The sequence below is a fragment of the Plantibacter sp. AC185 genome, assembly GCF_979258065.1.
The window spans coordinates 960,731-1,015,702 of sequence record NZ_OZ409831.1 but is presented as its reverse complement, the minus strand read 5'-3'; the positions used below and the strand labels follow the sequence as shown (position 1 = coordinate 1,015,702).

Sequence of the window (54,972 nt, the reverse complement as noted above, 5' to 3'; positions counted from 1 at the left end):
TGTCGGCGGCCGACGTGCTGCTGACCGACGACGCGTACAAGGCGGCGTCCGGCAAGGTCTCCGGCTACACGATCGGGAAGACGACGACCAGCGGGAACACCGCGACCGTCGAGGCCCGTCTCACCCAGGGCGGCGAGAGCGTCGACCAGGAGTTCACGCTCACCAAGGTCGGCAAGGACGCCGTGCTCTTCGACAAGTGGAAGCTCGAGGCTCCCGAACTCAGCACGGTCCAGGTCGACGTGGTCGCCCCTGAGGACGCGGTCGCGACGGTCGGCGGCGTCGACCTCACCGACGTCGAACCGATCGCCGAGGGTTCGTACCAGCTGCGCGCCCTCCCGGGCACCTACGACGTCGCCCTCAGCGAGAGCGACTGGTACACCGCCGAGGCGACGACCACGACGGCCGTGGGCTTCGGCCAGGCCGCGGAACCCGCGACGCTCGCCGTCGCCCTCACCGACGCCGGGACGACCGCCGTCGAGGAGGCCGTCAACGCGTACATCGACGGCTGCGGTGCGGCGACGGAGCTCGCCCCGGAGGGGTGCCCCTTCGAGATCCGCAACGACACCGGCTTCACCCCCTCCGGTGTGACCTGGAAGTTCGACACGCGCCCGACCTTCACGATCGGTGACTTCGCGGGAGGCGGCTGGACCGTCGACTCCGAGACCGTCGGACGCATGTCGATGACCTGCACGCTGACCGACCCGGCCACCGGCCAGACCGGTCCGGGCTACAGCATCAACCCCGTCGACTTCGTCGTCGGCGGCACGATCGAGGGCTTCACCGACGAGGGCGCGACCTTCGTCCCGTCCCCGTAGACGCCGAGCTGTACGGCCCCTGGGAGCGATGCTCCCAGGGGCCGTCGTCGTTTGACCACAGCCTGTCGGCGGGCTAGTCTTGGTTGGGTGTGCGCGCTGTCGTGCGCTCTCGTGCTGTCCACGTTCTCCGGAGCCTGGCTCGGGGGAGTGGACAGCAGTCTTGCACCATCGGGTTGATCCCCGCCGGGCTGGTCCCGGTTGCCGATCGCCCCCACGGCATACCCACCACGAAAGCGGCGCGCACTCGCGCGGCGCCGGTGGGTCCATACGACCTCGTGATCCGGGAGACCGGTCCACGAATGCTGCAGTACCACTGTCACCGTGCAGTCATCATCAAGGAGCAAGTAGTGCCAACCATTCAGCAGTTGGTTCGGAAGGGCCGCAGCCCCAAGGTCGTCAAGACCAAGGCGCCCGCCCTGAAGAGCAACCCCCAGCAGGCCGGCGTGTGCACCCGCGTGTACACCACCACCCCGAAGAAGCCGAACTCGGCGATGCGCAAGGTCGCCCGCGTGAAGCTGCGCAACGGCACCGAGGTCACCGCGTACATCCCCGGTGAGGGCCACAACCTCCAGGAGCACTCGCTGGTCCTGGTCCGTGGTGGTCGTGTGAAGGACCTCCCGGGTGTCCGTTACAAGATCGTCCGTGGCGCCCTCGACACGCAGGCCGTCAAGAACCGCAAGCAGGCTCGCAGCCGCTACGGCGCGAAGATGGAGAAGAAGTAATGCCTCGCAAGGGTCCAGCTCCGAAGCGTCCCGTCGTCGCCGATCCCGTCTACGGCGCCCCCATCGTCAGCCAGCTCGTCAACAAGATCCTGCTGGACGGCAAGAAGGGCCTCGCTGAGCGCATCGTCTACGACGCACTCGAAGGCGTCACCGCCAAGAACCAGGGCGACGCCGTCGTCACGCTCAAGAAGGCGCTCGACAACGTCCGCCCGACCCTCGAGGTGCGTTCGCGCCGCGTCGGTGGTTCCACCTACCAGGTGCCGGTCGAGGTCAAGCCTCACCGCGCCAACACCCTCGCCCTGCGCTGGCTCGTGAGCTACGCGAAGGGCCGCCGTGAGAAGACGATGACCGAGCGTCTCCAGAACGAGATCCTCGACGCATCGAACGGTCTCGGTGCAGCTGTCAAGCGTCGTGAAGACACGCACAAGATGGCCGAGTCGAACAAGGCGTTCGCGCACTACCGCTGGTAGTCGCCGCCCGATGCGAGGGCGGGCGATCCGCCCGCCCTCGCGTCACCGAGTGAATCAGCTCACCCTTACCTATCCCCGGAGGACCCCGTGGCACAAGACGTGCTCACCGACCTGAACAAGGTCCGCAACATCGGCATCATGGCCCACATCGATGCCGGCAAGACCACCACCACCGAGCGCATCCTGTTCTACACGGGCGTCAACCACAAGATCGGCGAGACCCACGACGGTGCGTCGACGATGGACTGGATGGCGCAGGAGCAGGAGCGCGGCATCACCATCACGTCCGCCGCGACGACCTGTTTCTGGAACAAGAACCAGATCAACATCATCGACACCCCCGGCCACGTCGACTTCACGGTCGAGGTCGAGCGTTCGCTCCGCGTCCTCGACGGCGCGGTCGCGGTGTTCGACGGCAAGGAGGGCGTCGAGCCCCAGTCCGAGACCGTCTGGCGTCAGGCCGACAAGTACGACGTCCCGCGCATCTGCTTCGTCAACAAGATGGACAAGCTCGGCGCCGACTTCTACTTCACCGTCGACACGATCATCAGCCGCCTCGGCGCGAAGCCGCTGGTCATCCAGCTGCCGATCGGTGCCGAGTCCAACTTCGAGGGCGTCGTCGACCTCGTCGAGATGCGTGCGCTCACCTGGCGCGGAGACGCCAAGGGTGACGTCGAGATGGGCGCCAAGTACGCCATCGAGGAGATCCCGGAAGACCTCAAGGAGAAGGCGGCCGAGTACCGCACCGCGCTCCTCGAGGCCGTCGCCGAGACCGACGACGCGCTCATGGAGAAGTACTTCGGTGGCGAAGAGCTGACCGTCGCGGAGATCAAGGCCGCGATCCGTCACCTCACCATCACGAGCACCATGTACCCGGTCCTCTGTGGCTCCGCGTTCAAGAACCGCGGCGTCCAGCCGATGCTCGACGCCGTCATCGACTACCTCCCCTCCCCGCTCGACGTCCCGGCCATCGAGGCCCACGACGCGCGCGACGAGGAGAAGGTCGTGGAGCGTCACCCCGACTCGACCGAGCCCTTCACCGCGCTCGCGTTCAAGGTCGCGGTGCACCCGTTCTTCGGTCGCCTGACCTATGTCCGCGTCTACTCGGGTCGTCTCGACTCGGGTGCGCAGATCATCAACTCGACCAAGGGCAAGAAGGAGCGCATCGGGAAGATCTTCCAGATGCACGCCAACAAGGAGAACCCGGTCGACTTCGTCACCGCCGGTCACATCTACGCGGTCATCGGCCTGAAGGACACCACCACCGGTGACACCCTGTCCGACCCGCAGAACCAGGTCGTCCTCGAGTCGATGAGCTTCCCGGAGCCCGTCATCGAGGTCGCGATCGAGCCGAAGACCAAGGCCGACCAGGAGAAGCTGGGCACCGCGATCCAGAAGCTGGCCGAAGAGGACCCGACGTTCCGCACCGAGCAGAACACCGAGACCGGCCAGACGGTCATCAAGGGCATGGGCGAGCTCCACCTCGACATCCTCGTCGACCGCATGAAGCGCGAGTTCAACGTCGAGGCCAACGTCGGCAAGCCGCAGGTCGCGTACCGCGAGACCATCAAGCGCAAGGTCGAGAAGTACGGCTACACCCACAAGAAGCAGACCGGTGGTTCGGGTCAGTTCGCGAAGATCCAGTTCGATCTGGAGCCGATGGACGTCACTCCGGAGACGACCTACGAGTTCGTGAACGCCGTGACCGGTGGTCGCATCCCGCGCGAGTACATCCCGTCGATCGACGCCGGTTTCCAGGACGCCCTGCAGGTCGGTGGCCTCGCGGGCTACCCGGTCGTGGGTGTCAAGGCGATCATCACCGATGGTGCGGCGCACGACGTCGACTCCTCGGAGATGGCGTTCAAGATCGCCGGCTCGATGGGTCTCAAGGAGGCCTACTCGCGTGCCAACCCCGTCCTCCTCGAGCCGCTCATGGCGGTCGAGGTGCGTACTCCTGAGGAGTACATGGGCGACGTCATCGGAGACCTCAACTCGCGCCGTGGACAGATCCAGTCCATGGACGACGCCACCGGCGTCAAGGTCATCCGTGCCAACGTGCCGCTCTCCGAGATGTTCGGCTACATCGGCGACCTCCGGTCGAAGACCTCTGGTCGTGCCGTGTACTCGATGACGTTCGAGAGCTACGCGGAGGTCCCGAAGGCTGTCGCCGACGAGATCATCCAGAAGAACAAGGGCGAGTAGTCACTCACTCTCTCTTCACCGCGGTCCGGCCGGGTGTGCGAACACCCGGGCGGATCGCGTAACATGAATACACATCCCTGCAGTGCGTCGGGCATCGAATGGTGCCCGGCGTCCCGCACAACGTCCTGAGGAGGACTCACAGTGGCAAAGGCCAAGTTCGAGCGGACCAAGCCGCACGTCAACATCGGTACGATCGGTCACGTCGACCACGGCAAGACCACGCTCACCGCGGCGATCTCGAAGGTCCTGGCGGACAAGTTCCCGTCCGCGACCAACGTGCAGCGCGACTTCGCGTCGATCGACTCCGCGCCGGAAGAGCGTCAGCGTGGTATCACGATCAACATCTCGCACGTCGAGTACGAGACCCCGAAGCGCCACTACGCGCACGTCGACGCCCCCGGTCACGCTGACTACATCAAGAACATGATCACCGGTGCTGCGCAGATGGACGGCGCGATCCTGGTCGTCGCCGCCACTGACGGCCCGATGGCTCAGACGCGTGAGCACGTGCTGCTCGCCAAGCAGGTCGGCGTCCCCTACCTGCTCGTCGCGCTGAACAAGTCCGACATGGTCGACGACGAGGAGATCCTGGAGCTCGTCGAGCTCGAGGTCTCCGAGCTGCTCGCCTCGCAGGGCTTCGCTGAGGACGCACCGGTCGTCCGCGTCTCGGGCCTCAAGGCGCTCGAGGGCGACGAGAAGTGGGTGCAGAGCATCCTCGACCTCATGGACGCCGTGGACGCCAACGTCCCCGACCCCGTGCGCGACAAGGACAAGCCCTTCCTCATGCCGATCGAGGACGTCTTCACGATCACCGGTCGTGGAACCGTCGTCACGGGCCGCGCCGAGCGTGGCACGCTCGCGATCAACTCCGAGGTCGAGATCGTCGGCATCCGCCCGACGCAGAAGACGATCGTCACGGGTATCGAGATGTTCCACAAGCAGCTCGACGAGGCATGGGCCGGCGAGAACTGTGGTCTCCTGCTCCGTGGCACGAAGCGTGAAGACGTCGAGCGCGGCCAGGTCGTCGTGAAGCCGGGTTCGGTCACGCCGCACACGAACTTCGAGGGCACCGCGTACATCCTGTCCAAGGATGAGGGTGGGCGTCACAACCCGTTCTACGCGAACTACCGTCCGCAGTTCTACTTCCGCACCACCGACGTCACCGGCGTCATCACGCTGCCCGAGGGCACCGAGATGGTCATGCCCGGCGACACCACCGACATGACCGTTGAGCTGATCCAGCCCATCGCCATGGAGGTCGGCCTCGGCTACGCCATCCGTGAGGGTGGCCGCACCGTCGGCGCCGGCACCGTCACCAAGGTGCTCGCGTAAGCATCCGCTGACGCGAACCCCTGATCGACCGCAGGGTCGACACGGTTCCACACGAAGGGCCCGGAGCATTTCGCTCCGGGCCCTTCGTCGTGCGTGCCGTCGAACCGTCGGGACCCCGGTAACTCATATGTACGATATCGGGCGACCCATTCTGCATCGAGCCGCCGAGGTGACCGTGTCCCGTTCGTCCATCCGTCCGCGTCGCCTGTCGCGCCCACGTGTCCTGATCCCGAGCATCGTCGCCCTGTCCGTTCTGCTCGGCATCGCTGGAGCCACCGTGTCGGCGGCGGTGGAGGCCATGTCCGTCCGGGAGGAGCTCACGTCGGTCCTGCCTGAGCTCGAGGCGATCCGTGCGGGCGTCGTCGGTGACGGCGCCGACGCGATCGATCCTGCCGTCGTGCAGCGCGCCGGCGACGCGGTCGAGCGGGCCCTGACGTCGACTCGGCGGCCTGACTGGTGGCTCGCCGAACGCGTGCCCGTCTCCGGGGTGAACTTCGTCGCGGTGCGCACGGCCGTCGAGGCGGCCCACGTGGTCGTCGACGAGGTCGTCGAGCCGGTCCTCGACCTGTCCGTCGACGGACTCGCGGTCGACGGGCGACTGGACACGGAGCGGGTGGGGCGGTTGGCGCGCACCTCGGCGCGCGCGCTCGAGCGACTCGAGGAGCAGGTCGCGCGCCTCGACCGCCTCGACCGGTCGGTGCTCCTGCCTCAGGTGGCGTCGGCGTTGGTCGGACTCGACGGACCGCTGCGCGAGGCCTCATCGCTCGCCTCGCGGCTCGCACCGGTGCTGCGAGCGCTGCCCGGGTTCCTGGGGGAGGAGGGGCCGCGAGACGTGGTCGTCCTGTTCCAGAACTCGGCGGAGAGCCGAGCCCTCGGCGGCATCGCGGGAGCTTCGGTGCTCGTGCACGTCGAGGAGGGCGCGCTGAGCGTGACCAGGACCCTCGGCGGCGCGGACTTCGTGTCGCACGTCGATCCGGTGGTGCCCCTCCCGGCCGATGCCGACGCGCTCTACCGGACCGAGGGCTACGCTGCCGCAGGCACCTCCATCCATGAGGTGACGGCGCGGCCGGACTTCCCGTACGGTGCGCAGGTGGCTTCGCGGCTGTGGCAGGAGAGTCAGGGCGTCACGCCCGACCTGGTGCTCGCCGTGGACCCGGTCGCGCTTTCCCATCTGCTGCGAGCGACCGGCCCCGTCGTGCTGCACGACGGTACGGAGCTGTCGAGCGAGACGGTGGTCGACGAGCTCCTGAACGGCGTGTACCGAGACCACCCGGGTCTCAGCGACCAGGCGAACCGGGCGCAGGACGCGACCTTCACCGCCGTCGTGCAGGCGCTCACCTCGCAGCTGCAGGCGGGCTCCATGGTGGTGCCCCGTGCGATCGACGGCTGGGTGCAGGCGGTCGACGAGCGGCGTCTGCTCGCCTGGAGTCCCGACCGCGTCGAGGAGCGGGCGTTGGTGCTCGCCGGGGTCGGCGGCGCCCTGCCCGAGCGTTCGTCTCGTTCGGTGCCGTTCGGGCTGTACCTCTCGGACGCGGTCGGGTCCAAACTCGAGTACTACCTCCGACAGCGGGTCCGTGTCCGTGCGGCGTCGTGCGACGTCGACGGGACCCGCACGGTGATGGTCACGTCCGAGCTCTCCAACACGATCGACACGGAGCCGGAGCTCGACACGGAGGCGTTCGACTACATCGCGGGGTTCCACGAGCGTGAGGGGCTCCCGCGTGGGTGGATGCGCTTGCGGGTCATGGCCTACGCGCCCGACGGTGCCGACATCCGCTCGGTTCGCGTTGACGGCGCCGAGGCCCCGTACACGGCCGGATCGGACGACGGACGCCCCGTGGCCTACGTGGTGGTGACGATCGCGCCGGGCGCGACGGTGACACTCGACGTCGATGCGGACGTGTCCGGCGCGACGGTCGACGCGGTGCGGTTCCTGGGCACCCCGGGGGTGCGTCCGGTCGAGGTCGACAACGTCGTCGAGCCCTGCTGAGCAGCGGCGCCTCGGTGCTCACGACGCCCGAGACTGAGCGGATCCTGACCATCCGACGCCCGCGACACGCCCGGGTTGCACGCATGGTGGATCCGTGGCAAACTAGTCCAGTTCAGTACTTCGGACGAGCGTGCCTGTGCGCGCTCCGGCGGATCACTGCCAGGTAGTGCATAGGAGCTCCCAGACGCGGCAACGCGACAGGGATCGAGCCTAGGCCGCGGGTAGCAGAACACCAATCACTTCATCGCAATCCAGGTCGTAGCAGTGCTACGCCCAGCGCCGACCACGAGTCGGGGTGGAAGCCGGTGGATGACCACGAGGGTCGCAAGACACGAGTGGTCGTTGACAGCAGAACAGTGGTGCGACACCAGTAGTGCCAATGGCGCGGAGCAACCGAACGTTGCAAAGCGCACGATATGCGTCCAATACGGAGCGATCCGCACGACGCGAGACAGAGAGTGAGTCACACATGGCGGGACAGAAGATCCGCATCCGACTGAAGTCGTATGACCATGAGGTCATCGATACTTCGGCGCGCAAGATCGTCGACACGGTCACCCGTGCAGGCGCAACCGTCGTCGGCCCCGTGCCGCTTCCGACGGAGAAGAACGTGGTCTGCGTGATCCGTTCGCCGCACAAGTACAAGGACAGCCGGGAGCACTTCGAAATGCGCACCCACAAGCGTCTGATCGACATCATCGACCCGACCCCGAAGGCCGTCGACTCGCTCATGCGTCTCGACCTGCCGGCGGACGTCAACATCGAGATCAAGCTCTGAGCTCGGTAGAGACGGAAGGAAGACATGTCTAACACGAAGACCAGCAAGGGTCTGCTCGGCACCAAGCTCGGCATGACCCAGGTGTGGGACGAGAACAACAAGCTCGTTCCCGTCACCGTCATCGAGATCACGCCCAACGTGGTCACGCAGGTTCGCACCCCCGAGGTCGACGGCTACGACGCCGTGCAGATCGCGTACGGCCAGATCGATCCCCGCAAGGTCAGCAAGCCTGACGCGGGTCACTTCGACAAGGCCGGCGTGACGCCGCGTCGTCACCTCACCGAGGTCCGCACCGCCGACGCATCCGAGTACTCGCTCGGCCAGGAGCTCACCGTCGACGGTGTCTTCGAGGCCGGCCAGAAGGTCGACGTCGTCGGCACTTCGAAGGGTAAGGGTTTCGCCGGTGTCATGAAGCGTCACAACTTCAAGGGAACGGGCGCATCTCACGGTGCTCACCGCAACCACCGCAAGCCGGGCTCCATCGGCGCCTCCTCGACCCCGAGCCGTGTCTTCAAGGGCATGCGCATGGCCGGTCGTATGGGTGGCGAGCGCGTCACCGTGCTGAACCTCCGGGTTCACGCCATCGACGCCGAGAAGGGCCTGCTGCTCGTCAAGGGTGCCGTTCCCGGCGCTCGTGGCCGCATCGTATTCGTCCGCACCGCAGTGAAGGGAGCGTAGTTCCATGGCTATCGCTACTCTCGACGTGCTCGACACCAAGCTCAAGAAGGCCGGCACCGTCGACCTTCCTGCCGAGGTGTTCGACGTTCAGACCAACATCCCGCTCATCCACCAGGTGGTCGTCGCGCAGCTCGCTGCCGCCCGCCAGGGGACGCACAAGACCAAGCGCCGCGGCGAAGTGTCCGGTGCCGGCCGCAAGCCGTTCAAGCAGAAGGGTACGGGTAACGCTCGTCAGGGCTCCATCCGTGCACCTCAGATGACCGGCGGTGGCATCGTCCACGGTCCAGTGCCCCGCAACTACGCACAGCGCACCCCCAAGAAGATGATCGCCGCGGCTCTCCTCGGCGCCATCTCCGACCGCGCACGCGGCAGCCGCCTGCACGTCGTCGACTCCCTCTCGATCGGTGAGAAGCCGTCGACGAAGGCCGTGTCCGAGTACCTGACGAACGTCGCTTCCTCGAAGCACGTCCTGATCGTCCTCCAGCGCGACGACGAGGTCAGCCTCCGCAGCGTCCGCAACCTGCAGAACGTGCACGTGCTGTCGTACGACCAGCTGAACGCATACGACGTGCTCGTCTCCGACGACATCGTCTTCACCAAGGCCGCCTTCGAGGCATTCGTCGCCAGCAAGACCGGCAACACGGCCGCAACCGAGGAGGTCTCGGCATGACCGCGATCAACAAGGACCCCCGCGACGTCATCTTCGCGCCGGTCGTCTCCGAGAAGAGCTACAGCCTGATCGACGAGGGCAAGTACACCTTCCTCGTCGACCCGCGCTCGAACAAGACCGAGATCAAGCTCGCCATCGAGAAGATCTTCGGTGTCGAGGTCGCTTCGATCAACACCCTCACCCGTCAGGGCAAGACCCGTCGCACCAAGTTCGGCACCGGCAAGCGCAAGGACACCAAGCGCGCCATCGTGTCGCTCAAGTCGGGTTCCATCGACATCTTCACGGCTGTTGGCTAAGACGGCCGGGAACGAAGAGGAATAAGAAATGGCTATTCGTAAGTACAAGCCCACGACTCCTGGTCGTCGCGGTTCGTCTGTCGCGGACTTCGCGGAGATCACCCGCACCACGCCGGAGAAGTCGCTGCTTCGTCCGTTGTCGAAGACCGGTGGTCGCAACAACCAGGGCCGCATCACGACGCGTCACATCGGTGGTGGCCACAAGCGCCAGTACCGTCTGATCGACTTCCGTCGCAACGACAAGGACGGCGTCAACGCCAAGGTCGCTCACATCGAGTACGACCCCAACCGCACCGCGCGTATCGCGCTGCTCCACTTCGTGGACGGCACCAAGCGGTACATCCTGGCTCCGAACAAGCTCAGCCAGGGCGACGTGGTCGAGTCGGGTGCAGGCGCGGACATCAAGCCCGGTAACAACCTGCCGCTGAAGAACATCCCCACCGGTACGGTCATCCACGCGATCGAGCTCCGTCCCGGCGGCGGCGCGAAGATGGCCCGCTCCGCGGGTGCATCGGTGCGTCTCGTCGCGAAGGACGGTCCGTACGCGCAGCTCCGTCTGCCGTCCGGTGAGATCCGTAACGTCGACCTGCGCTGCCGCGCCACCATCGGTGAGGTCGGCAACGCCGAGCAGTCGAACATCAACTGGGGTAAGGCCGGACGGAAGCGCTGGCTGGGCGTCCGCCCGACCGTCCGTGGTGTCGCGATGAACCCGATCGACCACCCGCACGGTGGTGGTGAGGGCAAGACCTCCGGTGGACGTCACCCGGTCAGCCCGTGGGGCCAGAAGGAAGGCCGCACGCGCCACCCCAACAAGGAAAGCGACAAGCTCATCGTTCGTCGTCGTACCGCCGGCAAGAAGCGTAAGTAGGAGTAAGAGAAGATGCCACGCAGTCTCAAGAAGGGCCCCTTCGTCGACGACCACCTGCTCCGCAAGGTCGTCACGGCGAACGAGGCCAACAACAAGAACGTGATCAAGACCTGGTCGCGTCGATCGATGATCATCCCGGCGATGCTGGGTCACACCATCGCCGTCCACGACGGTCGCAAGCACATCCCGGTGTTCGTCACCGAGACGATGGTCGGGCACAAGCTCGGCGAGTTCGCGCCCACCCGCACCTTCCGTGGACACGTGAAGGACGACAAGAAGGGCCGTCGCCGCTAACGCGGTGACGTGAAGGAGGAAGAGAAATGGTGGAGTCGATCGCCCGCGTGCGACACATCCGCGTCACCCCCCAGAAGGCCCGTCGTGTCGTCGCGCTCATCCGTGGCAAGCAGGCTCAGGAGGCCTTGGCCATCCTGAAGTTCGCGCCACAGAGCGCCAGCGAGCCCATCTACAAGCTCGTTGCCTCGGCCATCGCGAACGCTCGCGTCACGGCCGACAAGGACAACGTGTTCCTTGACGAGCAGGACCTGTACATCGCGAAGGCGTACGTCGATGAGGGTGCAACCCTCAAGCGTTTCCGTCCCCGCGCACAGGGCCGCGCGTTCCGCATCCTCAAGCGCACCAGCCACATCACCGTCGAGCTCTCGACGCCTGATGAGACTGCCGGCGCTGCCAAGGCCAAGAAGGTGAGCAAGTAATGGGTCAGAAAGTCAATCCATACGGCTTCCGTCTGGGAATCACGACCGACCACGTGTCGCGTTGGTTCTCCGACAGCACGAAGAAGGGTCAGCGTTACAGCGACTTCGTCGCGGAAGACGTCAAGATCCGCCGTCTGCTGGCGACCTCGCTCGACCGCGCTGGTGTCAGCCGCATCGAGATCGAGCGCACCCGTGACCGCGTCCGCGTCGACATCCACACCGCCCGTCCGGGCATCGTGATCGGTCGCCGTGGCGCCGAGGCCGAGCGCATCCGCGCCGACCTCGAGAAGCTCACGAAGAAGCAGATCCAGCTGAACATCCTCGAGGTCAAGAACCCCGAGGCCGACGCTCAGCTCGTCGCGCAGGGCATCGCCGAGCAGCTCTCCGCACGTGTGGCCTTCCGCCGCGCGATGCGTAAGGGCCTGCAGGGCGCTCAGCGCACGTCCACCGTCAAGGGTGTCCGCATCCAGGTGTCCGGCCGCCTCGGCGGCGCCGAGATGAGCCGTTCCGAGTTCTACCGCGAAGGCCGTGTGCCGCTGCACACGCTCCGCGCGAACATCGACTACGGCTTCTACGAGGCGAAGACCACGTTCGGCCGCATCGGCGTGAAGGTCTGGATCTACAAGGGCGACATCACCAACAAGGAGCTTGCTCGCGAGCAGGCCAACCAGAAGTCGACGCGTCCGGAACGTCGCGACGGTGGCGACCGCCCCCGTCGGAACGCCGGTCCGAGCAGCGCCCCCAAGGCAGCTGCTGAGGCGCCCGCCGCCGCAGGAGTTGAGGCATAACCATGTTGATCCCACGCAAAGTCAAGCACCGGAAGCAGCACCACCCCGGCCGTTCCGGCCAGGCGACCGGTGGCACCAAGGTGTCGTTCGGTGAGTACGGTATCCAGGCCCTGACGCCCGCTTACGTGACCAACCGTCAGATCGAGTCCGCTCGTATCGCCATGACGCGTCACATCAAGCGTGGCGGAAAGGTGTGGATCAACATCTACCCCGACCGTCCGCTGACCAAGAAGCCCGCCGAAACCCGCATGGGTTCCGGTAAGGGTTCGCCCGAGTGGTGGGTCGCGAACGTCAAGCCGGGCCGTGTGCTGTTCGAGGTCGCCGGAGTCGATGAGACCCTGGCCCGCGAAGCGCTCACCCGTGCAATCCACAAGCTGCCCCTCAAGGCACGCATCATCAAGCGCGAGGAGGGCGACGCATAATGGCGATCGGATCCAAGGAGCTCACCCCCGTCGAGCTCGACACCTTTGAAGACCAGCGCCTCCTCGAGGAGCTCCGCAAGGCCAAGGAAGAGCTGTTCAACCTGCGCTTCCAGTCGGCCACGGGGCAGCTCGAGAACCACGGCCGCCTGCGCGCCGTGAAGCGCGACATCGCTCGCATCTACACGGTCATCCGTGAGCGCGAGCTCGGCATCCGTGCCACGCCGACCGTCGAGGTCGTCGAGGCCAAGGCTGAGAAGAAGACCAAGAAGGCCAAGGCCGCACCGAAGTCCGAGGACACCGCTGCAGCCGACGCCGAGACCACGAAGGAGGCCTAGACATGGCTACCGCTACTGACAAGGCCCCCGAGGGTCACGAGTCGGCCGAGCACGACGTCAAGGACGCCGCTGCTCGTGGCTACCGCAAGACCCGCCGTGGTCTGGTGACCAGCGACAAGATGGAGAAGACCATCGTCGTCGAGGTCGAGGACCGCGTGAAGCACCCGCTCTACGGCAAGGTCATCCGCCGCACCTCCAAGGTCAAGGCTCACGACGAGGCGAACTCCGCCGGCATCGGCGACCTCGTCCTGATCAGCGAGACCCGCCCCACCAGCGCCACCAAGCGCTGGCGTCTGGTCGAGATTCTCGAGAAGGCCAAGTAGGCCTCGCGGCTTACTGAGAGGAAAGCGAACAATGCTTCAGCAAGAATCACGAGTCAAGGTCGCCGACAACACCGGCGCCAAGGAGCTCCTGACCATTCGCGTGCTCGGTGGCTCCGGCCGCCGCTACGCGGGCCTCGGTGACACCATCGTCGCGACCGTCAAGGACGCGATCCCCGGTGGCAACGTCAAGAAGGGCGACGTCGTCAAGGCGGTCATCGTCCGCACCCGCAAGCAGACCCGTCGTTCCGACGGTTCGTACATCAAGTTCGACGAGAACGCCGCTGTCATCCTGAAGGCTGACGGGGACCCCCGTGGTACCCGCATCTTCGGACCGGTCGGCCGCGAGCTTCGTGACAAGAAGTTCATGAAGATCGTCTCGTTGGCGCCGGAGGTTATCTAAGTCATGGCAAAGATCAAGAAGGGCGACCTGGTTCAGGTCGTCTCCGGCCCGAAGCAGGACCGCGGTGGTTACCGCGGCAAGCAGGGTCGCGTCATCGAGGTCCTGGCGGACAAGAACCGGGTGATCGTGGAGGGCGTCAACTACGTCACGAAGCACTCCCGTGTCGGCCAGACCCAGCGTGGAACGAAGACCGGCGGCATCGAGACCGTCGAGGCTTCGATCCACATCTCCAACGTCGCGCTCGTCGACCCGGAGACCAAGGGCCCGACCAAGGTCGGCCACCGCAACGAGGAAGTCACGAAGGACGGCGTCACCAAGACGGTCCGCGTTCGTTACGCCAAGAAGTCAGGTAAGGACCTGTAATGACCGACACAGAAGTGGCGACTGGCAAAATCCAGCCCCGTCTCAAGCAGAAGTACCGCGCTGAGATCCTTCCGCAGCTGCAGAAGGACTTCGGCTTCACGAACGTGCACCAGGTGCCCGGACTCGTGAAGGTCGTCGTCAACACCGGTGTGGGCGAGGCCGCTCGCGACAGCAAGGTCATCGACGGCGCTGTTTCGGACCTTACCAAGATCACCGGCCAGAAGCCGCAGGTCACCAAGGCACGCAAGTCCATCGCGCAGTTCAAGCTGCGCGAGGGTCAGCCCATCGGCGCCCACGTCACGCTTCGTGGCGACCGCGCTTGGGAGTTCCTCGACCGCCTGCTGAGCCTCGCTCTTCCGCGTATCCGCGACTTCCGCGGTCTCTCGGACAAGCAGTTCGACGGCAACGGCAACTACACCTTCGGTCTCCAGGAGCAGTCCATGTTCCACGAGATCGACCAGGACAAGATCGATCGTGTCCGCGGCTTCGACATCACTGTCGTGACCACGGCCAAGAACGACGACGAGGGTCGCGCGCTGCTCAAGGCGCTCGGCTTCCCGTTCAAGGCGGCTGAGTCCAAGTAGGCTGAGCTTCTGCCCGGTCCTCGGTGTATGTCGAGGACCGGGCTTCCGCCCGTTCGGGGCACTCCTGCCCAGAACGGTTCAACCACCACAGGTCGGCACCCTTGCACAGGATGTCGAAACCTGGTGAACAAAGGAAACACTCGATATGACCATGACAGATCCGGTCGCAGACATGCTGACCAGACTGCGCAATGCGAACTCGGCGCACCACGACACCGTGTCGATGCCGCACTCCAAGCTCAAGGTGAACATCGCCGAGATCCTCAAGTCCGAGGGCTACATCTCCGGCTGGGAGGTCGCTGACGCGGCCGTCGGACAGACGCTCTCGCTGAGCCTCAAGTTCGGCCCGAACCGCGAGCGCTCCATCGCCGGCATCAAGCGCGTCTCGAAGCCCGGCCTCCGCGTCTACGCGAAGTCGAACGAGATCCCCAAGGTCCTCGGCGGCCTCGGCGTCGTCATCCTGTCCACCTCCAGCGGCCTCCTCACGGACCGCCAGGCCGAGAAGAAGGGCGTGGGTGGGGAAGTCCTCGCCTACGTGTGGTAGCCAGTCATGTCTCGTATTGGAAGACTCCCCATCGACATCCCGGCAGGCGTCACCATCGACGTCGCCGGTCAGAACGTCACCGTCAAGGGCCCGAAGGGTGAGCTCCAGCTCACCGTCGCGAGCCCCATCGAGGTCAAGCTCGAAGACGCACAGCTGCTCGTCACGCGTCCCGACGACGAGCGCAACTCGCGCTCGCTCCACGGCCTGACCCGCACGCTCATCGCGAACCAGATCATCGGCGTCACCCAGGGCTACACCAAGGGCCTCGAGGTCGTCGGTACCGGTTACCGCGTCGCTCAGAAGGGCAGCGCCGTCGAGTTCGCGCTCGGCTTCTCGCACCCCGTCACCGTCGAGCCGCCGGTCGGCATCACGCTGACCGTCGAGGGCAACAACAAGCTCACGGTCGCCGGTATCGACAAGCAGGCCGTCGGCGAGGTCGCCGCCAACATCCGTAAGATCCGCAAGCCCGAGCCGTACAAGGGCAAGGGTGTGCGCTACGCCGGCGAGATCGTGCGTCGCAAGGCCGGAAAGGCTGGTAAGTAACCATGGCTCGTCCAACGAAGACTGCCGCACGTGGCCGTCGCCACACGCGTCTGCGCAAGAAGGTCGAGGGTACCGCGGTCCGTCCGCGCCTCGTCGTCAACCGTTCAGCCCGTCACGTGTTCGTGCAGGTTGTCGATGACACGAAGGGTCACACCCTCGTCTCCGCCTCGACCATGGAGGACACCCTCCGGACGTTCGACGGCGACAAGACCGCCAAGTCGCGCAAGGTCGGCGAACTCATCGCCGAGCGTGCCAAGGCAGCCGGCATCGACGATGTCGTATTTGACCGTGGAGGCAACCGCTACGCAGGTCGCGTGGCAGCAATTGCCGATGGTGCTCGAGAGGGCGGATTGAACCTGTGAGCGAAGACAACAAGCAGCAGCAAGAGCCTGTGGCGACCGTGGCCGAGGCCCCGGTCGAGACCGCGGCATCGACGGCGCCCACCGGCGACCGCGAGCCGCGCGAGGCGCGCCGCGGAGGCCGCGAGCGCAACCCCAACCGCGACCGCGGTAGCCGCGACAGCGACAAGAGCCAGTTCCTGGAGCGCGTCGTGACCATCAACCGTGTCTCGAAGGTCGTGAAGGGTGGTCGTCGCTTCAGCTTCACCGCCCTCGTGGTCGTCGGTGACGGCAACGGCATGGTCGGCGTCGGCTACGGCAAGGCTCGCGAAGTCCCGCTCGCGATCGCGAAGGGCGTCGAAGAGGCGAAGAAGAACTTCTTCCGCGTCCCGCGCGTCGGCTCGACCATCCCGCACCCCACCCAGGGTGAGGCAGCAGCCGGTGTGGTGCTCCTGCGCCCCGCCGCCGCTGGTACCGGTGTCATCGCCGGTGGTCCCGTCCGCGCCGTCCTCGAGTGCGCCGGGATCCACGACGTGCTGAGCAAGTCGCTCGGTTCGTCCAACACGATCAACATCGTCCACGCGACCGTCACGGCGCTGAAGCAGCTCGAGGAACCTCGTGCCGTCGCAGCCCGTCGTGGTCTCGAGTTCGACCAGGTCGCTCCGGCCCGCCTGCTCCGTGCAGAGGCAGAGGCCGTTCAGGCGGCCGCTGCTGCGAAGGTAGGTGCCTGATGGCCCAGCTGAGGATCACCCAGATCAAGGGCAGAATTAGTGAGAAGCAGAACCAGCGCGACACGCTTCGCAGCCTGGGTCTCCGTCGCATCGGTGCTGTCGTCGTCCGCCCGGACAACGCGCAGAACCGCGGCTACGTGAACACTGTTGCTCACCTCGTACAGGTTGAGGAGATCGACTAATGGCTGAGAAGAACGAAACCACTGAGGAGAAGGCCCCCAAGGCCGCTGCGAAGGCAGCTCCGAAGACGGCTGCCGCGAAGGCCGAGCCCAAGGCGAAGGCTGCCCCCAAGGCTGCTGCCGCCAAGAAGCCCGCGAAGGACGAGCCCGCTGAGAAGCGCGAGCAGGTCCTGAAGGTGCACCACCTGCGTCCGGCCGCCGGGGCCAAGAAGTCCCGGATGCGCGTCGGCCGTGGTGAGGCGTCCAAGGGTAAGACCGCTGGTCGCGGTACCAAGGGTACGAAGGCGCGTTACAACGTCAAGGTCGGCTTCGAGGGTGGGCAGATGCCGCTGCACATGCGCACCCCGAAGCTCCGTGGCTTCAAGAACCCCTTCCGCGTCGAGTACCAGGTCGTGAACCTGGAGAAGCTCGCCGAGCTGTACCCGAAGGGTGGCGACGTCACCACGGTGGACCTCGTCGCCAAGGGTGCCGTCCGGAAGAACGAGAAGGTCAAGGTTCTCGGAAACGGTGACATCTCGGTTAAGCTGAATGTCGCGGTTGACAAGGTCTCCGGCTCAGCTGAGCAGAAGATCGTGGCAGCCGGGGGCAGCGTCAAGTAGCCCTCGGCCGGCTCCGCACAGGAGCTCACTCGGGTGGCCGGCATCATGCCGGTCACCCGGGCCGACCCCGCAACATCTCACAGGAGGCCCCTTTTGTTCAGCGCCATCGGCCGGATCTTCCGGACCCCGGATCTTCGTCGCAAGATCGGGTTCACGCTCGGGATCATCGCCATCTACCGGCTGGGGTCCTTCATCCCCGCTCCGTTCGTGAACTTCCCGAACGTGCAGCAGTGCCTCGCGAACCAGCAGGCCGCCGGCGCATCAGGCCTCTACGAGCTCGTCAACCTCTTCAGTGGTGGCGCGCTCCTCCAACTCTCCATCTTCGCGCTGGGCATCATGCCCTACATCACCGCGTCGATCATCGTCCAGCTCCTCCGCGTGGTCATCCCGCACTTCGAGACGCTGCACAAAGAAGGCCAGGCCGGCCAGGGCAAGCTGACGCAGTACACGCGGTACCTCACGATCTTCCTCGGCATCCTCCAGTCGACGACGCTCATCACGGTCGCCAAGAGCGGTGCACTGTTCGGCAACCAGGGCGGCGTCTGCGCCGACCTCATCACCGCCCAGGGCGGCACCTGGTACGGCATGCTCCTCATGGTCGTCACCATGACCGCGGGCACCGGCCTCGTCATGTGGATGGCCGAGCTCGTCACCGAGCGCGGCGTCGGCAACGGCATGTCGCTCCTCATCTTCACCTCGATCGCAGCCACCTTCCCGGGCTCGCTGGCCGCCATCTGGACCGCGAAGGGCCCGGAGGTCTTCCTCCTCGTACTCGCCGTCGGCCTCGTGATCGTCGGACTCGTCGTCTTCGTCGAGCAGTCGCAACGTCGCATCCCGGTGCAGTACGCGAAGCGGATGGTCGGACGCAGGACGTACGGCGGCAACAACACGTACATCCCCATCAAGGTCAACATGGCCGGTGTGGTGCCCGTCATCTTCGCGTCGTCGATCCTGTACCTGCCGGCCCTCATCGCGCAGTTCAACCAGCCGACGACCGGCACACCGGCACCCTGGGTCCTGTGGATCCAGCAGTACCTCACCAAGGGTGACCACCCGCTGTACATGCTCATGTACTTCCTGCTCATCGTCGGCTTCACCTACTTCTACGTCGCGATCACCTTCAACCCCGAAGAGGTCGCCGACAACATGAAGAAGTACGGCGGGTTCATCCCCGGCATCCGTGCCGGACGCCCGACGGCCGAATACCTCGACTACGTGCTGACCCGCGTGACCCTGCCCGGATCGATCTACCTGGGGTTGATCGCGCTGCTGCCGCTCATCGCCCTGGCGTTGGTGGGCGCGAACGCCAACTTCCCGTTCGGCGGCGCATCGATCCTCATCATCGTCGGTGTCGGGCTCGAGACGGTCAAGCAGATCGACTCGCAGCTCCAGCAGCGTCACTACGAAGGGCTCCTGCGTTGAGCGCGGCAGCCGGCAAGCCCCGTCTGCTCATCGTCGGTCCTCCGGGATCCGGCAAGGGCACCCAGGCGGCCTTCCTCGCGGAGCGCTTCGACATCCCCGCGATCTCGACGGGCGACATCTTCCGCGCGAACATCAAGGAGGGTACGGCGCTCGGGAAGCAGGTCCAGGCGATCGTGAGCGAGGGCGGGTACGTTCCCGACTCGTTGACGAACGAGATCGTCCGCGACCGGCTCCACCAGCCCGACGCCGTCGAGGGGTTCTTGCTCGACGGGTATCCGCGGACCACCGACCAGGTGGTCGCGCTGGACGCGCTGCTCGCGGAGAACGACGCGAGCCTCAACGCTGTCGTGCAGCTGCAGGCCGACACAGAAGAAGTCGTCGCTCGACTCCTCAAGCGTGCCGCCGAGCAGGGTCGCACCGACGACACGGAAGAGGTCATCCGCCACCGGCTCGACCTCTACGCACACGAGACCGCGCCGCTGATCGAGGTCTTCACCGCTCGCGGGCTCGTCGTGGCGGTCGACGGCCTCGGTGAGGTCGACGAGGTCACCGCGCGGATCGATGCCGCCCTCGCCGCCCGCGGCATCATCGTCCCGGCCGTCTGACGCACGGACACGTCCACCACGGTGTTCCGGAAGTCGATCTACAAGACCCCTGACCAGATCCGCGCGATGCTCGCGCCGGGGCTGGCCACAGCGGCCTCGCTCGATGCAGTGCGCGCGCTCGTCGCCCCCGGGGTGACGACGCTGCAACTCGATGCGGCTGCCGAGGCGGCCATCGTCGCGGCCGGCGGGCACTCCAACTTCAAGCTCGTCCCCGGCTATCGGCACACGGTCTGCACCTCGGTCAACGAGGACGTGGTCCACGGCATCCCCGGGTCACGCGTGCTGCAGGCGGGCGACATCGTGTCGATCGACAGCGGCGCCGAGATCGACGGCTGGAACGGCGACTCCGCGATGACCATCGTGCTGCCGGATCCCACGCGCCCGGAGCTCGTCACCGAGCGCGAGCGGCTCTCGGCGGTGACGGAGGGTTCGCTGTGGGCCGGGATCGCCGAGCTCGCGACCGCCCGACACCTCAACCAGGTCGGTGCCGCGATCGAGGAGTACGTCGAGGACCACTCGCCCGAGGGGAAGCCCTACGGGATCCTCACCGACTACGTGGGGCACGGCATCGGACGCACGATGCACGAGGCGCCGCCGGTGTTCAACTACCGTGTCCGCCAGCGTGGCCCCGAAGTGAAGCCCGGACTCGTGGTGGCCATCGAACCGATGGTGGTCGCCGGGAGCCCCGACACCTTCGTCCGTGACGACGAATGGACCGTCGCCACGCTCGACGGTGGTTCGGCTGCGCACTGGGAGCACAGCGTCGCCGTGCACCGCGACGGCATCTGGGTCCTGACCGCTCACGACGGCGGCGCCGAGGCTCTCGCCGCGTTCGGCGTCACCCCGGTCCGTCCCGCCTGACCGAGCGTCAGCCCGGTCGCCGTCCCGACCTCGTCCGTCCCGGTAGAGTTGCTCGGCATGAGCGTGCCGATCGTGTTCTTTCTCGACGTCCTCCCAGCGGACACCGTCATCGACGACGCCGACCTCGCGGCCACGATCACGCCGGCCGGCGACGGGTCCGGCGTCTTGAGCGTCTTCGATCTGGGCCCCGCGCGGGGGGACGGGATCTTCGAGACGATCGGTGTCGTCGGCCGGCACCCGCAGTCGGTCGACGCGCATCTCGATCGGCTGACCGAGTCGGCGACCATCCTCGATCTGCCCGCGCCGAACCACGCACAGTGGCGGCTCGCGATCTCGCGCGCGATCGCGGAACTCCCCGACGTCGATCAGAGCGCCGTCCGACTCGTCGTGACGCGGGGGAGTGGCGGGCGCCCGACCGCGTGGATCTCGGCGACGCCGGCTGACGGCTTCCCCGAGCGTGAGAACGGCATCGAGGTCGTCCTGCTCGACCGCGGTCTCGCGAGCGATGTGCAGGAGCGTTCGCCGTGGCTGCTCGCCGGCGCCAAGACGCTGTCGTACGCGGTCAACATGGCCGCGCTCCGGGAGGCGCACCGACGTGGAGCGGACGACGTGCTCTTCGTCAGCAGCGACGGCTTCGTCCTCGAGGGCCCGACCTCCACCGTGGTCGTGCGGATCGGCGGCAGTTTCGTGACACCGCCTCCGTCGAGTGGGATCCTGCCCGGCACCACGCAGCTCGCGCTCTGGGCCCATCTCGAGGAGCAGGGGTTCCCGCACGAGTACCGGATGCTGACACCGGAGGACGTGCTCGACGCGGAGGCGGCATGGCTGCTCTCCAGCGTCCGACTGGCCGCGCCGGTGCGTGCCGTGGACGGACGCCCGCTGCCGATGGACGCCGGTCTCACGGCGCAGATCAACGACGCGCTGCGCTCCCGCACCGACTGACGGGCCCTGGCCGACGTCGAGTTGGCGAAACCCGGAAACATAGCATAGAATCGATCTTTGGTGCTTTCTGCATGCCTTCGGCGAGCCGACATCCGCACCGCAATCCATCCGCACGACCAGTGCGACTCAACCTGAGCGACAGTGAGGCTATGGCCAAAAAAGACGGCGTCATCGAGATCGAGGGCCAAGTGGTCGAGGCTCTGCCCAACGCGATGTTCCGCGTTGAGCTGACCAACGGACACAAGGTACTTGCCCACATTTCGGGCAAAATGCGTCAGCACTACATCCGCATCCTCCCAGAGGACCGCGTGATCGTGGAACTGACCCCCTACGACCTGACCCGTGGTCGGATCGTCTACCGCTACAAGTAGGTCGCGCTGTAAGTAACGGCCGGACGCGCCGCCACCATCCGGTGGTGGGCCCGGCACGATGACAGCGAAAAGAGAGAACTATGAAGGTCAAGCCCAGCGTCAAGAAGATCTGCGACAAGTGCAAGGTCATCCGTCGCAACGGCCGCGTCATGGTCATCTGCGAGAACCCGCGCCACAAGCAGCGCCAGGGTTGATCTCAGAGGATCTGCAGCACGCAGCCCTGAGCACCACAGCACCACCCCTCTAACGGCAGTTCCAGATCCCGCAGCACATCGTGCGCCGCGGGTGACACCTCGGGTCGGAGGCCCGAGCACCGGAACTGCTCCACACCTCCACAACTCCTAGGAGAAGCCACCATGGCACGTCTCGCCGGCGTAGACATCCCACGCGACAAGCGCGTGGAAGTTGCACTGACGTACATCTACGGTGTTGGCCGCACGCGGTCACTCAAGACCCTCGCCGACACCGGCATCAGCGGAGACATCCGCGTGAAGGATCTCACCGATGACCAGCTGATCGCCCTGCGCGATTACATCGAGGGCACCTTCAAGGTCGAGGGTGACCTCCGCCGTGAGGTCGCCGCCGACATCCGCCGCAAGGTGGAGATCGGGTCCTACCAGGGCATCCGTCACCGTCGTGGACTTCCGGTCCGCGGCCAGCGCACCAAGACCAACGCGCGCACCCGCAAGGGCCCGAAGCGCACCGTCGCCGGCAAGAAGAAGGCTCGCTAGGCCCCGCCTAGTCGCCTCGTCATAGGACTCAGGAGATATTCATGGCAGCACCAAAGTCGGCCGTTCGGAAGCCGCGTAAGAAGGAAAAGAAGAACATCGCCGTGGGCCAGGCCCACATCAAGTCGACGTTCAACAACACGATCGTCTCGATCACCGACCCCTCGGGCGCGGTCATCAGCTGGGCTTCGTCCGGTGGCGTCGGCTTCAAGGGTTCGCGCAAGTCGACCCCGTTCGCCGCACAGCTCGCCGCCGAGTCGGCTGCGCGTCAGGCGCAGGAGCACGGCATGAAGAAGGTCGACGTCTTCGTCAAGGGACCCGGCTCCGGCCGCGAGACCGCGATCCGTTCCCTCCAGGCCGCAGGCCTCGAGGTCGGCTCGATCAACGACGTCACGCCTCAGGCACACAACGGCTGCCGCCCCCCGAAGCGTCGCCGCGTCTAATTCCTTCGGTTCACCGGCCGTGATCCGTCCGTAGCGATCGTCTGATCGCCGCGGACGGATCACGGCATGGTCCTGGTGACCAGGGCCAGCGAACACCATTCACTACCTCGCCAACGCAAGTGTCATATAGCGGACACTTAGCCGAAAGGAATCCATAGTGCTCATCGCACAGCGCCCTACGCTCACCGAAGAATCCATCTCGGAGTTCCGCAGCCGGTTCATCATCGAGCCGCTCGAGCCAGGCTTCGGGTACACCCTCGGGAACTCGCTCCGTCGCACCCTGCTGTCGTCCATCCCGGGTGCAGCCGTCACCAGCATCCGCATCGACGGCGTGCTGCACGAGTTCAGCACGATCCCCGGTGTCAAGGAAGACGTCACCGAGATCATCCTGAACATCAAGGGCCTCGTCGTCTCCAGCGAGCACGACGAGCCGATCACGGCGTACCTCCGCAAGACCGGCGCAGGCCAGGTCACCGCAGCCGACATCTCGGCTCCGGCCGGCGTCGAGGTCCACAACCCGGACCTCGTCATCGCGACCCTCAACGACAAGGCGAAGTTCGAGCTCGAGCTCACGATCGAGCGTGGCCGCGGCTACGTGTCGGCCACGCAGAACCGCAACGAGTTCAGCGAAGCCGGTCAGATCCCCGTCGACTCGATCTACTCGCCCGTCCTCAAGGTGACCTACCGCGTCGAGGCGACTCGTGCCGGTGAGCGCACCGACTTCGACCGCCTGGTCGTCGACGTCGAGTCGAAGCCGGCCATCACGCCGCGCGACGCCATCGCGTCGGCCGGTCGCACGCTGACCGAGCTGTTCGGCCTGGCTCGCGAGCTCAACACCGCCGCAGAGGGCATCGAGATCGGCCCCGCGCCGGTCGACGCCGTGCTGCCGGGCGAGCTCTCGATCCCGATCGAGGACCTCGACCTCTCCGTGCGCTCGTACAACTGCCTCAAGCGCGAGGGCATCAACAACGTCAGCGAGCTCGTCGCGCTGTCGGAGACGCAGCTCATGAACATCCGCAACTTCGGACAGAAGTCGGTGGATGAAGTTCGCGACAAGCTCACCGAAATGGGCCTCTCCCTGAAGGACTCGGTTCCCGGGTTCGACGGCGCCCACTTCTACAGCGGCTACGACGACGAGACCGTCTCCTAGCACGCGATCCACCTGACGACTTTCCAACCTGAAGAGAGACAAGAATGCCTACTCCCACCAAGGGACCCCGCCTCGGAGGCGGACCTGCCCACGAGCGTCTCCTGCTCGCCAACCTCGCTGCTGCGCTGTTCACCCACAAGCGCATCCAGACCACCGAGACCAAGGCGAAGCGCCTGCGTCCGCTCGCTGAGCGCCTGATCACCTTCGCGAAGCGCGGCGACCTGCACGCCCGCCGTCGGGTGCTCGCGACCATCACCGACAAGAGCGTCGTCCACGAGCTCTTCACGGAGATCGCGCCCCTCGTCGCCGACCGTCAGGGTGGCTACACGCGCATCATCAAGACCGGTTACCGCAAGGGCGACAACGCTCCGATGGCCGTGATCGAGCTCGTCCTCGAGCCCGTCACGCCGAAGGCGAAGCCGGCCAAGCAGTCCGCGAAGCACGCCGCAGCGCCGGTCGACGAGGCTCCGGCCGAGGAGACCCCCGCCGAGACCTCGGCCGACGCCGAGGCGACGGAAGCCGTCGAGGCGACCGAGACCGACGGCGAGTCCGTCGACGCCGGCGAGACCACCGACGAGGCTCCCGCGAAGGACGCCAAGTAGGTTCAGCGACACACGAACGGAACCCCGCTCTCCACCTGGAGGGCGGGGTTCCGTCGTTCCTGGCGGCGCTGCGACGGTGTCCTAGGCTGGAGACATGAGTACCACTCCCGCCGTTCCGGCCGGCCAGCCGGCCCTGCCACAGCACCCCGACGTCGACCAATGGCGTCCGGCGGTCCGCGCGGACATCGACGACATCGTGGCGCTGTGCCGCGCCATGGATCCGTTCGACAACCCCCACCGGGTGACGAGCCGCGACGAGATCGCGGACCAGTTCGACCACGCGTGGATCGACATGGCTGCGGACAGCCTGCTGGCGATCGCCGCCGACGGCACGCTGGTCGCCTACGCGATGGTGATCCTGTCGCCCTCACGAGACGTGTCCGTGTATTCGTACGTCTTCGGCGGCGTGCATCCCGCATGGCGTGAGCGGGGGATCGGTCGCGGGCTGCTCGCGTGGTCGCTGGAACGGTCCGAGCAGCAGCTGGCCTCCGTCGAGACGGGTGCTCCAGCTTCCTCCCGGGCCTACGTCGACGAACGGAACCCGGGGGCGGCGCGCCTGTTGGAACGGTTCGGCTTCGCCGTGGCGCGGTACTTCACGATCATGGAACGCGATCTCTCCGCGCCCGTCGACGAGATCGACGTGCCCGACGGTGTCCGACTCGAGGCGTACCACCCGGAGGTGGCCGAACGCACGAGGGAGGCTCGGAATGACTCGTTCCGGGATCACTGGGGCAGTCTGGAGACGGTCCCGGCGATGTGGGCGCAGTTCGTCGGCGGATCCCACTTCCGCGACGACCTCTCGGTGGTCGCGATCGACGACGACGGGCGGGTCGTCGGCTTCACGCTGGCCGAGGTGGACGAGGACAGCTGGTCCGCGCAGGGGTTCACCAGCGCGTACATCGCCCTCGTCGGGACCGTCCGCGACTGGCGTGGCCGACGACTCGCGCCGGCTCTGCTTGCCACCGCGCTTCGTCGGATCCAGGCAGCCGGCCTCGAGCGGGCGACGCTGGAGGTCGACACGGCCAGCCCCACGGGTGCACTCGGGCTGTATGAACGACAGGGCTTCGTCGCGACGACGCGTGATCTGGCGTACGTCCGTGAGCGCTGAACAGGTCGCGGCAGCGGAGGTTCTCCCGACCCAGCGGTTCCGGCTCGCCATCGCGTACGACGGCACGGACTTCGCCGGATGGGCGAAGCAGCCGGGGCTCCGGACGGTCGAGGGGGTCCTGGAGGAGGCGCTGTATCGCGTGCTCGGGAAGACCGTCCCGCCCATGCCACGGTTCGTGGTGGCCGGACGGACGGATGCCGGGGTGCACGCGGCCGGTCAAGTGGCCCACCTCGACCTCACCGAGCCACAGCTCGCGAAGATCACGCGATTGCAGGGGCGCCACGCCGAGTTCCACGACGGGACGCCGCGGAACGAGACCGCGAGCTCCCTCCTCGTGCGTCGACTGAACGGCGTGCTCGGGATGGACCGCGACGTCGTGATCCACACGGCGGAACCGGCGTCGGAGGGCTTCGACGCGCGCTTCTCGGCGGTCTGGCGTCACTACCGCTACCGCCTCGCGGACGCCGACGTCCGCAAGGACCCGATCCTCCGGCGGACGACGAGCTGGACGACGGCGTCGCTCGACGTCGAGCTGCTCCACCGGGCGGCCACCTCGCTCGTCGGGCTCCACGACTTCCAGGCGTACTGCAAACCGAGACCGCGCGCGACGACCATCCGGACCCTGCAGTCCTTCAGCTGGGAGCGGGACGAGGCGGGCGTGCTCGTGGCGAGCCTCACCGCCGACGCGTTCTGCCACAGCATGGTGCGGGCGCTCGTCGGCGCCTGCGTCGCCGTGGGGGAGGGGCGCATGTCGCTCGACGAGGTCGTCCGGCTCCGCGACGGCGGACGCCGCGAGATCGACTTCCGGGTGATGCCGGCGCGCGGACTCACCCTCGTCGAGGTCGTGTACCCCGAGCCGGGGCTGTTGCATGCGCGGGCCGCCGAGACCCGACAGCGGCGGAGCCACGAGCACGTGGAAGCGAGCGCCGAGTGAGGTTCCCGGTGGGAATTGACCGCCGGGACGTCGTCGCGTAGACTCTCCCGTTGGTGCCTGCGCCTTCTGCGGCGCGGTACCCGAAGTTGAGCCCTCCACCTCGGGCGTTCCGTTCGGAACACCCAACAGGAGCGGGATTCACGAACGACCAACTCCGACCAGAAAGCAGCACTATTGTGACGCGCACGTATTCCCCGAAGGCCAGTGAGATCACGCACGACTGGGTCGTCATCGACGCCACCGACGTGGTCCTCGGCCGCCTGGCCAGCCACGCTGCAGCGCTCCTGCGCGGCAAGCACAAGGCGACCTTCTCCCCTCACATGGACGGTGGCGACTTCGTCATCATCATCAACGCCGACAAGGTGGCCCTCACCGGCGCCAAGCTCCTGCAGAAGAAGGCCTACCGCCACTCCGGTTACCCGGGCGGGCTCTCGGCCGTCACCTACGCCGAGCTCCTCGAGAAGAACCCGATCCGCGCCGTCGAGAAGGCGATCCGCGGCATGCTGCCGAAGAACACGCTCGGCCGCGACCAGCTGAAGAAGCTCAAGGTCTACACGGGCAGCGAGCACCCGCACGCCGCTCAGCAGCCCAAGCCGTTCACGCTCGACCAGGTCGCCCAGTAAGCACCGGACAAGAAAAAAGGATTACACAGTGGCGAACATCGCAGATTCCATCGAAGAGACCCCGCAGAGCTACTCCACCGAGTCGGCTCCTGAAGCAGCAGTCACCGCACCTCGCGCCGTGCTGAGCGTCCCCGGCGCAGCCGTCGGCCGTCGCAAGCAGGCCATCGCCCGCGTGCGTCTCGTCCCCGGCAGCGGCACCATCACGGTCAACGGCCGCACGCTCGAGGACTACTTCCCGAACAAGCTGCACCAGCAGCTCATCAACGACCCGTTCACCGTCCTCGACCTGGCCGGCGGCTACGACGTCATCGCACGCATCTCCGGTGGTGGCCCCTCGGGCCAGGCCGGCGCGCTGCGCCTCGGCATCGCTCGCTCGCTGAACCAGATCGACGAGGAGAACAACCGCGCCACCCTGAAGAAGGCCGGCTTCCTCTCCCGCGACGCTCGCGTCAAGGAGCGCAAGAAGGCCGGACTCAAGAAGGCCCGTAAGGCTCCGCAGTTCTCGAAGCGCTAAGCGCTCTCAAGACAAGCGAAGCTCGATGCCTCAGCTGTTTGGTACCGACGGCGTACGCGGACTCGCGAACGCCGACCTGACGGCAGACCTCGCTCTCGGCCTTGCCCAAGCCACCGCAGTGGTGCTTGGGCAAGGCCGTAGTGCTGAGGCCCGCCGTGCCGCCGGGAAGCGCCCGGTCGCCGTGCTCGCACGCGACCCACGTATCTCCGGCGAGTTCCTGTCCGCCGCCGTCGCGGCGGGCCTGGCGTCCTCGGGCGTCGACGTGCTCGAGGCAGGCGTGCTGCCCACGCCCGCGACGGCGTTCCTCATCGCCGACATCGACGCCGACTTCGGTGTGATGATCTCCGCCTCGCACAACCCCGCGCCCGACAACGGGATCAAGATCTTCGCCCGCGGCGGCACGAAGCTGCCCGACGCCGTGGAACGCCGGATCGAGGAGTACCTCGACCGCCCCAAGCTCAGCCCGACCGGCGCAGACGTCGGCCGGATCATCCGCTTCGCCGACGCCGAGGACCGCTACGTCCTCCACCTGCTCGGCAGCCTCCCGAACCGCCTGGACGGCATCCATGTCGTCCTCGACTGCGCGCACGGCGCGGCCGCGGGAGTGTCGCCGGAGACCTTCCGCGACGCCGGGGCCAAGGTCACGATCATCGGCAACGACCCCGACGGCATGAACATCAACGACGGCGTCGGCTCCACGCACCTCGACCTCCTGTCCAAGGCGGTCCTCGAGCACGGTGCCGACCTCGGCATCGCACACGACGGCGACGCCGACCGTTGCCTGGCGGTCGACGCTGCGGGCAAGGTCGTCGACGGCGACCAGATCATGGCCATCCTCGCCGTCTCGATGCAGGAGCGCGGCAAGCTCAAGGACGACACGCTCGTCGCCACGGTGATGAGCAACCTCGGCCTGCACGTCGCGATGCGCGAGCACGGCATCAACGTCGTCCAGACCGGGGTCGGCGACCGCTACGTCCTCGAGGCGATGAACGCGAACGCCTATTCGCTCGGCGGTGAGCAGTCGGGCCACGTGATCATGGCCGACTACGCGACCACCGGCGACGGCATCCTCACCGGCCTGCACATCGTGGCCGAGATGGCGCGCACCGGGAAGACGCTGGCGGAGCTCGCCGCGGTGATGCAGGTGTACCCGCAGATCCTCGTCAACGTCACGGGTGTCGACCGCACGCGCCTCGTCGGCGACGAGGTCGTCGACGCTGCCGTACAGGCTGCCGAAGCCGAGCTCGGAGACGACGGACGCGTGCTGTTGCGGCCGTCCGGCACCGAGCAGCTCGTCCGGGTCATGGTCGAGGCGGCCGACCAGCCGACCGCCGATCGCCTGGCGCACCGCCTCGCCGACGTCGTCCGCGAGCGACTCGCCATCTGAGTCGTCCGGCGGCGGGTCGGCACCTCAGCTGTGGAAGAGTGATCGCATGACTTCGACGACGACGGGCGGTGCCTCCGGGCAGCCGACGCCCTACGTGGAGATCGACCGTGCCGAATGGGCGCGACTCGCTCCGGAGACGGCCACACCGCTCAGCGAGACCGAGGTCGTGCAGATCCGTGGCCTCGGCGACCGTCTCGACATGCGGGAGGTCGAGGAGGTCTACGTGCCGCTCAGCCGGCTGCTGAGCCTGTACGCGAAGGGCACCCAGGACCTCGGGCGAGCGACGAGCCGGTTCCTCGGCGACCAGGCGCTCCGGACGCCGTTCGTGATCGGTGTGGCGGGTTCCGTGGCCGTCGGCAAGTCGACCATCGCGCGGCTGCTGCGCGAACTGCTGTCGCGCTGGCCGGACACCCCTCACGTCGAACTCGTGACGACCGACGGCTTCCTCTACCCGAACGAGGAGCTCCAGCGGCGCGGCATCATGGATCGCAAGGGCTTCCCCGAGTCGTACGACCGGCGCGCGCTCCTGCGGTTCATCACCGCGGTGAAGAGCGGTGCCGCCGAGGTGCGGGCACCGTTCTACTCGCACCTGCGTTACGACATCATCCCGACGGCGCAGGTCGTCGTCCGGCGCCCCGACGTCCTGATCGTCGAGGGCTTGAACGTGCTGCAGCCGGCTGCGACGGCGAGCGGACTGGCGATCAGCGACCTGTTCGACTTCAGCATCTACGTCGACGCACGGACGCGCGACATCGAGTCCTGGTACGTCGACCGCTTCATGGCGCTCAAGCGGGGCGCGTTCTCGAACCCGAACTCCTTCTTCAACGTGTTCGCCGAGCTCTCCGATGAGGAGGCGGCCGATCAGGCGCGTGGGTTCTGGCGCTCGATCAACGAGCCGAACCTCATCGACAACATCCGCCCGACCCGCTCACGCGCCAAGCTGGTGCTGCGGAAGGACTCCGATCACACGGTGTCCTCGGTGCTGCTCCGCAAGCTCTGACCCGCGGCAGGGGAGGGGCCCGGGAACCGGTGGATCTCGGCGAGACCGTCCTGCTCCGAGGCTGAGCGCCGGCACCTCGAGGTTGGTGCAGGATCCTCGCAAAATCGCCCGATTATGCTGCTCTACATGTGTGGAATCGTAGGGTACGTCGGGAACGACAAGACGGTGGACGTCCTCATGGGCGGACTCAAGCGGCTCGAGTACCGGGGGTACGACTCAGCCGGGATCGCCGTGCTCGACGCGACGGGTTCGCTGAACACCCGGAAGCGCGCCGGGAAGCTGGCCGTCCTCACCGAGGACCTCGCCGCGAACCCCATCGCGCCGGGCTCGACCGGTATCGGTCACACCCGTTGGGCGACCCATGGTGGACCGACGGACCGCAACGCGCACCCGCACCTCGGTGACGAAGGACGCCTCGCGCTCATCCACAACGGCATCATCGAGAACTTCGCCGAGCTGCGCGCAGAGCTCCTCGCAGACGGCTTCACCTTCGAGAGCGACACCGACACCGAGATCGCCGCCGTGCTGATCGGCCGCGAGTACCGTTCCACCGGCGACCTCACCGAGGCCTTCCGTCGTGTCGTCGCTCGCCTGGACGGCGCCTTCACGCTGCTCGCCATGCACCAGGACCTGCCCGGCGTCGTCATCGGTGCGCGTCGGAACTCGCCGCTCGTCATCGGGCTCGGCGACGGCGAGAACTTCCTCGGGTCGGACGTCGCCGCGTTCGTGCAGTACACCCAGCGCGCGGTCGCGATCGGTCAGGACCAGATGGTCGTCATCACGCCTGACGACGTGACGGTCACCGACTTCTCCGGCAACCACGTCGTGACCGAGCCGTTCGAGATCCAATGGGACGCTTCGGCGGCCGACAAGGGCGGCTGGTCGAGCTTCATGGCGAAGGAGATCAGCGAGGAGCCCGACGCGGTCGCGAACACGATCCGCGGGCGGGTCGAGGGCGGCCAGGTCGTCATCCCCGAACTCGCCGGTCTCGACGAGCTCTTCCTCGACATCAACCGCATCGTGATCATCGCGTGTGGCACCGCCGCCTACGCGGGCACGGTCGGCACCTACGCGATCGAGCGCTGGGCCGGGATCCCGGTCACCGTCGAGCTGAGCCACGAGTTCCGCTACCGCGACCCGGTCATCGACGCGCGCACGCTCGTCATCTCGGTGAGCCAGTCGGGCGAGACCATGGACACGCTCATGGCGGTGCGTTTCGCGAGCGAGTCCGGCGCGAAGACGTTGTCGATCTGCAACACCCAGGGCGCCACGATCGCGCGCGAGTCGGACGCCGTGGTGTACACCCACGCGGGGCCCGAGGTCGCGGTCGCGTCCACGAAGGCGTTCACCGCTCAGATCACGGCGCTGTACCTGTTCGGGCTGCACCTCGCGCGGGTCCGCGGCACCCAGACTCCGCAGTTCCTGGCGTCGCAGGTCGAGGAGCTGCAGGCCGTGCCCGACAAGATCGCCAGCATCCTCGGCGCCTCCGAGAAGATCGCGCAGCTCGCCCACTGGATGGCCGACTCCCGCGCGGTGCTCTTCCTCGGTCGCCACGTCGGGTACCCGATCGCGCTCGAGGGTGCGCTGAAGCTCAAGGAGCTCGCGTACATCCACGCTGAAGGCTTCGCCGGTGGCGAGCTCAAGCACGGCCCGATCGCCCTGATCGAGCCGGGCCAGCCCGTCTTCGTCGTCGTCCCGAGCCCACGTGGCTCGGCGATCCTGCACCCGAAGGTCATCTCGACCATCGAGGAGATCCGCGCACGTGGTGCCCGGGTCATCGCGATCGCGGAGCAGGGCGACGCCGCCGTCCTGCCCTCGGCCGACGAGGTCATCCCGATCCCGCTCGCCGGTCCGCTGTTCGAGCCCCTGCTCGCCGTCATCCCGCTGCACATCTTCGCGATGGAGCTCGCGACGGCGAAGGGCCTCGACGTCGACCAGCCGCGCAACCTCGCGAAGTCCGTCACGGTCGAGTAGGGGCGGTCCGCGGGGTCCGAGGTGGCCCGTCGTGCGGGCCACCGGGCCGCGCAGGACGGCCGTAGAGTAGAGGGATGATCATCGGCATCGGGGTGGACCTGGTCGACCTCGCACGGTTCGAACGGGCGATCACGCGCACCCCGAACCTGCTGGCCAGGCTCTTCGTCCCGTCGGAACGCGACCTCCCGCTGCGGTCCCTCGCCGGACGGTTCGCCGCCAAGGAGGCGCTCATCAAAGCACTGGGTTCCTCGGACGGTATCCGGTGGCAGGAGATGGCGATCGTGAACGGCCCGGAGGGGAAGCCCGACTTCGCGCTGTCCGGCGTCACGGCTGGTGTCGTGGCCGAGCGGGGTATCACGAGCATGCACCTGACCATGACCCACGACGCCGGGGTCGCCGTCGCGTTCGTCGTCGCGGAGCGGGAGGGATGACGCCCGTGTCCGAGCACGACGAGCGACCGACCCGCGAGGCGATCATCGACCTGGACGCCCTGCGCCACAACGTCCGTCGTCTGCGCGAGCTGACCGGCGTCGGTGAACTCATCGTCGTCGTCAAGGCCGACGCCTACGGGCACGGTGCCGAGGCGATCGCCCGCGCGGCGGTCGAGGCCGGGGCCGATCGCTTGGGCGTCGCCGACATCACGGAGGGCGTCGCGCTGCGTGCCGCCGGGATCACGGCACCGATCCTCGCCTGGCTGCACGGCCCGCAGGCCGCCTTCGGCGCCGCACTCGACGCCGGGATCGACCTCGGTCTGTCGTCAGTCGCGCAGCTCGACCGCGTGATCGAGGCCGCTCGGGATCGGCCGTCCGTCGTGCCGGTCGTCCAGTTCAAACTCGAGACCGGGCTCAGCCGGAACGGCGCGGCCGAAGCCGACTGGCCGGAGCTCTTCCAAGCCGCAGCAGCAGCCGAGGCCGCCGGGCTCGTCCGGGTCGACGGGCTATTCTCGCACGTCTCCAACACCTCCACCGACGACGACCGGGCCGCCGCCGTCCGCTTCGAGCGCGGTGTGGCCCTCGCCACGGAGGCCGGTCTCGCTCCGCGGAGTCTGCACCTCGCCGCGTCGGCGGCAGCGCTCGGCGAGCCGTCCCTCCGCTACGACGCCGTCCGCCTCGGACTCGCCGTGTACGGTCTCTCGCCCTTCGAACCCACCGACGACGCCGGCCGCTCGGCCGACGCCTTCGGCCTCCGGCCCGTCATGACCCTCCGGGCGACGGTCGCCGCCGTGCGTCGGGTCGAACCGGGCGCCGGGGTGTCCTACGACTACAGCTACCGGACCAGCACGGCGACGACGCTCGCCCTCATCCCGCTCGGATACGCCGACGGTGTGCCGCGGAGCGCCTCGAACGCCGGTCCGGTCGTGATCAACGGACGCCGCTACCAGGTGTCCGGGCGGATCGCGATGGACCAGTTCGTCGTCGACGTCGGCGACGACGCGGTCGCGGTGGGTGACGACGCCGTGCTCTTCGGCGATCCGGCGTCCGGCGCGCCGCGCGTCGAGGAGTGGGCGGAGGCCGCCGGCACCATCAACTACGAACTCGTCACCCGCATCGGGCCGCGCGTGGTCCGGACGACCGGGGAGCGGTCATGACCGATCACGTCCTCACCCCGGGCACCGTCGAGGTGGCGACGCCCGAAGAGATGCACGCGTACGGCGTCCGGCTCGGCGCCGAACTGCGTGCAGGGCAGCTCCTGGTCCTGACCGGGCCGCTCGGAGCGGGCAAGACGACCCTCACGCGAGGGATCGGCGAGGGACTCGGCGTCCGCGGCCCCGTCACCAGCCCCACCTTCGTGCTCGCCAGGACGCACCCGAGCCTCGTCGGCGGTCCGCCGCTCGTCCACGTGGACGCCTACCGGCTCGGCTCGGCTCTCGAACTCGACGACATCGACATCGACTTCGCCCGGTCCGTCGTCGTCGTGGAGTGGGGAGCCGGGTTACTCGACGGCGTGGTCCCCACGTGGTTCGAGCTCGTCATCGAGCGTCCGACCGGAGCCGGCGACGAGCCCGCGACGGACGACGCCGGTGAGGAGCCGATCGAGCGCCGGACCCTCACGCTCTCGCGGCACCCCGCCATCGACGCCGGGTAGGCTGGACGACGTGCTGTTGGCGATCGATACATCCGCGGGTTCGAGCGTCGCCGTCGTCACCCTGGGTGGCGAGGTGCTGGCCGAACGGTCCTCCGACGACCCGATGCGGCACGCCGAGGTCATCGGGACGCTCATCGCCGGATGCCTCGACGACGCCGGGATCGAGGTCGCCACGCTCACCGGGCTGGTCGCGGGTATGGGACCAGGGCCGTTCACCGGACTCCGGATCGGGATCGCCGCGGCCCGCAGCTTCGGGATCGGCGCAGGCCTCCCGGTGCACCCCGTGGTGAGCCACGACGCGATCGCGCTCGACGCCTACCGTTCCGGTTCCGCCGCAGCCGACGCCACGCTCCTCGTGGTCACGGATGCCCGCCGTCGCGAACGCTACTGGACCAGCTACGCCGGACTCGACGCAGCCGGCCTCCCGGTCCGCGTGCAAGGGCCGGCCCTGGCGAAACCCGACGAGCTGCCGACCTCCGAATCCGCGCGCCTCGACGCGCTGGTCGTCCCCGCCGGGGCACTGGGACAGGTCGCCGCCGCACTCCTCGCCACCGATGGTGGATTCGCGGGGGAGGAGCCGTTGTACCTCCGCTCGCCCGACGTCACGATGTCAGCGGGCGCCAAGCGGGTGACGGCGTGAGCTGGTCGCTGCGCCGCGCCGGTGTCGCCGACCTCGACGCGATCATGGAGCTCGAGCACACCGTTTTCGTGAACGACGCGTGGTCGGCGGACATGATGCGCGCCGAACTGTCGTCGCCGCACAGCTACTACCTCGTCGCGACGGAGGTCGACGCCGACGACGCGACACTCGCCGGCTACGGCGGTCTCTTCGCACCGTCCCGGTCCGACGACGCCGACATCCAGACCATCGCCGTCGCCGGGCACGCCAGAGGACGAGGGCTCGGACGACTCCTCATGCAGGCGCTCATCGAGCAGGCCCGGCAGCAGGACGTCACCCAGGTGTTCCTCGAGGTCAGGGCCGACAACCCTGTGGCGATCGCACTGTACCGGAGTCTCGGCTTCGAGGAACTCGGCGTCCGCCCCGGCTACTACCAGCCGGACGACGTCGACGCCATCGTCATGCGACTCACGGTCCAGCCGAGGCCACCCATGCCCGCCCACGGGCAGTCCCCGCTCGACCCGACCGACCAGCACCCCGGGAGCATCGCGTGAACCGTGCAGAACCGCTCGTCCTCGGCATCGAGACGAGCTGCGACGAGACCGGGATCGGCATCGTCCGCGGACACCACCTGCTGGCGAACACCATCGCCTCGAGCATGGACGAGCACGCGCGGTACGGCGGCGTCGTCCCGGAGGTCGCCGCACGCGCCCACCTCGAGGCCCTCGAGCCCACGCTCACGGCGGCGCTCGCCGAGGCCGGCATCGCGTTGGCCGACCTCGACGCGGTCGCGGTGACGAGTGGCCCCGGCCTGTCCGGCGCACTCATGGTCGGCGTCGGCGCAGCGAAGGCGCTCGCCGTGTCCCTCGGCAAACCGCTGTACGCCGTGAACCACCTCGTCGGTCACGTCGGCGCGGACGTCCTCGACTCCGACGACGGGACGATCGAGTACCCGACGATCGCCCTGCTCGTATCCGGCGGGCACACCTCGCTGCTCCTCGTGCGGGACCTCGTGTCGGATGTCGAACTGCTCGGCGAGACCATCGACGACGCGGCGGGCGAGGCCTTCGACAAGGTCGCGCGTATCCTGGGTCTGCCGTACCCGGGCGGGCCGCAGATCGACCGGGCGGCCGTCGGCGGCGACCCGAAGGCGATCCGCTTCCCCCGCGGACTCAGCCTGCCGAAGGACATGGAGCGGCATCGCTACGACTTCTCCTTCTCCGGCCTGAAGACGGCCGTGGCGCGCTGGGTCGAGGCGAAGCAGGACGCGGGGGAGCCGGTCCCCGTCGCGGACGTCGCCGCCAGCTTCCGCGAGGCCGTCGTCGACGTGCTCGTCTCGAAGGCGGTCAAGGCGTGCACCGAGCTCGGTGTGCCCCGCCTGCTGCTGGGGGGCGGTGTCATCGCGAACGCACGGCTCCGCGAGGTGGCAGCCGAACGCACCGCCTCGGCCGGGATCGAACTCCGCATCCCGCCGTTGCAGCTGTGCACCGACAACGGCGCGATGATCGCCGCGCTCGCCGCGCAGCTCATCTCCGCCGGACACGAGCCGTCGTCGCTCGACTTCGGCGCCGACTCGACCCTGCCGGTCACCGAGATCCAGGTGCACTGACCGCTCGACCAGCCGTGTCCGGCACTCGACCGGGTGCGCGGACGTCGGCGCATAGGATGGGCCGGTACCCGGTCACGGATCGAAGGAGCGGCGATGGATCAGCACGAGCACCCCGACGGACGACCTCAGCACCAGGACGGTGCGGCGGACGGGCAGTCACGCCCGCCGCAGGCCGAGCAGCCGAACGGGCAGCCGCAGCAGCCGTGGGGGCAGCAGCCCCAGCCCCAGCAGCCCTGGTCGCCCTACCAGCCGCCACAGCCCTCCCAGCAGGCCGGCGTCGCGCCGCAGGGCCAGCAGCAGCCGTATCAGCCTCAGCCCCAGGGCCGGCAGCAGCCGTACCCGCCTCAGCCCCAGGCCCAACAGCCGTACCAGCCTCAGGGTCAGGCCTCCCCGCCGCCCACGGATTGGCAGCGCGGCGCCGGCGCGCCCGTCACGCCACCGACGCGCCCTGCCCAGCAGGGCTCATCCCCCTCGGCCCCTCCGGCGGGTTGGCAGGGCGATCACGCGACCTATCTCCAGACGGTGCCGACGGCGGTCTACCAGGCGCCGAGCCAGGGTGGCTACGCCGCGTACCAGCAGTCGCAGACGCAGACCCCTGCCGCGTCGACCGGGACCTCGCGGAGCACCTGGTCGCTCATCGCCGGTGTCGTCGGGCTCGTCGTGTCGGTCTTCGTCGGTTGGGGCTTTCCCCTGTCGATCGCCGCGATCGTGCTCGGGTTCGGAGCCAGGCGTCGCGAGCCGCAGGGCCGAGGTCGCGCCCTCACCGGCCTCGTGACCGGGTTCGTCGGCCTCGCCTGCTCGGTCGGCTGGCTCGTCTACAGCGTCGTCGTGATCATCGGGTACGTCTCGACCTGATCCTCTTCGGGGCGCTGCGGCCCGGCGGAGGCCGTCGGGTCAGGCGTCGGTGGCCGGCGTCACCCGTTCGACGAGCAGCGCACTGTGTTTGCCGGCGATCCTCGTGAGGATGATTGTCGCCGAGCCGTCGCCCTTGAGCGCGAGGCGCTTCCGGAACGCCGCGGGGTCGACGTCGACGCCGCGTTTCTTGATCTCGAGGACGCCGATCCCGCGATCACGCATCGTGCGCTTGAGGACCTTCTCGTCCATCGGCAGCCGTTCGAGCACCCGGAAGGTCGTGGCGAACGGCGAGCTCGTCGCGGTGTCGGAGGTCAGGTAGGCGATGCCCTGGCCGAGCATGCCGGCCTCCAACCGGATGGCGAGGTCGCCGATGAGTCGGGCCCGGATCACGGATCCGTCGGGTTCGTGCACGTAGTCGCCGAGCTCCCGCACCGGGGCGTCGTCGGCGTCGGCCTCGGCGTGCAACTCGTGGTGGACGCCGTCCGCGAGGAGGAGCGCGGACCGTCGGACATCCGGACGGGCCAGCGGGCCGAACCAGAGCGCCATCTCGACGAGCTGTCCGTCGACCGACACCCACTGCGCCTCGGCGTCGTCGGGGATGAGGGAGCGGTCGAATCCGGGCCCGAGCTTGACGCCTGTGGGAAGGCGGGTCGCCGCACCGAAGACCAGGTCGAGGGACGGGGTGTAGTCGGCGGCACTCGACAGCCGCGCGGTGTCGGCGTGTCCTGCGGTGCGCCGCGCGGGATCGAACCAGACCGCGTCGAAGTCGTCGAGGGAGACGTCTTCGGCGGCGGCGTTCCGTACGGTCGCCGTGGGGAACGGAGCGAGGTTGTAGCTGGCGATGGCCGCGGTGACCTCGTCGATGTCGACCGCCGTGACCTCCAGGTCGAGCGAGGCCATGGCCATCGAGTCGGCGCCGATGCCGCTGCCGAGGTCGGCGATGCGCGTGAGGCCGGCCCGGGCGAACCGCCCGGCGTGCAGCGCGGCGACGGGAAGGCGTGTGGCCTGTTCGAGCCCGGCCTCGGTGAACAGCATACGGCCGGCGAACGGTCCGAACTTGCCGACAGCCTTCTGCCTCAATCGCGACTGCGTGAGGACCGCCGCGACCAGCTCGGGGGAGTGGCCCTCCTTGCGCAGGCGCCCGACCAGGCGGACGGCCTCGTCCTTCGTCGGGTAAGGGGGGAGGGAGTCGAGGAGCCTGAGGCCGTCGGCCGTGAGGAGTTCGACGAGTTCCGAACGGTCCATGGTCAGCGGGCCTCGGGCGGAGCTGGATGCATCCGGCAACGGTAGCAGTCGCTGATTGGCACTCGCATTGCATGAGTGCCAGAACATGCCTACACTGGAATCAGCACTCTCGCAGTGTGAGTGCTAACCACGTCTTCGTTTCAAGAAAGAGGTCAACCGTGTCGGTCTCCATCAAGCCGCTCGAGGATCGCATCGTCATCAAGCAGGTCGAGGCAGAGCAGACCACCGCTTCAGGTCTGGTCATCCCCGACACCGCCAAGGAGAAGCCCCAGGAGGGCGAGGTCGTGGCGGTCGGACCCGGTCGCATCGACGACAACGGCAACCGCGTGCCGCTCGACGTCGCCGTCGGCGACAAGGTGATCTACTCCAAGTACGGTGGCACCGAGGTCAAGTACGCCGGTGAGGACTACCTCGTCCTGTCCGCGCGCGACGTCCTCGCAGTCGTCGTCCGCTAGTCACCAGCGCACGGATCCGGCGGCTCAAGCCGCTCAACAGCCCGAATGGCATTCGCCGTTCGGGCTGTGTCCGTTTCCGGAGGGTGTCGCGGGGAATCGCGGGTCTAGCCTGGACCAGTGCAGAACCCCAGCGATCCAGCCGACGTCGACATCCACCCCGTCACCGTCGACGGGGGAGGGGACCGACGTGCGAGCGTCGCCGTGCCCCAGCAGGGGAGCCGGTCCGGACTGCTCTCGGCGGTCGCCGCCTACTGCCTCTGGGGAGCGCTCCCGCTCTACTTCATCGCCCTCGCACCGGCCGGCGCCTTCGAGGTGGTGGCGTGGCGGATCCTGTTCTCCCTCGTCTTCTGTGCCGTCCTCATCCTGGCGACCCGTTCCTGGCGTCGGCTGTTCGGCATCCTCCGCCAGCGCCGCATCGTGCTCACGATGGGTCTCGCCGGGGCGCTCATCTACGTCAACTGGCAGACGTACGTCTACGGTGCGCTCAACGGCCAAGTGGTCGAGGCGTCGCTCGGGTACTTCATCAACCCGATCGTGACCGTCTTCCTCGGCGTCTTCTTCCTTCGCGAGCGGCTGCGTCCAGCCCAATGGGCTGCGGTGGTCGTGAGCGTGATCGCGGTCCTGGTCCTCGCGATCGGACACGGCAGCGTCCCCTGGATCGCCCTCATCCTGGCCTTCTCGTTCGGCCTCTACGGCTACATCAAGAAACTGGTGGGCGGCTCGGTCGACGCAGTGTCCGGGTTGACGCTCGAGACCGTGTGGCTGATGCCGGTCGCGATCGCCCAGCTCATCGCCGTCGGCGTGACCGGTGGGCTGACCATCGGCACCGCGGGCGTCGGGCACGCCCTGCTGCTCGTCGGCGCCGGCGTCATCACCGCCGTCCCGCTCCTGCTGTTCGCGGCGGCGGCCCGCCGCCTCCCGCTCACCTGGATGGGTTTCATCCAGTACTTCGCACCGATCATCCAGTTCGTCGTCGGTGTCGCGGTCCTGCACGAGGCGATGCCGCCGGAGCGCTGGTTGGGCTTCGGTCTCGTGTGGCTGGCGCTCGCGATCCTCACCGTCGACATGCTCGTCGCCTCCACCCGGGGTCGTCGGGCCGCCGGGGCCGAACGGCGCCGCTCGATGAGGGTCTGAACAGCGGATTCCAGCGCTGATCGCGCGACCACTGCAGGAAAAGCGCGAAACTGGCCCTCCTGAGGTAACGATTTGGTCGTGTTACACGCTTGTAACGTCAACGACATTGTCCAGCGCACGTGCAGCGGATAACTTGACTCAACGGCAGCCCCTGGAGCTGCCACTCTTCTGACAAGCAAGGAGTACCATGAGCGTCTTTTCGAAGGCCACGGCCGCTCGCTCCCGCCCACGTTCCATCGTTCTCGGTGGTATCGCACTGATCGGAGCCAGCGCGCTGGTTCTGAGCGGTTGCGCCTCAAGTGGTAGCGGCGACAGCGGCAGCAGCAGCAAGCCTGCTGGCGACCTGACCCTGAAGCTCGGCACGGCGTTGCCGCAGACCGGTAACCTCGCGTTCCTCGGCCCGCCCGAGGAGGCCGGTGTCGGTCTCGCGGTCAAGGAGGTCAACGACGCCGACCTCGGCATCAAGATCGACCTGACGCTCGGCGACTCGGGTGACTCCGACAACAAGGCGTACGCGACCGAGGTCCCCCGTCTGCTCTCCGAGGGTGTCACGGCCATCATCGGTGCAGCGTCCTCGGGTGTGTCGAAGCTCTTCATCGACGAAGTCACCGGCGCAGGCGTCATCCAGTTCTCCCCGGCGAACACCTCCGCGGACTTCACGACGTGGGACGACAACGGTCTCTACTGGCGGACGGCGCCGTCCGACGTGCTGCAGGGCGAGGTCCTCGGGAACCTGATCGCGGAGGACGGCAACGCCACCCTCGGCATCATCTACCTGAACGACTCCTACGGCACCGGCCTCGCGAAGTTCACCAAGGAGGCGTTCGAGAGCGCCGGCGGTGAAGTGGTCGCCGAGCAGTCGTACAACACCGGTGACACCTCGTTCGACGCGCAGATCAGCGCGGTCAAGGCGGAGAACCCCGACGCGATCGCGATCATCGCGTTCGAGGAGACCAAGACGATCGTCCCCGGTCTCGCCGGCTTCCCCTCGGACAAGCTCTACTTCGTCGACGGCAACCTCGCCGACTACAGCGCGGACTTCGCTCCGGGCACCCTGACGGGCGCCAAGGGCACGCTGCCCGGTCTCGACACCGCGAAGCTCGGTGACTTCACCGACCGCCTCCAGGCGTTCGTGAAGGACGAGGGCGGCGAGCCGCTGAAGGACTACAGCTACGCGGCTGAATCCTACGACGCCGTCATCCTGCTCGCCCTCGCGGCGCTGCAGGCCGGTTCGACCGAGGGTGCCGACATGGCGGCCGAGCTCCAGTCCGTGTCCGGTGGCAAGGACAAGGGCGAGAAGGTGACCACCTTCGAAGAGGGTGCGAAGGCCATCGCCGACGGCAAGAAGATCGACTACGACGGCAACTCCGGTCCGATCACGTTCGACGAGAACGGTGACCCGACCGAGGCGACGATCGGTATCTACCAGTACGGTGACGACAACAAGTACACCCGCACCAACTAGTCGCCCACGCGACTGACGAGGCCCCGGAGTGATCCGGGGCCTTCGTCGTGCCCGGCCCCCGATGCACCCCGCGTATGGTGTGCCGTGTGTGGTGGCGCCAGCGCGGTGCGCTGACGCGAGCGCGGGTCCAGCGCGTGAGCGCGGGTCTCCGGAGACCCGCGCCCACGCGCCTGCGGCGCGCTCACGCCGATTCCGAGCCCATGCGGCACAGCGGGGCGCGCTCACGCCGACGCACCGCGCTGGCGACGGGAGGGGCGCCTGCCAGCGCACCGCGCTGACGGAGGGTGCGGTGCGGTCGCGCCGGCGCACCGCGCTGACAGCGACCGGTTGGGCGCCCGGGTCAACGGAACGCGCGTTGCAGTCCCGCGCGCTCGAGTTTCGCGGCGAGCCGGCTCGGATGGACGAGGTCCTCCCAGGTGGCGCGGACGACGGTGTAGCCGAGCGCGCGCAGCCGGTCCTCACGATGCTTCTCCGCCAGGACGATGTCGGCCACGTCCCGTCCCTGCGTGAACTCCTCCCGCACATACTTCTGCCGACCGTCGAGTTCGAGGATGATGCGCTCGTCCGGCCAGACCGCATCGACCACACCGACCGGTCCGTCCGCGTCGGAGAAGGCCTGCTGCAGCACCGGCAGGGCGAAACCGAGCTGCGCGATCACGACCCGCATCTTCGATTCACCACCGTTCGCGGCGAGGGGGTCCGCGAACTCGATCGCAAAGCGCACCTGCCGTCCTCCCCGACGGCCCGGCAGGTCTCGTGCGAGCGAGCGGAGCGCCGTCTCGTCGGTGAGCTTGAGCCGGAGGGCAGCGTCGGCGACGGCGACGGCGTCCTCGAGGCGGGCGATCCGAGCGAGATCGACGACGGTCCGAGCCGGGTCCGTGACCGCGAGCCCGTGCCGCATCCGTCGGGCGACGGAGCCCTGCGTCGTGTGACGGATGATGCCGGGGGCCGAACGCCCTCCGCGGTCACCGCTCGTCAGCGTGTGCACCTCGGGAGGCCATGGACCCACGATCGGAAGCCCCCACAACCGCGCCGCCGAGTAGTGGCTGAACAGAGCGTCCTTGCGGAGCGCGACGGCCGCCGCATCGATCCGGACCCGGTAGCGGTCATCGGGGGACAGGGAACTCCATATCGGTTCAGGGACGTAGATGCCCTTCCGCAGACGCACCAGGTCGCCGTCGCGGTGGGCGGCGCTCACCAGGCGCTCGGCACCGACCCGACGTGCGTCGCGGACGAGGAGGAGTCCGTTCGGGCGGAGGAGCAGGTTGAGATCGAAGGATTCCATCGCCTCACCGTGCCCGTTCGCCTCCGCCGTCACCTCGTGTCGTGGAAGCGATGTGGAGAACTACTCCCATCCGGCCTCCGGTGGAGCGAGGGTGGAGCGGCGCCCAGCGCGGTGCGCTGACGCCAGCGCGGGTCGTAGGTCTCAGCGCGGGTCGCTGTGCCGCGGGGGCGGGGATTCGGCGTGAGCGCAGGTCCAGCGCGTGAGCGCGCGCCTCCGGAGACCCGCGCTCACGCGCCAGGACCGCGCTCGCGTCAGCGCACCGCGCTGGCGAAAGGGGGAGGGGGAATGCACAACTCCTCCGTCCCCGTCTCAGGAGGCCGTCTTGGTACGACGGTGCCCCTCGGGGGAGGGAGGAGTTGTGGTTCGTTCACCGGTCGGGATCCGGTGGCTTCTGGCCCGTCGCTCGGCACGCGGCCGGGACGAGCATGTTCGAGGGTACCGAAGTACCCGCCGACCCGCGAGTGGGGATCGCCCTGATCAGTCCTCGTCCTGGCCGAGCGTGCCCAGGTAGAGGCCGATCACCTTGTCATCCGAGAGGAGCTCGCGGCCCGTCCCGGTGTAGGCGTCACGACCCTGGTCGAGCACGTAGCCACGGTCGCAGATCTGCAGACAGCGGCGTGCGTTCTGCTCGACCATGATCGTGGTGACGCCGGCCTTGTTGATGTCCGAGACGCGGATGAACGCATCGTCCTGTCGGACCGGTGACAGCCCCGCGGACGGCTCGTCGAGGAGCAGCACATGCGGATCCATCATGAGGGCCCGCGACATCGCGACCATCTGGCGCTCACCACCCGACAGCGAACCAGCGCGCTGCTTGAGCCGCTTGCCGAGTTCGCTGAAGATCCCGGTGACGAACTCGAGGCGCTCGTTGTACTGCTTCGGCTTCTGGAACAGCCCCATCTTGAGGTTGTCCTCGATGGTGAGGCTCGGGAACACGTTGTTCGTCTGCGGGACGAACCCGACGCCGCGGGCCACGAGCTTGTTCGCCCGGAGCCCCGTGATGTCCTCGCCGTTCAGCAGCACCTGTCCGCTGCGCACCTTGACCTGTCCGAAGATCGCCTTCAACAGCGTCGACTTGCCCGCACCGTTCGGTCCGATGATGCCGATGAGCTCGCCCTTCCGGGCGGTCAGGTTGGCACTGTTCAGGATGTTCACGCCGGGGAGGTACCCGGCGGTCAGATCGGTGACCTCCACGACCATCTCGGCGGTCTTGACCGCGGTGCCGCCGACCGGCGCACCCTTCACGTCGCTCATTTCCGCTCCTCCTCGGGCTCGGTACCAGCCGCGAGCCGTTCGTCCTCGATCTCGGCGAGCAGCTCCTCGGCCGCAGCGCTGTCCTCTCCGGCGATCCTGCCGGTCACGACCCCGAGGTCGACGTCCTGATGGCTCCCGAGGTAGGCGTCGATGACGGCGGGATCCTCCATGACGGTGTCGGGCGGGCCCTCGGCGACGACGCGACCCTCGGCCATGACGACCACCCAGTCGGCGATGTGCCGGACCATCTGCATGTCGTGCTCGACGAACAGTACGGTCATGCCCTCGTCCTTCAACGCCAGGATGTGGTCGAGTAGTGACTGCGTGAGCGCCGGGTTGACGCCGGCCATCGGCTCGTCGAGCATGACGAGCTTCGGATCGCTCATGAGCGCCCGCGCCATCTCGAGGAGCTTCCGCTGCCCACCGGACAGGCTGGCGGCGTAGTCGTCACGCTTCGTGTCGAGCTTGAAGCGACGCAGGAGGTCCATCGCCTTGACCTCGAGGTCCTCCTCCTGCTTCCGCCAGAGCGGCTTCACCAGGCTGGAGAAGATGCCCTCCCCGGTTTGGCCGGTCGCGCCGAGCTTCATGTTCTCGAGCACCGTGAGCAAGCCGAGCGCCTTCGTCAGCTGGAAGGTCCGGACCTGACCCATGCGGGCGACCTTGAACGCCGGGACGCCTCCGAGGCTCTTGCCGTCGAAGTTCCACGTCCCGGTGTTCGGCTTGTCGAAGCCGGTCAGCAGGTTGAACAGCGTGGTCTTACCCGCACCGTTCGGGCCGATGAGGGCGGTGATCGCGTTGCGGGGCACCTCCAGGTGCTCCACGTTCACCGCCTGCAGGCCGCCGAAGGTCCGGGTGACCTGGTCCGCGATGAGGATCGGGTCGACCTTCTTGACGCCCGGGACGATCTCGCCGACGTGGAGGCCGGTGGTCTTGACCGGTCGCGAGGTGGGTGAGCTGTTACTTGACAAAGGTCAGCTCCTTCTTGTTTCCGAGGATGCCTTGCGGCCTGAAGATGACGATCAGCATGAGCGCGACACCGACCAGCACGTAGCGGAGCGTCGAGGCCTGCGTCGAGCTCATGAACGGCAGGACGTCCGCCTTCACGAGCGCCGGGAGGACGTTCGAGAGGAACGCCATGATCACCCAGAAGATCACCGAGCCGAGCAGTGGCCCGAAGACCGTGGCGGCTCCTCCGAGGAGGAGGATCGTCCAGATGAAGAAGGTGAGACTCGTGACGTACACGCTCGGCACGACCGCGGAGGGGAGTGCCAGCACCACCCCGCCGAGTGCGCCGAAGACACCACCGACGACGAGCGCCTGCATCTTGTAGGCGAACACGTTCTTGCCGAGGGCGCGCACGGCGTCCTCATCTTCACGGATGCCCTTCAGCACACGACCCCACGGGCTGCGCATGAGGAGGAACACGAGGAGTGCGGCGACGGCGAGTAGCAGGATGCCGAAGATGCGGACCCACCACTGGTTCGCGTTGAGCTCCCACGGGCCGAAGCCGTAGATGCCCTCCGGGATCGGGTTCGCCGCGCGGAAGCCCTCGTGGTAGTTGCCGAGTCCGTCGGCCGAGTTGGTGAACTCGTCGAAGACCTGCGTCGTGAAGAGGAGTCGGACGATCTCGGCCGCCGCGATGGTGACGATGGCCAGATAGTCCGCCCGCAGTCGCAGGGTTGGGATGCCGAGGATGAAGGCGAAGACCACCGAGGCCAGGCAGCCGACGATGATGCCCGCCCACCACGGGAGGTTGAAGCTCAGGATCGAGATGGCGTAGCCGTAGGCGCCGAGCGCCATGAACCCAGCCATACCGAAGTTCAACAGACCGCCGTAGCCGAAGTGCACGGCCAAGCCGAGTGCTGCGAGCGCGTACGCGATCGTCTCCGGGCTGATGACCCAAGCGAGCGTGTTCGAGAGAATGCTTCCCCAGTCCATGCGCGTGCCCCTAACCGATTCTCTCGCGACGTCCGAGGATGCCCTGCGGTCTCACGAGGAGCACCGCGATGAGCACCACGAGGGCGCCGACGTACTTGATGTCAGACGGGATCCAGAGCGTCGAGACCTCGACGAGGATGCCGATGATGAGGGCGCCGACCATGGCGCCGAAGGCGGTTCCGAGCCCGCCGAGGGTGATGGCCGCGAAGATGAGGAGGAGCAGCTGCGCTCCCATGTCCCACTTGATGCCCGGTCGGAAGTACGCCCACAGGATGCCGGAGAGGCCGGCGAGCGTCGCTGCGAGGATCCAGACGATGCGGACCACGCGGTCGACGTCGATACCGCTGGCCGCTGCCAGGCTCGGGTTGTCCGAGATGGCTCGCGTCGCCTTGCCGGTCTTCGTCTTGATGAGCCACCAGGCCACGCCGAGGAGCACCACGACGCTGACCGCCATGCTGATCATGTCGGTGACGCTGAGCGAGACCGTACCGAACAGCTTGATGTTCTCCTCTCCCGAACCGGGCAGCTGGAACGTCCCGCCGCCGATGAAGTAGAGGAAGACGTAGCGGAGCGCCAGCGACAGGCCGATCGAGACGATCATCACCTGCACGATGCCGACGCCCTTGCGTCTCAAGGGTCTCCAGATGCCGGCGTCGAGCGCGAAGCCGAACGCGGCACTCAGAGCGAGGGCGATGATGATGGCCAACCAGATCGGCCATTGCAGGAACACCCCGAACACGAGCGCCATGATCGCGCCGAAGGTCACCATCTCCGCGTGGGCGAAGTTGCTGAGTCCGGTGGTGCCGAACACCAGGGAGGCTCCGATGGCCGCCAGGGCCAGCATGAGCCCGAAGTTCAAGCCGTTGACGAGTCGTTCTGCGAGTTGATCCCAGAAGCTGACGGTGACGCGGACGCCCTCGCCGAGGAAGAAGTTCACGGACTTCGATTGGGTGAGGCCGAACTTCGCCTCGATGGTCGAGCCGCCCTCGGCGACGATGACGCCCTTCGGGAGGGTCTCCTCGTCGAGCGTTACCTTGTACGTACCTTTCTCGGGGACGCCGATCTTCCACTTGCCGTCGGCGTCGGTGTCGACATCGGCCTTGTAGCCGTTGCCGTCGACCGTGATGTTCACGCCTTCGAGTGGTTTGTCGTCGTACTTGACGTTCCCAGCGAAGTAGAAGTCGTACTCCTCGCCCACCTCGTCAGCATGAGCCGGGACGGCGCTCATGACGGACGTGAGGGTGATGGCCCCGAACAACAGGGCGATGAGGAGCACGAATCTCCGTGCCAGTCTCGGGTTTCGGGTCGTTCCAGCGAACTTCACTGCACCTCCAGTGCCGGGCCACTTCCGTGGACCGTTCTCCTGCGTCGGACAACGCTGTTCGACGATAGAACCTGATTATTGCCTACATGTTTCGCCCGTGCGTATTTCTCCGCATCGATTTGTCGGGATCGTGGAATAGGGGTAGGCCCTGCTCGGTTACGATGGTGATACCGGCAGGTCTGCGTTTCTCCGGTGTGTTCGTGGCTATGAGAGGGATAAATGGACCAGCCTGATCCGTTCGGATTCGTAGGACTCACGTATGACGATGTGCTGCTGCTGCCCGGGCACACCGACGTCATCCCGAGCGAGGCGGAGACCTCGTCCCGCCTGACGAAGCGGATCACCGTGAACACGCCGCTGCTGTCGAGCGCGATGGACACCGTGACCGAGGCCCGCATGGCGATCGCGATGGCTCGCGAGGGCGGCATCGGCATCCTGCACCGCAACCTGTCGATCTCCGACCAGGCCGAACAGGTCGACCGCGTGAAGCGGAGCGAGTCGGGCATGATCACGAACCCGATCACCACCACGGCCGACGCCACCGTCGCCGAGGTCGACGAACTGTGCGGCCAGTTCCGCATCTCGGGCCTCCCGGTCGTCGACGACAAGGGTGTGCTCGTCGGCATCATCACGAACCGCGACATGCGCTTCGTGTCGCCGTTCGAGAAGGCCACGACCCGCGTCAGCGAGGTCATGACGAGCACCGGTCTCGTGACCGCTCCCGTCGGCACCGACCGCAACGCGGTGATGGCGCTCCTCGCGCAGCACCGCATCGAGAAGCTGCCCCTCGTCGACGAGGCGGGCAAGCTCAAGGGGCTCATCACCGTCAAGGACTTCGACAAGAGCGAGAAGTACCCGCTGGCCACGAAGGACGACACGGGTCGTCTGCGGGTCGGTGCGGCCATCGGCTTCTTCGGCGACGCCTGGTCCCGTGCGGGCCAGCTGCTCGACGCCGGCGTCGACGTCATCGTGGTAGACACTGCCAACGGTGAGAGTGCCGGCGTGCTCGACATCATCCGCAAGCTCAAGGCCGACCCGGCGTTCGCCGGTGTCGACGTCATCGGCGGCAACGTCGCGACCCGCTCCGGCGCGCAGGCCCTCATCGAGGCCGGTGCTGACGCGATCAAGGTCGGCGTCGGTCCGGGTTCCATCTGCACCACGCGCGTCGTTGCCGGTGTCGGTGTCCCGCAGGTCACGGCCGTCTACGAGGCGTCGCTCGCGGCGCGCGAGGCGAACGTCCCGGTCATCGCCGACGGCGGTCTGCAGTACTCGGGCGACATCGCGAAGGCACTCGTCGCGGGTGCCGACACCGTCATGCTCGGCTCGCTCCTCGCCGGCACCGACGAGAGCCCCGGCGACCTCGTGTTCGTGGGCGGCAAGCAGTTCAAGAACTACCGCGGTATGGGATCGCTCGGAGCCATGCAGACGCGAGGCGAGAAGACCTCGTACTCGAAGGACCGCTACTTCCAGGCCGACGTGCCGAGCGACGACAAGCTGATCCCCGAGGGCATCGAGGGCCAGGTGCCCTACCGCGGCCCGGTGTCGGCCGTCGCGTACCAGCTCATCGGCGGGCTGCGCCAGTCGATGTTCTACGTCGGCGCGCGCAACATCGGCGAGCTGAAGGCCAAGGGCAAGTTCGTCCGCATCACCTCGGCGGGCCTCAAGGAGTCGCACCCCCACGACGTGCAGATCGTCGTCGAGGCGCCCAACTACCGTAAGTAAGCACCCGCACGAACGCCGACGGTCCGGCAGGCTTCCGCCTGCCGGACCGTCGGCGTATCAGGTCAGCGCCCCAGTCGGTGGTCGATACGTCTCAGCACTGCCCACGCCGCGATGGCGACCAGCGCCAAGACGATCGCGCCCAGGACAGAAGCCGCGACGTCGAAACGGTTGATCACGGCGATGATCGCGAACGTCGCGGCGCCGAAGAAGATGCTCGTCCGCATGATTCGAGGGACACGCGAGCGTCTCTCCTGACGTCGTTCCCGCCGAGGAAGAAGTCGCCGAGCGCTTCCAGGCCGACCGTCCATGTCATCCTCTTCACCATTCACATCCGCTCCAGACAGCGACGTAATCCTCACATATATCACCTGCACCACTGGGTGTGTGCCCTGGACACGGTCCACGTGCGACCTGACCGGTAGGCTGGTGCGGTGAGCATGGATATTGAGATCGGCCGGTCAAAGCGCGCACGGCGCGCCTACGCGTTCGACGACATCGCCGTCGTCCCGTCGCGGCGGACCCGCGACCCACAGGACGTCTCGGTGTCCTGGTCGATCGACGCCTACCAGTTCGAGATCCCGGTGCTCGCAGCACCGATGGACTCCGTCGTGTCGCCGACGACCGCGATCATGATGGGCCAGCTCGGCGGCGTCGGCGTCCTCGACCTCGAGGGCCTCTGGACGCGGTACGAAGACCCTGAGCCGCTGCTCGCCGAGATCCGGTCGTTGCCGGTCGGCCGCGCGACCGCGCGCATGCAGGAGATCTACTCGGAGCCCATCAAGCCCGAACTCGTCACGGCCCGGCTCGCCGAGATCCGCGCGGCCGGAGTCACCGTCGCCGCCGCCCTCTCGCCGCAGCGCACGCAGGAGCTCTACGAGACGGTCGTCGCCGCAGGGGTCGATCTCTTCGTCATCCGCGGCACCACCGTGTCCGCCGAACACGTCTCCAAGAACCAGGAGCCGCTCAACCTCAAGAAGTTCATCTACGAGCTCGACGTCCCCGTGATCGTCGGTGGCGCGGCCACGTACACCGCGGCCCTGCACCTCATGCGGACCGGGGCGGCCGGTGTGCTCGTCGGCTTCGGTGGCGGTGCGGCCTCCACCACGCGGGCCTCGCTCGGCATCCACGCCCCGATGGCGACCGCCGTGGCCGACGTCGCCGGTGCGCGTCGCGACTACCTCGACGAGTCCGGCGGCCGCTACGTGCACGTCATCGCCGACGGCGGTCTCGGGACCTCGGGCGACATCGTCAAGGCCGTCGCGATGGGTGCCGACGCCGTCATGCTCGGGACCGCATTGGCCCGCGCCACGGACGCACCCGGTGGTGGTTGGCACTGGGGTGCCGAGGCGCACCACCTGCACCTGCCGCGCGGTCGCCGTGTCGAGGTCGGCACCGTCGCGACCCTCGAGGAGATCCTCTACGGCCCGTCGCCGAAGTCGGACGGTACGGCCAACCTCATCGGCGCGCTCCGTCGCTCGATGGCCACGACCGGCTACTCCGACCTCAAGGAGTTCCAGCGGGTCGAGGTCGTCGTCGCGCCGTACCAGGGCGCTTAGCCCTGCCGGAAGCGAGCCGCTTCCGCAAGCGGTTGTCGGGTCGCATCGCGCCGACTAGCCTCTGAGGCAGAGCCTCGTGGACGAGCACCTGCCTCCGGCAGGATCATCGCGAGGGCGGTTCCAGCGAGCGGAGTTCGACGATGGCCACCACCCACAACAACGTGTCACGTTCCACCAAGCTGGGGATGGAGGAGCGCGACGCCGCGATCGAAGCGTTGAAGTCGAAAGAGCTCGACATCCTCGTCGTCGGTGGTGGCATCGTGGGCACCGGTGCTGCGCTCGACGCCGTCACGCGCGGTCTGAGCACCGGTCTGCTCGAGGCGCGTGACTGGGCGAGCGGCACCTCGAGCCGGTCCTCGAAGCTCGTGCACGGCGGTATCCGTTACCTCGAACAACTCGACTTCCGACTCGTCCGGGAGGCGCTCATCGAGCGCGGGTTGCTGCTGCAGCGCATCGCGCCGCACCTGGTGAAGCCGGTCCGGTTCCTGTACCCGCTCAACAAGCCGGTCTTCGAGCGCCTCTACATCGGCGCCGGCATGCTGCTCTACGACCTCTTCAGCTGGAGCGGTGGCCGTCCGCCCGGCGTCCCGCACCACCGGCACCTGTCCAAGCGTCAGGTCCTGACCTCGATCCCGAGCCTCAAGTCGGACGCGTTCGTGGGTGGACTCACCTACTACGACGCCCAGGTCGACGACGCCCGCTACGTCTCGTCCCTCGCGCGGACGGCGTCGGCCTACGGCGCGCACGTCGCGAGCCGCGTGCGGGTCGAGGGGTTCGTCAAGGTCGGACAGCGCGTCGTGGGCGTCAAGGCGCACGACCTGCAGACCGACGAGCGCTTCGAGATCCGTGCCAAGCAGGTCGTCAACGCGACCGGGGTGTGGACCGACGACACGCAGTCGATGGTGGGGGAGCGGGGCCAGTTCAAGGTCCGCGCGTCGAAGGGCATCCACCTCGTCGTCCCGCGCGACCGCTTCCAGTCGAACATGGGTCTCCTGCTGCGCACGGAGAAGAGCGTCCTCTTCGTCATCCCGTGGGGCCGGCACTGGCTCATCGGCACGACCGACACGGACTGGCACCTCGACAAGGCGCACCCGGCGGCGACCGCGGCCGACATCGACTACCTGCTCGACCACGTCAACACGATCCTCGCCGTGCCGCTGACCCGAGAGGACGTCGAGGGCGTCTACGCCGGCCTCCGTCCGCTGCTGGCCGGCGAATCGGAGCAGACGTCGAAGCTCTCTCGCGAGCACCTCGTCGCGCACTCCGTGCCCGGTCTCGTGGTCATCGCCGGCGGCAAGTGGACCACCTACCGGGTCATGGCGAAGGACGCGATCGACGCCGCGGTGGACGCACTCGACGGCAAGATCCCGGCCAGCGCGACGGAGAACATCGCACTGCTCGGAGCCGAGGGGTACCAGGCGGCCTGGAACAAGCGTGGCAAGATCGCGCGGGCCTTCGGGGTGCACACTGCTCGCATCGAGCACCTGCTGAACCGCTACGGCGTGCTGACGGACGAACTGCTCGACCTCATCAAGGAGGACCCGACGCTCGCCGAAGCGCTGCCGGGGGCGGACGACTACATCGGGGCGGAAGTCGTCTACGCGGCCTCCCACGAGGGTGCCCTCCACCTCGACGACGTCCTCGCCCGTCGGACGCGCATCTCCATCGAGGCCTGGGACCGCGGTGTCTCGGCGGCCCCGGTCGCGGCGAAGCTCATGGGTGGGGTCCTGGGGTGGGACGAGGAGCGCATCGAGAAGGAGGTCTCCTACTACCTCACGCGCGTCGCAGCGGAGCGGGCATCGCAGGAGCAGCCGAACGACGAGGCCGCCGACCGCGTGCGCCTGGAGGCACCGGACATCGTCCCAGGGGCCTGAACCGGCGGTGATCGCCCGCAGCGCAACGGCTGCGGGCGCCTCGGGCGAGCGGGCCAGGTGTGGCGGATAGACTAGGAGGACTGCCACAACAAGCCTGAGGAGTACAGCCATGGTGGATGTTCGGCGGGTCAAACTTCCCGGGGTCGGTGTGCTCCACACCTTCGTCACGGACGACGGCGGCAAGGTCGGCGTCATCGCCCACCGGTCCGGCCACAGCGACCTCATCACCTTCGCCGACCACGAGGACGGTGCCGATGCCGGCAAGGTGTCGCTCCGGCTCAACGAGGACGAGGCGCACACGCTGGCCGAACTCCTCGGTGGCACGCAGATCACCGAGTCGCTCAGCGCGCTCGACCAGATCCCCGGACTCAGCATCGACTGGTTCACCGTCGACTACGAAGACCACATCGCCGGGCAGCCGCTCGGCAACCCCGCCGAGAAGGGCATGGTCGGGCTGACCGTCGTCGCCGTCGTGCGCGGCGACTCCGCCAACCCGGCCCCTGCTGCGGACTTCCGGGTCTTCCCGGGAGACACCCTCGTCGTCGCGGGCAGTCCCGAGAAGGTCGCCAAGGCCTTCGCCTACTTCCGTTCGGGCGCCGTCAAGAAGGTCGCCGTCGACGCTCCGCCCGGAGGGTAGGCATGCTGCACGCCGCGACCGACAACCCCCACCTCGGCCAGGATCTGCTCATCCTCGGCGTCCTGTTCGTCATCGCCTACATCCTCGGCCGCCTCGGCAAGCTGATCGGCCTCCCGTCGATCCCCGTCTACATGCTCGTCGGCCTGCTCGCGAGTCCGTACACGGGCTGGTTCCCGCTCGACTTCGCCAGCGCGCAGATCGAACTCATCGCCGTCTTCGGCCTCGTGCTCCTGCTGTTCAACCTCGGCCTGGAGTTCGATCAGGACGAGTTCTTCGGCAACGCCGGAAAGCTCATCGTCTCCGGCGGCTCCTACATCCTCGTCAACATGGCCGCCGGGCTCGTGTTCGGGTTCCTGGTCGGGTGGGGCACACGGGAGGCGCTCATCATCGCCGGCATCACGGCGACGAGCTCGAGCGCGATCGTCACGAAGCTCCTCATCGAGCTCAAACGGCTGACGAACGACGAGACGCCCATGATCCTGGGCGTCACCGTGGTGGAGGACATCTTCATCGCCATCTACCTCGCGATCGTCGGTGTCGTGCTGAGCGGCGAGACGGAGGTCTGGCCCGTCATCGGGAAACTCGCGATCGCCTTCACGTTCATCCTCGTGATGTTCGCGATCGCCCGATTCGGCGGACGGTTCGTGTCGCGGCTGTTCCGCACCAAGGACGACGAGCTCTTCACGATCCTGTTCTTCGGCCTCGCGGTCGCGTTCGGCGGCATCGGCGAGCTCCTGGGAGTCACCGACGCGATCGGCGCGTTCCTCATCGGCCTGGTCCTCGGTGCCACCCGGTTCCGCAACAAGATCGAGCAGATCGCGATCCCGCTCCGCGACGTGTTCGGTGCGTTCTTCTTCCTGAACTTCGGGCTCGCGCTCGACGCGACGAAGTTCGGCAGCGTCCTCGTCCCGGTGCTCCTCGCCGTCCTCATGACGGTGGTCCTCAACGTCCTGGCCGGTCAGTTCGTCGCCTGGCTCAACGGACTCGGGCCGCAAGCTGGGATCAACGCCGCGGTCATCCTGCAGAATCGCGGCGAGTTCGCCCTCATCCTCGCGACGCTCTCGCTGAGCGCGGGGCTGAATCCGCTCATCCAGCCGTTCGCCGGGCTCTACGTGCTCATCATGGCCGTGATGGGCCCGATCGTCGCCGGGCGCTCCGAGCAGATCGGCGCCGTCATCCTGCGTCCGCGTCGCCGGAAGGCGCGCCGAGTGGAGCAGGTCGACACGACGGCGGAGGAGGCCATCGCGCTCGTCGAGGGTGCGGGCGGCGACCAGGAAACGACGTCCGTCGACACCGATCAGGCGGCCATCGACCGACTCGTCGAACAGGCGATGAACGACCAGGAACCACCAGCCCGAAAGCGAGAGCCCGATTACTAGCACCGCCCCGTCGGCACCAGGCCCCGACAACCACGGACAGGTCCGTCCGACGCTCCGCTCCGTCATGCTGCGTCCCCGGTGGATCGGCGTCCTCGTCCTCTGTCTCGCCGTCGCGGGCGCGTTCGCCGCGCTCGGGCAGTGGCAGCTCGCACGCGCCATTGAATCCGGGCAGGTGGTGCCGACCGAGAC

General features: G+C 67.6%; 66 protein-coding genes (2 of these 66 only partly in view). 59 read left to right on the top strand and 7 right to left on the bottom strand.

All coding sequences use genetic code 11. The features are described from left to right. The 50 genes from ACZZZB_RS04930 to ACZZZB_RS04685 form a co-directional block, all read left to right on the top strand. A protein-coding gene (locus ACZZZB_RS04930) for a zinc ribbon domain-containing protein (protein ID WP_192004666.1) crosses the window boundary here: on the top strand, positions 1-815 show its 3' portion. 661 nt of this gene lie to the left of the window's left edge; only the last 815 of its 1,476 coding nucleotides appear in the window; the start codon falls outside the window, past its left edge; the stop codon is at positions 813-815. A gap of 347 nt (positions 816-1,162) precedes the next feature. Further along, positions 1,163-1,537 (top strand): 30S ribosomal protein S12, encoded by a 375-nt coding sequence (gene rpsL / locus ACZZZB_RS04925; protein WP_056008169.1) that lies wholly within the window; start codon positions 1,163-1,165, stop codon positions 1,535-1,537. Further along, positions 1,537-2,007 carry a 30S ribosomal protein S7 gene (gene rpsG, locus ACZZZB_RS04920; protein ID WP_064296707.1) on the top strand — a complete coding sequence of 157 codons (471 nt, stop codon included), beginning with the start codon at positions 1,537-1,539 and terminating at the stop codon, positions 2,005-2,007. The genes rpsL and rpsG overlap by 1 nt, the downstream gene beginning before the upstream one ends. Positions 2,008-2,094: 87 nt before the next feature. Continuing rightward, positions 2,095-4,209, top strand: a complete 2,115-nt coding sequence (gene fusA, locus ACZZZB_RS04915; RefSeq protein WP_079705261.1) for an elongation factor G — start codon at positions 2,095-2,097, stop codon at positions 4,207-4,209. Positions 4,210-4,350: 141 nt separating this feature from the next. Then, positions 4,351-5,541, top strand: coding sequence for an elongation factor Tu (gene tuf / locus ACZZZB_RS04910; protein WP_064296705.1), 1,191 nt, complete (start codon positions 4,351-4,353; stop codon positions 5,539-5,541). A gap of 175 nt (positions 5,542-5,716) precedes the next feature. After that, a complete protein-coding gene (locus ACZZZB_RS04905; protein ID WP_463529100.1) occupies positions 5,717-7,531 on the top strand; it encodes a DUF4012 domain-containing protein in 1,815 nt (604 codons plus the stop codon). A 469-nt stretch (positions 7,532-8,000) separates the two neighbouring features. Continuing rightward, the gene (rpsJ, locus tag ACZZZB_RS04900; RefSeq protein WP_005050520.1) at positions 8,001-8,309 is read left to right on the top strand and encodes a 30S ribosomal protein S10; all 309 of its coding nucleotides are present in this window, start codon (positions 8,001-8,003) and stop codon (positions 8,307-8,309) included. 24 nt (positions 8,310-8,333) lie between these two features. Beyond that, complete coding sequence (gene rplC / locus ACZZZB_RS04895) at positions 8,334-8,987, top strand: 50S ribosomal protein L3 (RefSeq protein ID WP_056008154.1); 654 nt, start codon at positions 8,334-8,336, stop codon at positions 8,985-8,987. A gap of 4 nt (positions 8,988-8,991) precedes the next feature. After that, on the top strand, positions 8,992-9,657 hold the full coding sequence (gene rplD / locus ACZZZB_RS04890) for a 50S ribosomal protein L4 (RefSeq protein WP_079705263.1): 666 nt from the start codon (positions 8,992-8,994) through the stop codon (positions 9,655-9,657). Beyond that, on the top strand, positions 9,654-9,953 hold the full coding sequence (gene rplW / locus ACZZZB_RS04885; RefSeq protein WP_056008147.1) for a 50S ribosomal protein L23: 300 nt from the start codon (positions 9,654-9,656) through the stop codon (positions 9,951-9,953). The genes rplD and rplW overlap by 4 nt, the downstream gene beginning before the upstream one ends. 28 nt (positions 9,954-9,981) lie before the next feature. Continuing rightward, a complete protein-coding gene (rplB, locus tag ACZZZB_RS04880) occupies positions 9,982-10,821 on the top strand; it encodes a 50S ribosomal protein L2 (protein ID WP_064296701.1) in 840 nt (279 codons plus the stop codon). 12 nt (positions 10,822-10,833) lie between these two features. Beyond that, entirely contained in the window at positions 10,834-11,115 is a 282-nt protein-coding gene (gene rpsS / locus ACZZZB_RS04875; RefSeq protein WP_064296700.1) for a 30S ribosomal protein S19, read from the top strand. A 26-nt stretch (positions 11,116-11,141) separates the two neighbouring features. Beyond that, a complete protein-coding gene (gene rplV, locus ACZZZB_RS04870) occupies positions 11,142-11,534 on the top strand; it encodes a 50S ribosomal protein L22 (RefSeq protein WP_056008137.1) in 393 nt (130 codons plus the stop codon). Then, entirely contained in the window at positions 11,534-12,322 is a 789-nt protein-coding gene (gene rpsC / locus ACZZZB_RS04865; protein WP_064296699.1) for a 30S ribosomal protein S3, read from the top strand. The genes rplV and rpsC overlap by 1 nt, the downstream gene beginning before the upstream one ends. Positions 12,323-12,324: 2 nt before the next feature. Beyond that, positions 12,325-12,744, top strand: coding sequence for a 50S ribosomal protein L16 (rplP, locus tag ACZZZB_RS04860; protein WP_056008131.1), 420 nt, complete (start codon positions 12,325-12,327; stop codon positions 12,742-12,744). Next, on the top strand, positions 12,744-13,079 hold the full coding sequence (gene rpmC, locus ACZZZB_RS04855) for a 50S ribosomal protein L29 (RefSeq protein WP_079705264.1): 336 nt from the start codon (positions 12,744-12,746) through the stop codon (positions 13,077-13,079). Before rplP ends, rpmC begins: the two co-directional genes overlap by 1 nt. Positions 13,080-13,081: 2 nt before the next feature. Further along, positions 13,082-13,402: a 30S ribosomal protein S17 gene (rpsQ, locus tag ACZZZB_RS04850; protein WP_056008125.1), complete on the top strand. Its 321-nt coding sequence runs from the start codon at positions 13,082-13,084 to the stop codon at positions 13,400-13,402. A 31-nt stretch (positions 13,403-13,433) separates the two neighbouring features. Next, a complete protein-coding gene (rplN, locus tag ACZZZB_RS04845) occupies positions 13,434-13,802 on the top strand; it encodes a 50S ribosomal protein L14 (protein WP_064296696.1) in 369 nt (122 codons plus the stop codon). Between the two features lie 3 nt (positions 13,803-13,805). Continuing rightward, entirely contained in the window at positions 13,806-14,165 is a 360-nt protein-coding gene (gene rplX / locus ACZZZB_RS04840) for a 50S ribosomal protein L24 (protein WP_056008121.1), read from the top strand. Then, a complete protein-coding gene (gene rplE, locus ACZZZB_RS04835; RefSeq protein ID WP_056008119.1) occupies positions 14,165-14,749 on the top strand; it encodes a 50S ribosomal protein L5 in 585 nt (194 codons plus the stop codon). Before rplX ends, rplE begins: the two co-directional genes overlap by 1 nt. Before the next feature lie 145 nt (positions 14,750-14,894). After that, positions 14,895-15,293 (top strand): 30S ribosomal protein S8, encoded by a 399-nt coding sequence (rpsH, locus tag ACZZZB_RS04830; protein ID WP_064296695.1) that lies wholly within the window; start codon positions 14,895-14,897, stop codon positions 15,291-15,293. Positions 15,294-15,299: 6 nt separating this feature from the next. Beyond that, on the top strand, positions 15,300-15,836 hold the full coding sequence (gene rplF / locus ACZZZB_RS04825) for a 50S ribosomal protein L6 (protein ID WP_064296694.1): 537 nt from the start codon (positions 15,300-15,302) through the stop codon (positions 15,834-15,836). Positions 15,837-15,838: 2 nt separating this feature from the next. After that, positions 15,839-16,198, top strand: a complete 360-nt coding sequence (rplR, locus tag ACZZZB_RS04820; RefSeq protein ID WP_064296693.1) for a 50S ribosomal protein L18 — start codon at positions 15,839-15,841, stop codon at positions 16,196-16,198. A 38-nt stretch (positions 16,199-16,236) separates the two neighbouring features. Continuing rightward, the gene (rpsE, locus tag ACZZZB_RS04815; protein ID WP_229939737.1) at positions 16,237-16,905 is read left to right on the top strand and encodes a 30S ribosomal protein S5; all 669 of its coding nucleotides are present in this window, start codon (positions 16,237-16,239) and stop codon (positions 16,903-16,905) included. After that, positions 16,905-17,087: a 50S ribosomal protein L30 gene (gene rpmD, locus ACZZZB_RS04810; protein WP_079001710.1), complete on the top strand. Its 183-nt coding sequence runs from the start codon at positions 16,905-16,907 to the stop codon at positions 17,085-17,087. Before rpsE ends, rpmD begins: the two co-directional genes overlap by 1 nt. After that, entirely contained in the window at positions 17,087-17,683 is a 597-nt protein-coding gene (gene rplO, locus ACZZZB_RS04805) for a 50S ribosomal protein L15 (protein WP_079705265.1), read from the top strand. Before rpmD ends, rplO begins: the two co-directional genes overlap by 1 nt. A 93-nt stretch (positions 17,684-17,776) precedes the next feature. Then, positions 17,777-19,105 carry a preprotein translocase subunit SecY gene (secY, locus tag ACZZZB_RS04800; RefSeq protein ID WP_064296691.1) on the top strand — a complete coding sequence of 443 codons (1,329 nt, stop codon included), beginning with the start codon at positions 17,777-17,779 and terminating at the stop codon, positions 19,103-19,105. After that, positions 19,102-19,710 (top strand): adenylate kinase, encoded by a 609-nt coding sequence (locus ACZZZB_RS04795; RefSeq protein WP_192004669.1) that lies wholly within the window; start codon positions 19,102-19,104, stop codon positions 19,708-19,710. The genes secY and ACZZZB_RS04795 overlap by 4 nt, the downstream gene beginning before the upstream one ends. Before the next feature lie 21 nt (positions 19,711-19,731). Further along, the gene (gene map, locus ACZZZB_RS04790) at positions 19,732-20,571 is read left to right on the top strand and encodes a type I methionyl aminopeptidase (RefSeq protein WP_192004670.1); all 840 of its coding nucleotides are present in this window, start codon (positions 19,732-19,734) and stop codon (positions 20,569-20,571) included. A gap of 57 nt (positions 20,572-20,628) precedes the next feature. Beyond that, positions 20,629-21,513 carry an aminodeoxychorismate lyase gene (locus ACZZZB_RS04785; protein WP_463529099.1) on the top strand — a complete coding sequence of 295 codons (885 nt, stop codon included), beginning with the start codon at positions 20,629-20,631 and terminating at the stop codon, positions 21,511-21,513. 149 nt (positions 21,514-21,662) lie between these two features. Then, complete coding sequence (gene infA, locus ACZZZB_RS04780) at positions 21,663-21,884, top strand: translation initiation factor IF-1 (RefSeq protein ID WP_017885304.1); 222 nt, start codon at positions 21,663-21,665, stop codon at positions 21,882-21,884. Between the two features lie 80 nt (positions 21,885-21,964). Continuing rightward, entirely contained in the window at positions 21,965-22,078 is a 114-nt protein-coding gene (rpmJ, locus tag ACZZZB_RS04775) for a 50S ribosomal protein L36 (RefSeq protein ID WP_021759549.1), read from the top strand. A gap of 162 nt (positions 22,079-22,240) precedes the next feature. Then, the gene (rpsM, locus tag ACZZZB_RS04770; RefSeq protein ID WP_064296688.1) at positions 22,241-22,615 is read left to right on the top strand and encodes a 30S ribosomal protein S13; all 375 of its coding nucleotides are present in this window, start codon (positions 22,241-22,243) and stop codon (positions 22,613-22,615) included. Positions 22,616-22,656: 41 nt separating this feature from the next. Continuing rightward, positions 22,657-23,055 carry a 30S ribosomal protein S11 gene (rpsK, locus tag ACZZZB_RS04765; RefSeq protein ID WP_056008094.1) on the top strand — a complete coding sequence of 133 codons (399 nt, stop codon included), beginning with the start codon at positions 22,657-22,659 and terminating at the stop codon, positions 23,053-23,055. A gap of 157 nt (positions 23,056-23,212) precedes the next feature. Further along, on the top strand, positions 23,213-24,205 hold the full coding sequence (locus tag ACZZZB_RS04760) for a DNA-directed RNA polymerase subunit alpha (protein WP_056008091.1): 993 nt from the start codon (positions 23,213-23,215) through the stop codon (positions 24,203-24,205). 44 nt (positions 24,206-24,249) lie between these two features. After that, positions 24,250-24,807 (top strand): 50S ribosomal protein L17, encoded by a 558-nt coding sequence (gene rplQ, locus ACZZZB_RS04755; RefSeq protein WP_085510253.1) that lies wholly within the window; start codon positions 24,250-24,252, stop codon positions 24,805-24,807. A gap of 94 nt (positions 24,808-24,901) precedes the next feature. Continuing rightward, complete coding sequence (locus ACZZZB_RS04750; protein WP_463529098.1) at positions 24,902-25,915, top strand: GNAT family N-acetyltransferase; 1,014 nt, start codon at positions 24,902-24,904, stop codon at positions 25,913-25,915. Then, a complete protein-coding gene (gene truA, locus ACZZZB_RS04745; RefSeq protein ID WP_463529097.1) occupies positions 25,905-26,849 on the top strand; it encodes a tRNA pseudouridine(38-40) synthase TruA in 945 nt (314 codons plus the stop codon). The genes ACZZZB_RS04750 and truA overlap by 11 nt, the downstream gene beginning before the upstream one ends. 176 nt (positions 26,850-27,025) lie before the next feature. After that, on the top strand, positions 27,026-27,472 hold the full coding sequence (gene rplM, locus ACZZZB_RS04740; protein WP_071259493.1) for a 50S ribosomal protein L13: 447 nt from the start codon (positions 27,026-27,028) through the stop codon (positions 27,470-27,472). A 28-nt stretch (positions 27,473-27,500) separates the two neighbouring features. After that, entirely contained in the window at positions 27,501-27,986 is a 486-nt protein-coding gene (rpsI, locus tag ACZZZB_RS04735) for a 30S ribosomal protein S9 (RefSeq protein WP_064296683.1), read from the top strand. 25 nt (positions 27,987-28,011) lie between these two features. Then, positions 28,012-29,373 carry a phosphoglucosamine mutase gene (glmM, locus tag ACZZZB_RS04730; protein WP_079705270.1) on the top strand — a complete coding sequence of 454 codons (1,362 nt, stop codon included), beginning with the start codon at positions 28,012-28,014 and terminating at the stop codon, positions 29,371-29,373. Between the two features lie 46 nt (positions 29,374-29,419). Beyond that, positions 29,420-30,373, top strand: coding sequence for a type I pantothenate kinase (coaA, locus tag ACZZZB_RS04725; RefSeq protein ID WP_064296681.1), 954 nt, complete (start codon positions 29,420-29,422; stop codon positions 30,371-30,373). Positions 30,374-30,499: 126 nt separating this feature from the next. Then, positions 30,500-32,347, top strand: a complete 1,848-nt coding sequence (gene glmS / locus ACZZZB_RS04720; protein WP_079706234.1) for a glutamine--fructose-6-phosphate transaminase (isomerizing) — start codon at positions 30,500-30,502, stop codon at positions 32,345-32,347. Positions 32,348-32,421: 74 nt separating this feature from the next. After that, positions 32,422-32,778, top strand: a complete 357-nt coding sequence (locus ACZZZB_RS04715) for a holo-ACP synthase (protein WP_064296680.1) — start codon at positions 32,422-32,424, stop codon at positions 32,776-32,778. After that, positions 32,775-33,935 carry an alanine racemase gene (alr, locus tag ACZZZB_RS04710; RefSeq protein WP_463529096.1) on the top strand — a complete coding sequence of 387 codons (1,161 nt, stop codon included), beginning with the start codon at positions 32,775-32,777 and terminating at the stop codon, positions 33,933-33,935. Before ACZZZB_RS04715 ends, alr begins: the two co-directional genes overlap by 4 nt. Next, entirely contained in the window at positions 33,932-34,432 is a 501-nt protein-coding gene (tsaE, locus tag ACZZZB_RS04705; RefSeq protein ID WP_463529095.1) for a tRNA (adenosine(37)-N6)-threonylcarbamoyltransferase complex ATPase subunit type 1 TsaE, read from the top strand. Before alr ends, tsaE begins: the two co-directional genes overlap by 4 nt. Before the next feature lie 10 nt (positions 34,433-34,442). After that, complete coding sequence (tsaB, locus tag ACZZZB_RS04700; protein ID WP_192004676.1) at positions 34,443-35,072, top strand: tRNA (adenosine(37)-N6)-threonylcarbamoyltransferase complex dimerization subunit type 1 TsaB; 630 nt, start codon at positions 34,443-34,445, stop codon at positions 35,070-35,072. Beyond that, entirely contained in the window at positions 35,069-35,605 is a 537-nt protein-coding gene (rimI, locus tag ACZZZB_RS04695; RefSeq protein WP_463529094.1) for a ribosomal protein S18-alanine N-acetyltransferase, read from the top strand. The genes tsaB and rimI overlap by 4 nt, the downstream gene beginning before the upstream one ends. Next, complete coding sequence (gene tsaD, locus ACZZZB_RS04690; protein WP_426737232.1) at positions 35,602-36,660, top strand: tRNA (adenosine(37)-N6)-threonylcarbamoyltransferase complex transferase subunit TsaD; 1,059 nt, start codon at positions 35,602-35,604, stop codon at positions 36,658-36,660. The genes rimI and tsaD overlap by 4 nt, the downstream gene beginning before the upstream one ends. Before the next feature lie 93 nt (positions 36,661-36,753). Beyond that, a complete protein-coding gene (locus tag ACZZZB_RS04685; protein WP_463529093.1) occupies positions 36,754-37,515 on the top strand; it encodes a DUF4190 domain-containing protein in 762 nt (253 codons plus the stop codon). 39 nt (positions 37,516-37,554) lie between these two features. On the opposite strand, the gene ACZZZB_RS04680 is transcribed toward ACZZZB_RS04685, so the two are convergent. Then, positions 37,555-38,760 carry a class I SAM-dependent methyltransferase gene (locus ACZZZB_RS04680; RefSeq protein WP_463529092.1) on the bottom strand — a complete coding sequence of 402 codons (1,206 nt, stop codon included), beginning with the start codon at positions 38,758-38,760 and terminating at the stop codon, positions 37,555-37,557. A gap of 158 nt (positions 38,761-38,918) precedes the next feature. On the opposite strand from ACZZZB_RS04680, the gene groES reads away from it, so the two are divergent. From groES to ACZZZB_RS04665, 3 genes are all read left to right on the top strand, one after another. Next, positions 38,919-39,215: a co-chaperone GroES gene (gene groES, locus ACZZZB_RS04675; RefSeq protein WP_056008047.1), complete on the top strand. Its 297-nt coding sequence runs from the start codon at positions 38,919-38,921 to the stop codon at positions 39,213-39,215. Between the two features lie 201 nt (positions 39,216-39,416). Then, positions 39,417-40,349, top strand: coding sequence for an EamA family transporter RarD (gene rarD / locus ACZZZB_RS04670; protein ID WP_411558812.1), 933 nt, complete (start codon positions 39,417-39,419; stop codon positions 40,347-40,349). 187 nt (positions 40,350-40,536) lie between these two features. Further along, positions 40,537-41,814, top strand: a complete 1,278-nt coding sequence (locus tag ACZZZB_RS04665) for an ABC transporter substrate-binding protein (protein ID WP_079001731.1) — start codon at positions 40,537-40,539, stop codon at positions 41,812-41,814. A 340-nt stretch (positions 41,815-42,154) separates the two neighbouring features. Here ACZZZB_RS04665 and ACZZZB_RS04660 read toward each other — a convergent pair whose 3' ends face one another. The 5 genes from ACZZZB_RS04660 to ACZZZB_RS04640 all read right to left on the bottom strand — a co-directional run bounded on the left by ACZZZB_RS04660 (position 42,155) and on the right by ACZZZB_RS04640 (position 47,519). Continuing rightward, on the bottom strand, positions 42,155-43,099 hold the full coding sequence (locus ACZZZB_RS04660; RefSeq protein ID WP_138946535.1) for a hypothetical protein: 945 nt from the start codon (positions 43,097-43,099) through the stop codon (positions 42,155-42,157). Positions 43,100-43,576: 477 nt separating this feature from the next. Next, on the bottom strand, positions 43,577-44,353 hold the full coding sequence (locus tag ACZZZB_RS04655) for an ABC transporter ATP-binding protein (RefSeq protein WP_064296669.1): 777 nt from the start codon (positions 44,351-44,353) through the stop codon (positions 43,577-43,579). Beyond that, the gene (locus ACZZZB_RS04650) at positions 44,350-45,321 is read right to left on the bottom strand and encodes an ABC transporter ATP-binding protein (RefSeq protein ID WP_463529091.1); all 972 of its coding nucleotides are present in this window, start codon (positions 45,319-45,321) and stop codon (positions 44,350-44,352) included. Before ACZZZB_RS04650 ends, ACZZZB_RS04655 begins: the two co-directional genes overlap by 4 nt. Beyond that, positions 45,311-46,291 carry a branched-chain amino acid ABC transporter permease gene (locus ACZZZB_RS04645; RefSeq protein WP_086474449.1) on the bottom strand — a complete coding sequence of 327 codons (981 nt, stop codon included), beginning with the start codon at positions 46,289-46,291 and terminating at the stop codon, positions 45,311-45,313. The genes ACZZZB_RS04650 and ACZZZB_RS04645 overlap by 11 nt, the downstream gene beginning before the upstream one ends. Positions 46,292-46,301: 10 nt before the next feature. Beyond that, positions 46,302-47,519: a branched-chain amino acid ABC transporter permease gene (locus tag ACZZZB_RS04640; RefSeq protein ID WP_192018385.1), complete on the bottom strand. Its 1,218-nt coding sequence runs from the start codon at positions 47,517-47,519 to the stop codon at positions 46,302-46,304. A 315-nt stretch (positions 47,520-47,834) separates the two neighbouring features. Between ACZZZB_RS04640 and guaB the strand changes: the two genes are divergently transcribed. Then, positions 47,835-49,337: an IMP dehydrogenase gene (guaB, locus tag ACZZZB_RS04635; RefSeq protein ID WP_079705279.1), complete on the top strand. Its 1,503-nt coding sequence runs from the start codon at positions 47,835-47,837 to the stop codon at positions 49,335-49,337. A 62-nt stretch (positions 49,338-49,399) separates the two neighbouring features. Here the strand turns inward: guaB and ACZZZB_RS04630 are convergent, their stop codons facing one another. Next, on the bottom strand, positions 49,400-49,561 hold the full coding sequence (locus ACZZZB_RS04630; RefSeq protein WP_192004681.1) for a hypothetical protein: 162 nt from the start codon (positions 49,559-49,561) through the stop codon (positions 49,400-49,402). 213 nt (positions 49,562-49,774) lie between these two features. Here ACZZZB_RS04630 and ACZZZB_RS04625 point away from each other — a divergent pair, with 213 nt between their 5' ends. The 5 genes from ACZZZB_RS04625 to ACZZZB_RS04605 all read left to right on the top strand — a co-directional run. Further along, positions 49,775-50,893 (top strand): GuaB3 family IMP dehydrogenase-related protein, encoded by a 1,119-nt coding sequence (locus tag ACZZZB_RS04625; RefSeq protein ID WP_064296664.1) that lies wholly within the window; start codon positions 49,775-49,777, stop codon positions 50,891-50,893. Positions 50,894-51,033: 140 nt separating this feature from the next. Then, positions 51,034-52,767, top strand: a complete 1,734-nt coding sequence (locus tag ACZZZB_RS04620; RefSeq protein ID WP_191940639.1) for a glycerol-3-phosphate dehydrogenase/oxidase — start codon at positions 51,034-51,036, stop codon at positions 52,765-52,767. A gap of 109 nt (positions 52,768-52,876) precedes the next feature. Continuing rightward, complete coding sequence (locus tag ACZZZB_RS04615; RefSeq protein ID WP_056008027.1) at positions 52,877-53,404, top strand: cation:proton antiporter regulatory subunit; 528 nt, start codon at positions 52,877-52,879, stop codon at positions 53,402-53,404. Between the two features lie 2 nt (positions 53,405-53,406). After that, complete coding sequence (locus ACZZZB_RS04610) at positions 53,407-54,783, top strand: cation:proton antiporter (protein WP_192018329.1); 1,377 nt, start codon at positions 53,407-53,409, stop codon at positions 54,781-54,783. Between the two features lie 64 nt (positions 54,784-54,847). Then, positions 54,848-54,972, top strand: partial view of an SURF1 family protein gene (locus ACZZZB_RS04605; protein ID WP_192018328.1) — the 5' portion only. The gene runs 652 nt beyond the window's last position; only the first 125 of its 777 coding nucleotides appear in the window; its start codon is at positions 54,848-54,850; its stop codon lies off the right edge, out of view.

What these genes read in the sequence shown, in the direction of transcription:
- ACZZZB_RS04645 (WP_086474449.1), bottom strand. Translation starts at nt 46,291, where the DNA reads ATGGACTGGGGAAGCATTCTCTCGAACACGCTCGCTTGGGTCATCAGC.
- rpsS (WP_064296700.1), top strand. Translation starts at nt 10,834, where the DNA reads ATGCCACGCAGTCTCAAGAAGGGCCCCTTCGTCGACGACCACCTGCTC.
- ACZZZB_RS04785 (WP_463529099.1), top strand. Translation starts at nt 20,629, where the DNA reads ATGAGCGTGCCGATCGTGTTCTTTCTCGACGTCCTCCCAGCGGACACC.
- rpmD (WP_079001710.1), top strand. Translation starts at nt 16,905, where the DNA reads ATGGCCCAGCTGAGGATCACCCAGATCAAGGGCAGAATTAGTGAGAAG.
- glmS (WP_079706234.1), top strand. Translation starts at nt 30,500, where the DNA reads ATGTGTGGAATCGTAGGGTACGTCGGGAACGACAAGACGGTGGACGTC.
- ACZZZB_RS04750 (WP_463529098.1), top strand. Translation starts at nt 24,902, where the DNA reads ATGAGTACCACTCCCGCCGTTCCGGCCGGCCAGCCGGCCCTGCCACAG.
- ACZZZB_RS04610 (WP_192018329.1), top strand. Translation starts at nt 53,407, where the DNA reads ATGCTGCACGCCGCGACCGACAACCCCCACCTCGGCCAGGATCTGCTC.
- rplF (WP_064296694.1), top strand. Translation starts at nt 15,300, where the DNA reads ATGTCTCGTATTGGAAGACTCCCCATCGACATCCCGGCAGGCGTCACC.
- rplB (WP_064296701.1), top strand. Translation starts at nt 9,982, where the DNA reads ATGGCTATTCGTAAGTACAAGCCCACGACTCCTGGTCGTCGCGGTTCG.
- rpsJ (WP_005050520.1), top strand. Translation starts at nt 8,001, where the DNA reads ATGGCGGGACAGAAGATCCGCATCCGACTGAAGTCGTATGACCATGAG.
- ACZZZB_RS04680 (WP_463529092.1), bottom strand. Translation starts at nt 38,760, where the DNA reads ATGGACCGTTCGGAACTCGTCGAACTCCTCACGGCCGACGGCCTCAGG.
- ACZZZB_RS04620 (WP_191940639.1), top strand. Translation starts at nt 51,034, where the DNA reads ATGGCCACCACCCACAACAACGTGTCACGTTCCACCAAGCTGGGGATG.
- rpsQ (WP_056008125.1), top strand. Translation starts at nt 13,082, where the DNA reads ATGGCTACCGCTACTGACAAGGCCCCCGAGGGTCACGAGTCGGCCGAG.
- ACZZZB_RS04640 (WP_192018385.1), bottom strand. Translation starts at nt 47,519, where the DNA reads ATGAGCGCCGTCCCGGCTCATGCTGACGAGGTGGGCGAGGAGTACGAC.
- rplO (WP_079705265.1), top strand. Translation starts at nt 17,087, where the DNA reads ATGGCTGAGAAGAACGAAACCACTGAGGAGAAGGCCCCCAAGGCCGCT.
- ACZZZB_RS04655 (WP_064296669.1), bottom strand. Translation starts at nt 44,353, where the DNA reads ATGAGCGACGTGAAGGGTGCGCCGGTCGGCGGCACCGCGGTCAAGACC.
- rplN (WP_064296696.1), top strand. Translation starts at nt 13,434, where the DNA reads ATGCTTCAGCAAGAATCACGAGTCAAGGTCGCCGACAACACCGGCGCC.
- alr (WP_463529096.1), top strand. Translation starts at nt 32,775, where the DNA reads ATGACGCCCGTGTCCGAGCACGACGAGCGACCGACCCGCGAGGCGATC.
- coaA (WP_064296681.1), top strand. Translation starts at nt 29,420, where the DNA reads ATGACTTCGACGACGACGGGCGGTGCCTCCGGGCAGCCGACGCCCTAC.
- ACZZZB_RS04665 (WP_079001731.1), top strand. Translation starts at nt 40,537, where the DNA reads ATGAGCGTCTTTTCGAAGGCCACGGCCGCTCGCTCCCGCCCACGTTCC.
- rplP (WP_056008131.1), top strand. Translation starts at nt 12,325, where the DNA reads ATGTTGATCCCACGCAAAGTCAAGCACCGGAAGCAGCACCACCCCGGC.
- rplE (WP_056008119.1), top strand. Translation starts at nt 14,165, where the DNA reads ATGACCGACACAGAAGTGGCGACTGGCAAAATCCAGCCCCGTCTCAAG.
- ACZZZB_RS04630 (WP_192004681.1), bottom strand. Translation starts at nt 49,561, where the DNA reads ATGCGGACGAGCATCTTCTTCGGCGCCGCGACGTTCGCGATCATCGCC.
- rplD (WP_079705263.1), top strand. Translation starts at nt 8,992, where the DNA reads ATGGCTATCGCTACTCTCGACGTGCTCGACACCAAGCTCAAGAAGGCC.
- glmM (WP_079705270.1), top strand. Translation starts at nt 28,012, where the DNA reads ATGCCTCAGCTGTTTGGTACCGACGGCGTACGCGGACTCGCGAACGCC.
- rplC (WP_056008154.1), top strand. Translation starts at nt 8,334, where the DNA reads ATGTCTAACACGAAGACCAGCAAGGGTCTGCTCGGCACCAAGCTCGGC.
- rpsM (WP_064296688.1), top strand. Translation starts at nt 22,241, where the DNA reads ATGGCACGTCTCGCCGGCGTAGACATCCCACGCGACAAGCGCGTGGAA.
- rplW (WP_056008147.1), top strand. Translation starts at nt 9,654, where the DNA reads ATGACCGCGATCAACAAGGACCCCCGCGACGTCATCTTCGCGCCGGTC.
- tsaE (WP_463529095.1), top strand. Translation starts at nt 33,932, where the DNA reads ATGACCGATCACGTCCTCACCCCGGGCACCGTCGAGGTGGCGACGCCC.
- rpsH (WP_064296695.1), top strand. Translation starts at nt 14,895, where the DNA reads ATGACCATGACAGATCCGGTCGCAGACATGCTGACCAGACTGCGCAAT.
- ACZZZB_RS04615 (WP_056008027.1), top strand. Translation starts at nt 52,877, where the DNA reads ATGGTGGATGTTCGGCGGGTCAAACTTCCCGGGGTCGGTGTGCTCCAC.
- ACZZZB_RS04660 (WP_138946535.1), bottom strand. Translation starts at nt 43,099, where the DNA reads ATGGAATCCTTCGATCTCAACCTGCTCCTCCGCCCGAACGGACTCCTC.
- rpsK (WP_056008094.1), top strand. Translation starts at nt 22,657, where the DNA reads ATGGCAGCACCAAAGTCGGCCGTTCGGAAGCCGCGTAAGAAGGAAAAG.
- ACZZZB_RS04625 (WP_064296664.1), top strand. Translation starts at nt 49,775, where the DNA reads ATGGATATTGAGATCGGCCGGTCAAAGCGCGCACGGCGCGCCTACGCG.
- rpmJ (WP_021759549.1), top strand. Translation starts at nt 21,965, where the DNA reads ATGAAGGTCAAGCCCAGCGTCAAGAAGATCTGCGACAAGTGCAAGGTC.
- infA (WP_017885304.1), top strand. Translation starts at nt 21,663, where the DNA reads ATGGCCAAAAAAGACGGCGTCATCGAGATCGAGGGCCAAGTGGTCGAG.
- rplQ (WP_085510253.1), top strand. Translation starts at nt 24,250, where the DNA reads ATGCCTACTCCCACCAAGGGACCCCGCCTCGGAGGCGGACCTGCCCAC.
- ACZZZB_RS04685 (WP_463529093.1), top strand. Translation starts at nt 36,754, where the DNA reads ATGGATCAGCACGAGCACCCCGACGGACGACCTCAGCACCAGGACGGT.
- rplR (WP_064296693.1), top strand. Translation starts at nt 15,839, where the DNA reads ATGGCTCGTCCAACGAAGACTGCCGCACGTGGCCGTCGCCACACGCGT.
- rpsC (WP_064296699.1), top strand. Translation starts at nt 11,534, where the DNA reads ATGGGTCAGAAAGTCAATCCATACGGCTTCCGTCTGGGAATCACGACC.
- ACZZZB_RS04715 (WP_064296680.1), top strand. Translation starts at nt 32,422, where the DNA reads ATGATCATCGGCATCGGGGTGGACCTGGTCGACCTCGCACGGTTCGAA.
- rpsG (WP_064296707.1), top strand. Translation starts at nt 1,537, where the DNA reads ATGCCTCGCAAGGGTCCAGCTCCGAAGCGTCCCGTCGTCGCCGATCCC.
- rplV (WP_056008137.1), top strand. Translation starts at nt 11,142, where the DNA reads ATGGTGGAGTCGATCGCCCGCGTGCGACACATCCGCGTCACCCCCCAG.
- rplX (WP_056008121.1), top strand. Translation starts at nt 13,806, where the DNA reads ATGGCAAAGATCAAGAAGGGCGACCTGGTTCAGGTCGTCTCCGGCCCG.
- guaB (WP_079705279.1), top strand. Translation starts at nt 47,835, where the DNA reads ATGGACCAGCCTGATCCGTTCGGATTCGTAGGACTCACGTATGACGAT.
- rpmC (WP_079705264.1), top strand. Translation starts at nt 12,744, where the DNA reads ATGGCGATCGGATCCAAGGAGCTCACCCCCGTCGAGCTCGACACCTTT.